General features: G+C 71.1%; 51 protein-coding genes, 3 tRNA genes and 1 pseudogene. 31 read left to right on the forward strand and 24 right to left on the reverse strand.

Annotated elements, in window-relative coordinates:
* The first annotated feature begins 167 nt into the window (after nt 1–167).
* Nucleotides 168–614: an ATP-binding protein gene (locus tag ACQF4J_RS23795; RefSeq protein WP_427166772.1), complete on the forward strand. Its 447-nt coding sequence runs from the start codon at nt 168–170 to the stop codon at nt 612–614.
* A gap of 17 nt (nt 615–631) precedes the next feature.
* Here ACQF4J_RS23795 and ACQF4J_RS23800 read toward each other — a convergent pair whose 3' ends face one another.
* The 3 genes from ACQF4J_RS23800 to ACQF4J_RS23810 form a co-directional block, all read right to left on the reverse strand.
* Complete coding sequence (locus tag ACQF4J_RS23800; RefSeq protein WP_427166773.1) at nt 632–2011, reverse strand: PLP-dependent aminotransferase family protein; 1380 nt, start codon at nt 2009–2011, stop codon at nt 632–634.
* An 80-nt stretch (nt 2012–2091) separates the two neighbouring features.
* Nucleotides 2092–3582 (reverse strand): aminopeptidase P family protein, encoded by a 1491-nt coding sequence (locus ACQF4J_RS23805; RefSeq protein ID WP_351563414.1) that lies wholly within the window; start codon nt 3580–3582, stop codon nt 2092–2094.
* Between the two features lie 116 nt (nt 3583–3698).
* Entirely contained in the window at nt 3699–5210 is a 1512-nt protein-coding gene (locus tag ACQF4J_RS23810; protein WP_351563416.1) for a PP2C family protein-serine/threonine phosphatase, read from the reverse strand.
* Nucleotides 5211–5704: 494 nt separating this feature from the next.
* Here ACQF4J_RS23810 and ACQF4J_RS23815 point away from each other — a divergent pair, with 494 nt between their 5' ends.
* The gene (locus ACQF4J_RS23815) at nt 5705–6370 is read left to right on the forward strand and encodes a bifunctional DNA primase/polymerase (protein ID WP_351563418.1); all 666 of its coding nucleotides are present in this window, start codon (nt 5705–5707) and stop codon (nt 6368–6370) included.
* Between the two features lie 56 nt (nt 6371–6426).
* Complete coding sequence (locus ACQF4J_RS23820; RefSeq protein ID WP_351563420.1) at nt 6427–7047, forward strand: hypothetical protein; 621 nt, start codon at nt 6427–6429, stop codon at nt 7045–7047.
* A gap of 244 nt (nt 7048–7291) precedes the next feature.
* Here ACQF4J_RS23820 and ACQF4J_RS23825 read toward each other — a convergent pair whose 3' ends face one another.
* From ACQF4J_RS23825 to ACQF4J_RS23835, 3 genes are all read right to left on the reverse strand, one after another.
* Nucleotides 7292–8281 (reverse strand): DUF5926 family protein, encoded by a 990-nt coding sequence (locus ACQF4J_RS23825; RefSeq protein ID WP_351802240.1) that lies wholly within the window; start codon nt 8279–8281, stop codon nt 7292–7294.
* A gap of 119 nt (nt 8282–8400) precedes the next feature.
* On the reverse strand, nt 8401–9048 hold the full coding sequence (locus ACQF4J_RS23830; RefSeq protein WP_351563424.1) for an ATP-binding protein: 648 nt from the start codon (nt 9046–9048) through the stop codon (nt 8401–8403).
* A gap of 146 nt (nt 9049–9194) precedes the next feature.
* Nucleotides 9195–10022 carry a glycerophosphodiester phosphodiesterase gene (locus tag ACQF4J_RS23835; protein ID WP_351563426.1) on the reverse strand — a complete coding sequence of 276 codons (828 nt, stop codon included), beginning with the start codon at nt 10020–10022 and terminating at the stop codon, nt 9195–9197.
* Between the two features lie 256 nt (nt 10023–10278).
* Here ACQF4J_RS23835 and ACQF4J_RS23840 point away from each other — a divergent pair, with 256 nt between their 5' ends.
* Complete coding sequence (locus ACQF4J_RS23840) at nt 10279–11757, forward strand: S1C family serine protease (protein WP_351802238.1); 1479 nt, start codon at nt 10279–10281, stop codon at nt 11755–11757.
* Nucleotides 11758–11866: 109 nt separating this feature from the next.
* A tRNA-Ser gene (locus ACQF4J_RS23845) sits at nt 11867–11953 on the forward strand.
* 276 nt (nt 11954–12229) lie between these two features.
* Here the strand turns inward: ACQF4J_RS23845 and ACQF4J_RS23850 are convergent.
* Entirely contained in the window at nt 12230–12568 is a 339-nt protein-coding gene (locus ACQF4J_RS23850; RefSeq protein WP_427166774.1) for a YciI family protein, read from the reverse strand.
* Nucleotides 12569–12706: 138 nt separating this feature from the next.
* Here ACQF4J_RS23850 and ACQF4J_RS23855 point away from each other — a divergent pair, with 138 nt between their 5' ends.
* The 3 genes from ACQF4J_RS23855 to ACQF4J_RS23865 are packed head-to-tail and all read left to right on the forward strand — an operon-like array spanning nt 12707 to nt 13690.
* Nucleotides 12707–12919: a hypothetical protein gene (locus tag ACQF4J_RS23855; protein ID WP_351563432.1), complete on the forward strand. Its 213-nt coding sequence runs from the start codon at nt 12707–12709 to the stop codon at nt 12917–12919.
* A 44-nt stretch (nt 12920–12963) separates the two neighbouring features.
* Entirely contained in the window at nt 12964–13128 is a 165-nt protein-coding gene (locus ACQF4J_RS23860) for a zinc-binding dehydrogenase (protein WP_427166775.1), read from the forward strand.
* A 58-nt stretch (nt 13129–13186) separates the two neighbouring features.
* The gene (locus ACQF4J_RS23865; protein WP_427166776.1) at nt 13187–13690 is read left to right on the forward strand and encodes a hypothetical protein; all 504 of its coding nucleotides are present in this window, start codon (nt 13187–13189) and stop codon (nt 13688–13690) included.
* Here the strand turns inward: ACQF4J_RS23865 and ACQF4J_RS23870 are convergent.
* Together ACQF4J_RS23870 and ACQF4J_RS23875 are read right to left on the reverse strand one after the other, a co-directional pair.
* Nucleotides 13678–14136: a hypothetical protein gene (locus ACQF4J_RS23870; protein ID WP_351563438.1), complete on the reverse strand. Its 459-nt coding sequence runs from the start codon at nt 14134–14136 to the stop codon at nt 13678–13680. The two genes, ACQF4J_RS23865 and ACQF4J_RS23870, sit on opposite strands and share 13 nt — an antisense overlap.
* A gap of 118 nt (nt 14137–14254) precedes the next feature.
* Nucleotides 14255–15124 carry a bifunctional DNA primase/polymerase gene (locus ACQF4J_RS23875; RefSeq protein WP_427166777.1) on the reverse strand — a complete coding sequence of 290 codons (870 nt, stop codon included), beginning with the start codon at nt 15122–15124 and terminating at the stop codon, nt 14255–14257.
* Nucleotides 15125–15482: 358 nt separating this feature from the next.
* On the opposite strand from ACQF4J_RS23875, the gene ACQF4J_RS23880 reads away from it, so the two are divergent.
* The 6 genes from ACQF4J_RS23880 (at nt 15483) to ACQF4J_RS23905 (ending at nt 21072) form a co-directional block, all read left to right on the forward strand.
* Nucleotides 15483–15794: a hypothetical protein gene (locus ACQF4J_RS23880; protein WP_351563442.1), complete on the forward strand. Its 312-nt coding sequence runs from the start codon at nt 15483–15485 to the stop codon at nt 15792–15794.
* A gap of 227 nt (nt 15795–16021) precedes the next feature.
* On the forward strand, nt 16022–16924 hold the full coding sequence (locus ACQF4J_RS23885; RefSeq protein WP_427166778.1) for a bifunctional MaoC family dehydratase N-terminal/OB-fold nucleic acid binding domain-containing protein: 903 nt from the start codon (nt 16022–16024) through the stop codon (nt 16922–16924).
* Between the two features lie 31 nt (nt 16925–16955).
* Nucleotides 16956–17381, forward strand: a complete 426-nt coding sequence (locus tag ACQF4J_RS23890) for a MaoC family dehydratase (RefSeq protein ID WP_427166779.1) — start codon at nt 16956–16958, stop codon at nt 17379–17381.
* Nucleotides 17378–18544: a lipid-transfer protein gene (locus ACQF4J_RS23895; RefSeq protein ID WP_427166780.1), complete on the forward strand. Its 1167-nt coding sequence runs from the start codon at nt 17378–17380 to the stop codon at nt 18542–18544. The genes ACQF4J_RS23890 and ACQF4J_RS23895 overlap by 4 nt, the downstream gene beginning before the upstream one ends.
* Before the next feature lie 170 nt (nt 18545–18714).
* Nucleotides 18715–19272 carry a SigE family RNA polymerase sigma factor gene (locus tag ACQF4J_RS23900; protein ID WP_351563450.1) on the forward strand — a complete coding sequence of 186 codons (558 nt, stop codon included), beginning with the start codon at nt 18715–18717 and terminating at the stop codon, nt 19270–19272.
* 120 nt (nt 19273–19392) lie between these two features.
* On the forward strand, nt 19393–21072 hold the full coding sequence (locus tag ACQF4J_RS23905; protein ID WP_351563452.1) for a long-chain fatty acid--CoA ligase: 1680 nt from the start codon (nt 19393–19395) through the stop codon (nt 21070–21072).
* A 160-nt stretch (nt 21073–21232) separates the two neighbouring features.
* Here ACQF4J_RS23905 and ACQF4J_RS23910 read toward each other — a convergent pair whose 3' ends face one another.
* Nucleotides 21233–22435 (reverse strand): MFS transporter, encoded by a 1203-nt coding sequence (locus ACQF4J_RS23910; protein ID WP_351563454.1) that lies wholly within the window; start codon nt 22433–22435, stop codon nt 21233–21235.
* A gap of 126 nt (nt 22436–22561) precedes the next feature.
* On the opposite strand from ACQF4J_RS23910, the gene ACQF4J_RS23915 reads away from it, so the two are divergent.
* On the forward strand, nt 22562–23146 hold the full coding sequence (locus ACQF4J_RS23915) for a TetR family transcriptional regulator (RefSeq protein WP_351563456.1): 585 nt from the start codon (nt 22562–22564) through the stop codon (nt 23144–23146).
* A 13-nt stretch (nt 23147–23159) separates the two neighbouring features.
* Here the strand turns inward: ACQF4J_RS23915 and ACQF4J_RS23920 are convergent, their stop codons facing one another.
* Both ACQF4J_RS23920 and ACQF4J_RS23925 read right to left on the reverse strand, forming a co-directional pair.
* A complete protein-coding gene (locus tag ACQF4J_RS23920) occupies nt 23160–27902 on the reverse strand; it encodes a PAS domain-containing protein (protein WP_427166781.1) in 4743 nt (1580 codons plus the stop codon).
* 193 nt (nt 27903–28095) lie between these two features.
* Nucleotides 28096–28617: an SSI family serine proteinase inhibitor gene (locus ACQF4J_RS23925; RefSeq protein WP_351563460.1), complete on the reverse strand. Its 522-nt coding sequence runs from the start codon at nt 28615–28617 to the stop codon at nt 28096–28098.
* 182 nt (nt 28618–28799) lie between these two features.
* Here ACQF4J_RS23925 and ACQF4J_RS23930 point away from each other — a divergent pair.
* A tRNA-Ser gene (locus tag ACQF4J_RS23930) sits at nt 28800–28890 on the forward strand.
* 209 nt (nt 28891–29099) lie between these two features.
* A tRNA-Arg gene (locus tag ACQF4J_RS23935) sits at nt 29100–29172 on the forward strand.
* Nucleotides 29173–29263: 91 nt separating this feature from the next.
* On the opposite strand, the gene ACQF4J_RS23940 is transcribed toward ACQF4J_RS23935, so the two are convergent.
* Nucleotides 29264–29488 (reverse strand): tyrosine-type recombinase/integrase, encoded by a 225-nt coding sequence (locus ACQF4J_RS23940; protein ID WP_351802190.1) that lies wholly within the window; start codon nt 29486–29488, stop codon nt 29264–29266.
* 2 nt (nt 29489–29490) lie between these two features.
* Here ACQF4J_RS23940 and ACQF4J_RS23945 point away from each other — a divergent pair, with 2 nt between their 5' ends.
* Nucleotides 29491–30057 carry an NUDIX hydrolase gene (locus tag ACQF4J_RS23945; RefSeq protein WP_427166782.1) on the forward strand — a complete coding sequence of 189 codons (567 nt, stop codon included), beginning with the start codon at nt 29491–29493 and terminating at the stop codon, nt 30055–30057.
* A 647-nt stretch (nt 30058–30704) separates the two neighbouring features.
* On the opposite strand, the gene ACQF4J_RS23950 is transcribed toward ACQF4J_RS23945, so the two are convergent.
* Nucleotides 30705–31685, reverse strand: a complete 981-nt coding sequence (locus ACQF4J_RS23950) for a hypothetical protein (RefSeq protein WP_351802188.1) — start codon at nt 31683–31685, stop codon at nt 30705–30707.
* 642 nt (nt 31686–32327) lie between these two features.
* Nucleotides 32328–33047, reverse strand: a complete 720-nt coding sequence (locus ACQF4J_RS23955) for a hypothetical protein (RefSeq protein WP_427166783.1) — start codon at nt 33045–33047, stop codon at nt 32328–32330.
* 106 nt (nt 33048–33153) lie between these two features.
* Here ACQF4J_RS23955 and ACQF4J_RS23960 point away from each other — a divergent pair, with 106 nt between their 5' ends.
* A complete protein-coding gene (locus ACQF4J_RS23960) occupies nt 33154–33576 on the forward strand; it encodes a hypothetical protein (RefSeq protein WP_351563464.1) in 423 nt (140 codons plus the stop codon).
* Here the strand turns inward: ACQF4J_RS23960 and ACQF4J_RS23965 are convergent.
* Nucleotides 33573–33788 (reverse strand): annotated as a pseudogene (locus ACQF4J_RS23965) (DUF6928 family protein); the annotation flags it as partial. The gene ACQF4J_RS23960 and the pseudogene ACQF4J_RS23965 overlap by 4 nt on opposite strands.
* A gap of 12 nt (nt 33789–33800) precedes the next feature.
* On the reverse strand, nt 33801–34568 hold the full coding sequence (locus tag ACQF4J_RS23970) for a calcium-binding protein (RefSeq protein WP_351563466.1): 768 nt from the start codon (nt 34566–34568) through the stop codon (nt 33801–33803).
* A 171-nt stretch (nt 34569–34739) separates the two neighbouring features.
* On the opposite strand from ACQF4J_RS23970, the gene ACQF4J_RS23975 reads away from it, so the two are divergent.
* Both ACQF4J_RS23975 and ACQF4J_RS23980 read left to right on the forward strand, forming a co-directional pair.
* Nucleotides 34740–36275 carry a hypothetical protein gene (locus ACQF4J_RS23975; RefSeq protein ID WP_427166784.1) on the forward strand — a complete coding sequence of 512 codons (1536 nt, stop codon included), beginning with the start codon at nt 34740–34742 and terminating at the stop codon, nt 36273–36275.
* A 95-nt stretch (nt 36276–36370) separates the two neighbouring features.
* Entirely contained in the window at nt 36371–37054 is a 684-nt protein-coding gene (locus ACQF4J_RS23980; RefSeq protein ID WP_351563470.1) for a hypothetical protein, read from the forward strand.
* Nucleotides 37055–37080: 26 nt separating this feature from the next.
* Here the strand turns inward: ACQF4J_RS23980 and ACQF4J_RS23985 are convergent, their stop codons facing one another.
* On the reverse strand, nt 37081–37287 hold the full coding sequence (locus tag ACQF4J_RS23985) for a hypothetical protein (RefSeq protein WP_351563472.1): 207 nt from the start codon (nt 37285–37287) through the stop codon (nt 37081–37083).
* Nucleotides 37288–37451: 164 nt separating this feature from the next.
* Between ACQF4J_RS23985 and ACQF4J_RS23990 the strand changes: the two genes are divergently transcribed.
* The 9 genes from ACQF4J_RS23990 to ACQF4J_RS24030 all read left to right on the forward strand — a co-directional run bounded on the left by ACQF4J_RS23990 (nt 37452) and on the right by ACQF4J_RS24030 (nt 48332).
* Complete coding sequence (locus ACQF4J_RS23990; protein ID WP_351563473.1) at nt 37452–37640, forward strand: hypothetical protein; 189 nt, start codon at nt 37452–37454, stop codon at nt 37638–37640.
* A gap of 130 nt (nt 37641–37770) precedes the next feature.
* Entirely contained in the window at nt 37771–38649 is an 879-nt protein-coding gene (locus ACQF4J_RS23995) for a DUF2797 domain-containing protein (RefSeq protein WP_427166785.1), read from the forward strand.
* Nucleotides 38650–38757: 108 nt separating this feature from the next.
* Complete coding sequence (locus ACQF4J_RS24000; protein WP_351802184.1) at nt 38758–39657, forward strand: amidohydrolase family protein; 900 nt, start codon at nt 38758–38760, stop codon at nt 39655–39657.
* Between the two features lie 205 nt (nt 39658–39862).
* Nucleotides 39863–40603 carry a response regulator transcription factor gene (locus tag ACQF4J_RS24005; RefSeq protein ID WP_234491525.1) on the forward strand — a complete coding sequence of 247 codons (741 nt, stop codon included), beginning with the start codon at nt 39863–39865 and terminating at the stop codon, nt 40601–40603.
* The gene (locus ACQF4J_RS24010) at nt 40600–42282 is read left to right on the forward strand and encodes a HAMP domain-containing sensor histidine kinase (protein WP_351563479.1); all 1683 of its coding nucleotides are present in this window, start codon (nt 40600–40602) and stop codon (nt 42280–42282) included. The genes ACQF4J_RS24005 and ACQF4J_RS24010 overlap by 4 nt, the downstream gene beginning before the upstream one ends.
* 14 nt (nt 42283–42296) lie before the next feature.
* Complete coding sequence (locus tag ACQF4J_RS24015; RefSeq protein ID WP_351563480.1) at nt 42297–43793, forward strand: bifunctional glycosyltransferase family 2/GtrA family protein; 1497 nt, start codon at nt 42297–42299, stop codon at nt 43791–43793.
* Nucleotides 43794–43795: 2 nt separating this feature from the next.
* On the forward strand, nt 43796–46039 hold the full coding sequence (locus ACQF4J_RS24020; protein ID WP_427166786.1) for a glycosyltransferase family 39 protein: 2244 nt from the start codon (nt 43796–43798) through the stop codon (nt 46037–46039).
* Nucleotides 46040–46103: 64 nt separating this feature from the next.
* Complete coding sequence (locus tag ACQF4J_RS24025; RefSeq protein WP_427166787.1) at nt 46104–47495, forward strand: MFS transporter; 1392 nt, start codon at nt 46104–46106, stop codon at nt 47493–47495.
* An 81-nt stretch (nt 47496–47576) separates the two neighbouring features.
* Nucleotides 47577–48332, forward strand: a complete 756-nt coding sequence (locus ACQF4J_RS24030) for a TetR/AcrR family transcriptional regulator (protein ID WP_351802176.1) — start codon at nt 47577–47579, stop codon at nt 48330–48332.
* On the opposite strand, the gene ACQF4J_RS24035 is transcribed toward ACQF4J_RS24030, so the two are convergent.
* From ACQF4J_RS24035 to ACQF4J_RS24050, 4 genes are all read right to left on the reverse strand, one after another.
* The gene (locus tag ACQF4J_RS24035) at nt 48329–48802 is read right to left on the reverse strand and encodes a PPOX class F420-dependent oxidoreductase (RefSeq protein WP_351563490.1); all 474 of its coding nucleotides are present in this window, start codon (nt 48800–48802) and stop codon (nt 48329–48331) included. The genes ACQF4J_RS24030 and ACQF4J_RS24035 overlap by 4 nt on opposite strands.
* A 48-nt stretch (nt 48803–48850) precedes the next feature.
* On the reverse strand, nt 48851–49672 hold the full coding sequence (locus ACQF4J_RS24040) for a YceI family protein (protein WP_351563492.1): 822 nt from the start codon (nt 49670–49672) through the stop codon (nt 48851–48853).
* Between the two features lie 338 nt (nt 49673–50010).
* Nucleotides 50011–52548 (reverse strand): MFS transporter, encoded by a 2538-nt coding sequence (locus tag ACQF4J_RS24045; RefSeq protein WP_351563497.1) that lies wholly within the window; start codon nt 52546–52548, stop codon nt 50011–50013.
* A 13-nt stretch (nt 52549–52561) separates the two neighbouring features.
* Entirely contained in the window at nt 52562–53065 is a 504-nt protein-coding gene (locus ACQF4J_RS24050; protein ID WP_351563499.1) for a MarR family winged helix-turn-helix transcriptional regulator, read from the reverse strand.
* Between the two features lie 194 nt (nt 53066–53259).
* Between ACQF4J_RS24050 and ACQF4J_RS24055 the strand changes: the two genes are divergently transcribed.
* Nucleotides 53260–53457 carry a hypothetical protein gene (locus ACQF4J_RS24055; protein ID WP_142153387.1) on the forward strand — a complete coding sequence of 66 codons (198 nt, stop codon included), beginning with the start codon at nt 53260–53262 and terminating at the stop codon, nt 53455–53457.
* A 13-nt stretch (nt 53458–53470) separates the two neighbouring features.
* Here the strand turns inward: ACQF4J_RS24055 and ACQF4J_RS24060 are convergent, their stop codons facing one another.
* Together ACQF4J_RS24060 and ACQF4J_RS24065 are read right to left on the reverse strand one after the other, a co-directional pair.
* Nucleotides 53471–54184: a hypothetical protein gene (locus tag ACQF4J_RS24060; RefSeq protein ID WP_351802172.1), complete on the reverse strand. Its 714-nt coding sequence runs from the start codon at nt 54182–54184 to the stop codon at nt 53471–53473.
* A 49-nt stretch (nt 54185–54233) separates the two neighbouring features.
* Nucleotides 54234–55124 carry an RNA polymerase sigma factor SigF gene (locus tag ACQF4J_RS24065; protein ID WP_351563503.1) on the reverse strand — a complete coding sequence of 297 codons (891 nt, stop codon included), beginning with the start codon at nt 55122–55124 and terminating at the stop codon, nt 54234–54236.
* Between the last annotated feature and the right edge of the window lie 124 nt (nt 55125–55248).

Here is a 55248-nt window from a genome sequence, read left to right on the forward strand (position 1 = left end):
ACCTACGGGCCAGAAGATCACTCTCTGACACGAGCTGATCGGACATACACCGATTGCGTCCCGAACGCACCGCCCATATGGGCGGCGTCACGTCAACTCCGTGCTTACACACGCCTACGCGCGGCAATAACAAACGGTATGTCGAGCCGCGGCCGGGAGGCTGGAGCATGAGCATCTGGTGGTCACTCCACTTGCGGCGGGAAGCCGCGAGCGTGCCGCTCGCCCGGCGGCTGCTGCTCGGCGCGATGGAGACCGCGGGGGTCGACCCCGACATCTCCTACGACCTCTCCGTCGCCCTCAGCGAGGCCTGCGCGAACGCCGTCGAACACGGCGGGGGCGCAGAGCGGGGCGCGTCCTCGGAGGCGTACCGGGTCACCGCCTACCTGGACGGCGAGAAGTGCCGTATCGAGGTCGCGGACTCCGGCCCCGGTCTCGCCGGGCCCCCGGTGGCCCGCCCCGCCCGCGCCGACGCCGAGCACGGCAGGGGCCTGTATCTGATCCGGGAGCTCACCGACCACCTCCACATCGGCGGCAAGCCCGGCCGCGACGGCACCGTGGTGAGCTTCGACAAGATCCTCAAGTGGCGGGAGGACGCCCCGCTGCTGGCGGTGTGAAGCATCCGGCGGACGCCTCACCGGACCGGGTCGGCCGACTCCAGTACCTTTTCGAGCACCGCCAGGGCCTCCGGGTACACCCGCTCCCGAGGCGTCCCGTACCCCACGACCAGCCCCTGCGGGTGTGCCTCGTCGGGGATGTGCCAGTGGTCGCCGAGCCGGCCCAGGGCCAGGCCCTCCGCCTCCGCGCGTTCCAGCACCTCCGCCTCGTCGGCCACCTCCACGAGCGCGTGCAGCCCGGCCGCGATGCCGCGCACGTTCCGGCGGTCGCCGAGCCGGTCGAGGAGCTGGTCCCGGCGCCTGCGGTACCTGAGCCGGCACGCCCGCACGTGACGGTCGTAGGCGTGACTCTCGATGAGCTCGGCGAGCGCCAGCTGGCCGATGGACTCGGTGTGGTGGTCGCTGTGCAGTTTGACGTCGGCGACCGCGTCGACGAGGTGCGGCGGCAGCACCATCCAGCCGAGCCGCAGCGCGGGCCCGAGCGTCTTGGAGGCCGTGCCGAGGTAGACGACCTGCCCGGGTGCCATGCCCTGGAGCGCGCCGACGGGCTGGCGGTCGTAGCGGAACTCCCCGTCGTAGTCGTCCTCGACGATCAGCCCGCCACGCGCGCGTGCCCAGTCCGTCAGCGCCCGCCGCCGCTCCGGGTGCAGTGTGACACCGGTCGGGTACTGGTGGGCCGGGGTGACCACGGCGGCCCGGCAGTCACCGAGTTCCCGCGCGCGCACGCCCCGCTCGTCGACCGGCGCCGCGACGACACTGCCGCCGTTGCGCCGCACGACCTCGCGGTGGAAGGCCAGCCCGGGGTCCTCCATGGCGATCTCGCCGCCCTCCAGCACCCGCGTGAGCAGCGCGAGCCCCTGCACGTACCCGGACGTGATCACGATCCGATCGGGCGGCGCGATCACGCCTCGCGCGCGCCCCAGGTAGCCCGAGAGCGCCGTGCGCAGTTCGATGCGCCCGCGTGGATCGCCGTAGTCGTACGCCAGCAGCGGGGCCGTGGCGATCGCCCGCCGCAGCGCCCGCAGCCAGGCCGCCGCCGGAAACGCCCCCACGTCCGGACTGCCCGGCCGCAGGTCGAAACGCGGCGTACGCGCGCGTGCGGCCGTGCTCGGCGTCTCCGTCTCGGCCGAGGGCAGCTCGGCGACCTGGGTACCCGACCCCTGCCGGGCCGTCAGATAGCCCTCGGCGACGAGCTGGTCGTAGGCGGCCTTGGCGGTCCCCCGCGAGACCCCCAATTCGGTCGCGAGCCGGCGCGTTGCCGGAAGCCGCGTCCCGGGCGCCAGCCGCCCGTCGCGCACCGCGTCCCGCAGCGCCCGTTCCAGCCCGACCCGCCGTCCCTCGCCGTCGTCGGTCTCCAGATGCAGATCGACACTGACGCCGGCCCAGAAGCCGTCCACAACGACCCTCCCCCCAGGTTCGTGAATCCAGGCACATCAATGGCCGGGCACCTCACAGGTACCCGGCCATCCGTCTCGTATCAGCCCTTGAGCGAGGCCATCCAGGCCTCGACCTCGTCGGAACGGCGCGGCAGCCCGGCCGACAGGTTGCGGTTGCCGTGCTCGGTCACCAGGATGTCGTCCTCGATGCGGACGCCGATGCCGCGGTACTCCTGCGGCACCGTCAGGTCGTCGGCCTGGAAGTACAGCCCGGGCTCGACGGTGAGGCACATCCCGGGCTCCAGCGTCCCGTCGACGTAGGACTCCACGCGCGCGGCGGCGCAGTCGTGCACGTCCATGCCGAGCATGTGCCCGGTGCCGTGCAGCGTCCACCGCCGCTGCAGCCCGAGCTCCAGCACCCGCTCCACGGGCCCCTCGACCAGCCCCCACTCGACGAGCTTCTCGGTGAGCACGCGCTGCGCGGCGTCGTGGAAGTCCCGGTACTTGGCGCCCGGCCGCACCGCCGCGATACCGGCCTCCTGGGCCTCGTACACGGCGTCGTAGATCTTCTTCTGGATCTCGCTGAACCGTCCGCTCACCGGGAGCGTGCGCGTCACGTCGGCCGTGTAGTACGTGTGCGTCTCGACGCCCGCGTCGAGCAGCAGCAGGTCGCCGGAGCGGACCGGGCCGTCGTTGCGCACCCAGTGCAGCGTGCACGCGTGCGGGCCGGCGGCGGCGATGGTGCCGTAGCCGACGTCGTTGCCCTCCACCCGCGCGCGAAGGAAGAAGGTGCCCTCGATGTAGCGCTCGGAGGTCGCCTCCGCCTTGTCGAGGACCTTCACGACGTCCTCGAAACCGCGCACGGTCGAGTCGACGGCCTTCTGCAGCTCGCCGACCTCGAAGTCGTCCTTCACCAGGCGCGCCTCGGACAGGAACACCCGCAGTTCCTCGTCGCGCTCGGCGGTGACCTTGTCGGTCAGGGCCGCCTCGATCCCGGCGTCGTAGCCGCGTACGACCCGCACCGGGCCGGTCGCCTCGCGGAGCGCGTCGGCCAGCTCGCGCACGTCGGAGGCCGGGATGCCGTACAGCTTCGCGGCCTCGGTGAGCGAGTGCCGGCGGCCCACCCACAGCTCGCCCTGCCCGGAGAGCCAGAACTCGCCGTTCTCCCGGTCCGAGCGCGGCAGGAGGTAGATCGTCTCCTTGTGGCCGTCGCCGGTGGGCTCCAGGACGAGCACGCCGTCCTCGGTCTGGTTGCCGGTGAGGTACGCGTACTCGACGGAGGCCCGGAAGGGGTAGTCCGTGTCGTTCGAGCGGGTCTTCAGGTTGCCCGCGGGGATCACCAGGCGCTCACCGGGGAAGCGCGCCGACAGCGCCGCGCGCCGCGCGGCGGTCTCGGCGGCCTGGGCGATCGGCTCCAGGTCGCGCAGCTCCGTGTCGGCCCAGCCGGACTTCATGTTCTCGGCCAGCTCGTCGGACACGCCCGGGTACAGGCCGTTCTTGCGCTGCTTGATCGGCTCTTCTTCAGCGGTCTCCGGCCCCGCTGCGGTAGCAGCAGATTCCATAGAGTCCGAGAGCTCCTCCGCCACGGTCATCCTCCTTGTTACGGCACTGGACCCCCTCCATCGTACGGTCGTACGGAAGGGGGCTCAGGGGCGAAGGACCTGTTACCGAGGGCAGCGGCGCGCGTACGGGAACACGCGCCCCCGGCTCACTCGAAGCGCGCCGCCAGCAGGACGACGTCCTCCTCGCCGTCGGCCGCGTCCAGCCCGTCCGGCAGGAGGGTGCGCAGCACGTGGTCGGCGATCGCGTCCGGGTCCTGCCGCAGCGCCCTGGGCACACCGGCGGCCGCCGCGTGCAGACGGGCGAAGGCGCGGTCGGTGGGGTCGCCGGTGCGGTGCAGCAGACCGTCGGTGTAGAGCAGCACCGTCTCGCCGGGCTCGGTCTGGAACTCCACGCTGGGCGCCTCCCAGCAGGCGAGCATGCCGAGCGGCGCGGACACCGACGTCTCCACGAACTCGGTGCGCCGCTCGCCGACCAGCAGCGGCGGGCAGTGCCCGGCTCCGGCCAGCGTGATCTTGCGCAGCGCGGGCTCGCAGTAGGCGAACAGGGCGGTGGCGGAGCGGGCCGGTTCGGTCAGGCGCAGCAGCAGTTCCAGGTCGGACAGGACGGCGACCGGATCCTCGCCCTCCATCACGGCGTACGCGCGCAGGGAGGCGCGCAGCCGCCCCATCGCGGCGACCGCGCTCGGGCCGGATCCGGTGACCGAGCCGACCGCGAGCCCGAGGGCCGCGTCCGGCAGCGGCAGCGCGTCGTACCAGTCGCCGCCCCCGCGCGGGCCGGTGCGGTGCCGGGCGGCGAGCTGGACGCCGGCGACGCGGGGGAGCCGGGACGGCAGCAGCTCCTCGGCCATCGTCGCCATGCACGCGCGCGTGCGCTCCACCTCGACCAGCCGGGCCAGGTGCTCGCCGGCGTAACGGGCGTACAGCCCGACCAGATGCCGCTGCCGCTCGGCCGGCTCCGCGGGCTCGTCGTACAGCCAGACGGCGGCGCCGACACGTCCGCCGTGCTCGGCGGTCAGGGGGAGGGCGTAGCACGCGGCGTAGCCGAGGCGGGCGGCCACCTCGCGGTGGCGGGGGTCGAGGCCGTCCTCGGAGAGCAGGTCGGGCTCGGCGATCTCGCCGTCGGCGCCCGGGAGTCCGTCGAGGATGCGGCCGTAGGACATCGCGCTGCGCGGCACGGTCTCGATGTGTCCGAGGTCGGCGCGGGCCAGACCCAGGCCGATCGTCGTGTCGGGGCCGAGCCCGTCGCCCGGTTCCAGTACGACGAGACCGCGCCGGGCGCCCACCAGGGCGGCTCCGGCGCGCAGCAGTTCGGTCAGGGCCTCGGCGAGCACGTCCGTGCGGGTCAGTCGTTCGGTGAGTTCGTGGAGTGTCGTGAGGTCCGAGACCCAGCCCGCGAGGCGGTCCTGAAGCAGTGCTCCGGGTGCGTTTGGCGGGGGGACCGGTGAGGTACCCGAGGTGGTCGGCGCGGGCGCGACAGTGTGTGCGGGCGAGGGAACCGTTGAATCGATTCCAGCCACTTTCGGAGGGTGAGGGGCGTTCATGGCGTCCGGCTTTCCGACCGGTGCGTATTGCTCAAAAGCATCGCAAACCCCCATGTCATTCTGCGCCGCTAGCAGTGTCTCCACATGTACACGCACTCGTGAGGGGATGTCCAGCATTGTCCTGCCGGGATTCCTGGTGTCCGTGGGTAACCGGGGTAGGGTGGGCCGTTGAGCGAAGTTGGCCTAAAACAGCCTCGGGTAACGGGGTATTGCGGTCGACTGGGCTTGCTCCACAGAGCGTCACAGCGGTCGTGATGGGTACGTACTCGGAGAAGGCCAGGGGTGGTTGACAGCCACCCGGAACCTGGTGACCGAACCGGGCGTCCTATCCACCGACGACCGTGCCCCATCCTCCCGTGGCGGAGGCGAAGAGAAATACGCGGAACGCAAAACGCCAGACTTCGCCACCCCCCGCCAGGCCCATGCTTTTGATAGACGCAGTATGGGTGGCGCGGCTGCCGCGGAAGCAGCCAATGCTCGGCCCATAGGGGTTCCCCTTGCCTCCGGCAGGGGTGTGATGCGCCAACAGGTACGCACAGTGAAGTGATCGACACATTATGTGATGTGGCCCACGGTGTTGCCAGCGGTGCAACGGAAAGGAACGAGCGCTCATGCGCGAGATCCTCGGAAGGCGACGCAGGCTCCTGTCCCAGCGCAGCGACGGAAGGCCTGAGTTGATCAGCGCGGCCCTGATCTGCGCGACGGAATGGCAGTGGCCCGTACTCCCGGGCGTGGCACCGGACCCGCAGGGGCGTTCCCGCTGCGCCTGCCCGGACCCGGAGTGCACGGTGCCCGGCGCGCATCCCTTCGACCCCGGCCTCCTCGCGGCCACCACCGACCCGCGCATGGTGCGCTGGTGGTGGACCAACCGGCCCACCGCGCCGATCATCCTGGCCACCGGCGGCAAGGCGCCCTGCGCCGTCAGCCTGCCGGCCCTGGCCGCCGCGCACACGCTCGCCGCCCTCGACCGCATGGGCATGCGCCTCGGCCCGGTCGTGGCCTCGCCCAGCCGCTGGGCGATCCTCGTCAAGCCCTACACCCTGGAGCAGTTGGGCGAACTGCTCTACGCCAAGGACTGCGTCCCCGGCTCCCTGCGCTTCCACGGCGAGGGCGGCTACCTCGCCCTGCCACCGGCGGAGACCGGCGAGGGCGGCATCCGCTGGGAGCGCGCCCCGCTCCCCGGCTCCGCCTCCCCCTGGGTCCCCGACGTCGAGCCCGTGGCCGACGCCGCGGTCGAGGTCCTCACTCGTACGGGTGTGAGCGCGCCCGAGTTGTAGGGGTGTCCGGCGCGCGCGGGGCGGCACGCGCGCGCGTGGTCGTTATCTTCCGCCTTATGCCGCGTCATTCCGGGGGACACAGGGCCCCACAGCCGCTCCGCAGCGGGCGAGACCCCCGAAGGATCCGCCTGCTCGCCCTGACGGGCGTCGTGGTGGCGGCGGTCGTGCTGCCGCTGGCCGTGGCGTCGGCGGGGCCGGCGGGCGACAAGGGCAGTGCCGTCGTACGAGCCCCCGCGCGCCGGCCCGTCCCTTCCTCACCGCCCCCCGGTGACGCCAAGGCGCCCTCCGCCGAACCCTCCGGCTCTCCCCTGCTGCTCGGTCTGGGCCTGGCCACCGCCGCCCACTGCGGCCCCTCCCTCACCTCGGCGGACGGCATCGAGGCGCAGACCTGTGTGCTCACGCAGGGCGATGAGACCTGGGCGCGCACCTACTACCGCAACACCACCGGAGACGCCCTGGCCGCCGTACTGAGCCTCATGGGACCGGGCGGACGCACCGTGCAGACGAACTGCGCGGTGGGCGTCGAGGACGAGCCGGGGATGTGCGAGACGCCCCGGGAGCGGACCCGGGGGACGCCGGACGCCTACACGGCGGTCGCGGAGTTCGCGGCGAAGCGCGCGAGCGGTCCGCTGCTGCTGCGGTCGGGGAGCAACTCCGAGCCCGCGATGGGCAGTTGACGGAGGAGGGCATTCCGTAAGGGAGCCGCGGACATGAAAAGACCCGGTTGCTGGCGACGGGGGATGCACCAGCAACCGGGCTACTGGAACGGTAACAAGAGATCGGCGGTTCGCAAATTCGATCCGGGCTTTCCGGTCACGTATTTGCGTGATCCCGGCGGGACTTGTGAGCGGAGCCACCACATGCGGACGAGCCGCCTCGGCTGACCGGTCGGTCAGCCGAGACCGCTGTCGTCACGGCCCGTCAACTGAGCGTGACCTGCCGGTTGGTGAGACCGCCGCGCGCGCGACGCTCGTCGGCGGTCAGCGGCGCGTCCGAGGCGAGGGCGGCCGCGAGCCGCTCGGCGAACTCGGCGGCCGGCTTCTCGATGTCCTCCGCCGTGACCGCGCTCGGCAGGTCCCAGACCGGCACGATGAGCCCGTGAGCCCGGAAGGAACCCACGAGGCGGGTGCCTTCACCGAGGTGCGAGCGGCCCGCCGCGTGCAGGCGCGCGAGGGCGTCCAGAAGCCGCTCCTCCGGATGCGGCATGACCCAGCGCAGGTGGTTCTTGTCCGGCGTACGGCACCAGTACGCCGCGTCCACGCCGGTCAGCTTCACGGTCGGGATCGCCGCGGCGTTGGCCCGCTCCAGGGAGGCGGTCACCTCGGGCGTCGCGTTCTCCGCGTCCGGCACCCAGAACTCGAAACCCTCGTGCACAACTGGCTCGAACGCGCCTTCGGGATCCAGCAGATCCTGCAGCCGCGGGGACTGCGCGGGAGCGCGCCGGCCCTCGACCGGCGTGCCCGGCTCGGCGGCCAGCGCGCGCTGGAGGGTGTCGGCGAGGTCGCGGCTGATGTCGCCCGACGCCGTGTCGTTCTGCAGGCCGAGCAGCACCGAGCCGTCGTCGCGGCGCAGCGCCGGCCAGGCCATCGGCAGCACCGTCGCGAGCGTGACCGACGGGACGTCCTCGGGGAGGCCGTCCTTCAGGGTCAGCTCGACCGTGGCCGCGGGCACCAGCTCGCGCAGCGCCACCCAGTCGCACTCCCCGGGCAGCCCCTCGAAGGGGCGCTGCACCAGCTCGGTCACCGCCTGCGCGGCGGCCCTTCCGTGGCAGGCCTTGTAACGGCGGCCGCTGCCACAGGGGCAGGGTTCGCGCGCGCCGACGACCGGAACGTCCCCGTCAGCGACTGCGGCGCGGGCCGCGCCGGTGTTCTGGGGCTGCTTGGCCTTCGTTGGGGGTCGCTTCTTGGCCATCGTGGGTGTCTCCCGATTACGGCTCGTCTGTACGGCGGGAGCCTAGCCGTTCACGCCATGCGTGACGGGACCCTGTGGACGAGCACGCCGCGCCCGCGGCGACGCCCGGCGGTGGCGCGCTAGTCCAGGTCGTCGAACGCGTCCGCGAAGTCCAGGCTCGGCATCGCCGGGATCCGGGACACCGTCGGCGCGGTGACGCGCGTAGCGAAGCCGTCGCGGCGGTGCCCGGCATCGGGATCATGAACGTCCTCGTGGACCACGACCCAGACGGTGACCTCGCCGCGGGCGTCGTCCCGCACACCCCAGTCGTCGGCCAGCGCGGTGATGATGTTCAGGCCGCGGCCGCCGTGCGCGGTGACCGAGGGTGTGGCCGGAGCCGGTCGGGTGGGCCCGCCACCGTCCGTGACCTCCACCGTGAGCCGGCCGCCGCGGTCGACGCGCCAGGCCGCGCGGACGTCACCGTCCCCGGCCAGGGCGTCGCCCAGGGGCCGACCGTGTTTGCACGCATTGCTCAAGAGTTCGGAAAGAATCAGTACGGCATCGTCGATGACCGCCTCCGAGACACCACCCCTGCGCAGTTGCTCGCGCATACGGTGTCTCGCCTCCCCCACGCCCGCAGGGCCATGGGGTACGGCCATGCTCGACGACGTGGGCACCTCCTGTGCCACCACCAACGCCACCCCCGAGACCTCCTTTGCCCCACGCCACGGTGTGGATGCCCCATTGGCCTGTACCGGAAACCGGCCAATGCACGCGCAGTGACGCATTCGAAACGATCGAATACGGAACGAACGCGCCGGAGCACTCCCCGTAGTCGTGTGGCTGGTTTTCGACGGTGTCCGGAAACGGAGGATGGTGCCAAAGGGGTGGAAGGGTCAAGAGTTCTTCACAGGTCTTTACCAGTGACACACCGTCAACGGTCGAGTTGGCGCAGCACCGCGCGCGGCCGGTTGGTGATGATGGCGTCGACGCCCAGCTCGACGCAGAGGTCGACGTCCTCCGGCTCGTTCACGGTCCATACGTGCACCTGGTGGCCGGCCCGCTTGAGCCGCTCGATGTACGTCGGCTGGTTGCGCACGATGCGGATGGAGGGGCCGGCGATCCGGACACCCGCCGGGAGCCGTCCGTCGCGCAGCCGCGGCGAGACGAACTGCAGCAGATAGACCGTCGGCAGGACCGGCGACGCGGCACGCACGCGATGCAGTGAGCGCGCGGAGAAGCTCATCACGCGCACCGGGGAGTCGGCCGCGGTCGCGGGGGCGTCCAGGCCGAACCGCTTCAGGAGCATCAGCAGCCGCTCCTCCACCTGTCCGGCCCAGCGCGTCGGATGCTTCGTCTCGATGGCCAGCTCCACGCGCCGCCCCGCGTCCGCGACCAGCTCCAGCAGTCGCTCCAGGGTGAGTACGGAGGTGTGCTCGGGGCCATCGGGGAGGTACTCCCAGTCGGGTTCCTCGTCGCGCGTGCGGAAGAACTCGCGCGTCCTGCGGGAGCCGAAGTCCAGGGTGGCGAGCTCGGCGAGCTCCAGCGCCGAGACCGCGCCGCGGCCGTTGGAGGTGCGGTTGACGCGGCGGTCGTGGACGCAGACGAGATGTCCGTCGGCCGTCAGGCGCACATCGCATTCGAGGGCGTCGGCACCGTCCTCGATCGCCTTCTTGTACGCGGCCAGGGTGTGTTCCGGGGCCTCCTCGGAGGCTCCGCGGTGGGCGACGACCTTGATCGTGTGCTGCCGTGCGTGGGTCACCGCGTCATGGTGCCACCGCGAGGGGGTAGTCGTGCGATCGGAGGAGCAGAGATTGCGTCCCTTTTGCGCGTCATGGCCTATATAAAGAATGGCCCCGGACCCACAGGCACCGCTTATGGTGCCCTGACGGCTCATGGGAAAAGCTGACGGCATACAAAAGGACATGCACAGCTGCAGCGCGCCGGACCGTCGACAACGAGAACGGGCGTGACCGAGTGCGACCGAGAAGAACAGCCGTGGATCGAGGAGAGAAGCTGTGAGCACCGAGAACGAGGGCACCGCGGTACCCCCGGCCCCGTCTGCACCCCCCGTGCCGGTGGACGCTCCCGCTCCCTCGGCACCTGCCACCCCTGAGGGGAGCGAGCGTACGGCCCCGCTCCCGCCGGTGCCCCCGAGCGCCCCCGGCGCTCCGGAACAGCACCCGGTGCACGCGGGCCACGCCCCCGCATACGCCTCGGCGGGGTCCGGCGGTGCCCAGCAGGGGCCCGGGGGATCGGCCCCGGACAGCTCCTGGCCGCCCCCGCCGCCCGCGACCCCCTCGTACGCGGACGGCGGCGGCGGCTCCAACTCGGGCTGGGGCTCCTCGTACGAGCCGCAGCCCTCGCCGAAGCCCAAGTCCGGCCGCGGCGGTCTCGTCGCCGCGATCCTGGTGGCCGCTCTGGTCGCCGGCGGCCTGGGCGGCGGCCTCGGCTACACGCTGGCCAAGAACAACGACGACAACTCCGGCTCCACCACCGTCTCCGCCTCCACCAGCGGCGGCGCGGTGAAGCGGGACGCCGGCACGGTCGCGGGCGTGGCCGCCCGGGCGCTGCCCAGCACGGTCACCATCGAGGCCGAGTCCAACAGCGGCGAGGGCGGCACCGGAACCGGCTTCGTCTTCGACACTCAGGGCCACATCGTCACCAACAACCACGTCGTCGCGGACGCCCTCGACGGCGGCAAGCTGACGGCGACCTTCCCGAACGGCAGGAAGTACAACGCCGAGGTCGTCGGCCACGCGCAGGGCTACGACGTGGCGGTCATCAAGCTCAAGAACCCGCCGTCGGATCTCAAGCCCCTGACGCTGGGCGACTCCGACAAGGTGGCCGTCGGCGACTCCACGATCGCCATCGGCGCGCCCTTCGGCCTGTCCAACACGGTGACGACCGGCATCATCAGCGCCAAGAACCGCCCCGTCGCCTCCAGCGACGGCACCGGCTCCAACGCCTCCTACATGAGCGCCCTGCAGACGGACGCCTCGATCAACCCGGGCAACTCCGGCGGACCGCTGCTGGACGCCCAGGGCAATGTCATCGGCATCAACTCGGCCATCCAGTCCACCGGCAGCGGCGGCCTGGGCGGCTCCAGCCAGTCCGGCTCGATCGGCCTCGGCTTCGCCATCCCGATCAACCAGGCCAAGTACGTCGCCCAGCAGCTGATCAAGACCGGCAAGCCGGTGTACGCCAAGATCGGTGCCTCCGTCTCCCTGGAGGACTCCACCAACGGCGCGAAGATCACCGAGTCGGGCACCGGGGGCTCCTCCTCGGTGGAGTCCGGCGGCCCGGCCGCCAAGGCCGGCCTGAAGCCGGGCGACGTCATCACCAAGCTGGACGACAGGGTGATCGACTCCGGCCCCACCCTGATCGGCGAGATCTGGACCCACAAGCCCGGCGACACGGTCACGATCACCTACGAGCGGGGCGGCAAGACCCACACGGTCCAGCTCACCCTGGGCGCCCGCACGGGCGACAGCTGACCCACCGACCCACGCGCGCGTACCTCCCCGGGTTCGCGACATGTGCCCCACGCGCGCGCGTGCCAACCCGTTACTCTTGTCCCCGCGCCGCCGCTCACCGGCGGCGCGGGGAGGCGTGCCCGAGCGGCCGAAGGGAACGGTCTTGAAAACCGTCGTGGCAGCGATGTCACCGTGGGTTCAAATCCCACCGCCTCCGCGCGATGAGCAGTGAGAACGGCCCCTGACCTGGGTTGACGGTCGGGGGCCGCTCTCTTGCCCGGACGCTGGGACAGTTGCCGCGGCTATGGCAGCAGGTCATGTTCCATCTGGCACTCGTCGTCTCGCAGATGCAGACGTTGGAGGTCCTGCAAGGAGGAGACGGGGAACGGGTGCCGCATCCACTTCTTCCGATACCCCTCCTCCCCGTGCTGTCGCCAGACGGTCTGCGCCGCCTCCATCACCGCATGCCCAATCGCGCTGCGAGGCCGGGTGGTCAGCTTTCGGGGTCGTACATGATCTCGCGTACCTCCTGTGCGCACCGGCAGGCCTCGGCGATCCTCGCGGCCCATCTCAGCGCGTCCTCGCGGGAGGGGACCTCGAGGATCGAGAAGCCGCCGACGACCGCTTTGGTCTCGGGGAACGGTCCGTCCGTGACGGTGCCGTCGGTGGCCACGATGCTCGCCCGCTGACGCTCCAGTCCGGCGCCGAAGATCCAGACTCCCGCCTCCTTGGCCTCCTGGACCACACGGTGGGCCGCCTCGCCGACCGCCGGGAGGTCCTCCTCGGGGAAGTTCATCGATCCGTCGTCGAACGAGATCAGGTACCGCGCCATCGTGTTCGCCTCCTTGTTCAGCGACGCCTGTCCGCTTCGCCGCTGCTTTCAGTAAGACGGACCCCGCGTCGGGTTCTCATCGGTCGTCCCGCACCTCCCCCTTGCCTGTGTTGCGTGCCCGGCTGGTTTGATTCGGGCATGACGAATGAACGGCCGACGGCCGGGCGGGCACGGTCGCCCTGGGGGCGTCGCGGGATGCGGTTCGGCCTGGGGCTGCTCCCGCTGGGCGCCGCCGCAGTGGGGTCGCACCACTGGATGGGAGAGTCGTGGACCACGGTCACCTGCCTGGCCGTGGGCCTGAACTGCATGGGAGTGGTCGTACAGGAGATCGCGGAGCGCAGGGCCGACTGAGCGACGGGCGGGAGGGGAAAGCACCGCGTGACCCGTGATCTCCCATGTCGAGGAGTGCTGGTGCCCGCCCGAATGCATGCCATCGTCGCATCGAAGCGGGCCGGCTGCGGGTCGACGTCCAGGAGACGTATCCCTTGGCCGAGGCCGCCGAGGCCCACCGCGCGATCGAGGCCAAGCGCACCACCGACAAGATCGTCCTCGTGCCGTGAGCGAGAGCCGTGAGCGAACGGCGGGAACGATTCCGCCGCTGCGGCTGTCTTTGAGGACATGACAACCGAGCGTCCCCGTATCGCACTCCTGACCTGCGCCCTCGCGCTCGTACCGGCTCTGTTCCTCACCGCGTGCGACTCGGGAGGAGGGGGCGGCGCGGCCCCTGGGGGCTCCGAATCCGCGCCCGGGCGTTCGACGTCCGTGGGTGTCCAAGGGGAGAAGAGGCTTGCGGCGGCGGCCCGGGCCGGCCTCGCCGCGACCTCGGCCGACGCCCCGCTGGTGTCCGGCCTGGATCGTGTGTCGGACGGCTTCCAGGACGAGCTCGGCCTTCCCCGCGGCAGCGGTTACCGCGTCACCATGGCCTGCGCGGGCCGCGGAACCGTCCAGGTCGGGTTCGTACCGGCCCGCACGGCGCCCGCCCAACGGGTGACCTGCGACGGCGTACCGGTCTCCGCGCGCTTCGCGGTGCAGGCGGCCGGGACCAGGATCGACGTGCGGGGCGGCCAAGGGGCCACCGGGATGATCGCCTGGCGCGTCGACAAGGTGCGTCAGAGCTCGTAGTCCCGGGCCAGCTCCGTCCAGTCCAGCTCCCGCAGCTCCGCCGCCGCCTCGCACTCGTACGGGACCTGGGTCGTCGGCTGGAACCAGACGACCGTGAGCCCCGAGCGGTACAGGACCGGGTCGTGCGCGGGGTCGAGGGGGCCGGAGCGGAAGGAGCCGACGCAGGCCACCGGCGGCAGGATCTCCACCGGGCCGAAGGCTCCCGCGTACTGGTCGGGATACTCGCGCGGGGGCGCGACGAAGTGGATCGGGCCGGTGGGGAAGGCCCGTTCGGCGGTGTGCAGCAGGCTCTTGACGCGCATGTCGTTGACCGGCTTGCAGGGGTAGCCCTCGAGCAGGCCGCCGTACGTCGACGACAGCCGCAGCTCGGTGAGGTCGACGGAGCGGCCGGAAGTGAGGATCACGCGGGTCAGCGACATGATCCGCACTCTAGGGCGGTGGTGCATCGAGGTCCTTGTGTTTTCCGTGCCGCCCAGGAGTCCGGACGAGGTGGTTCCGCGTCGCCCAGAGCTCCGGACGAGGTGTTTCCTTGCCGCCCGGAAGAGGTCCGGACGAGCCGTTGTGTCAGGCCCGATGCCCCGTCATCCGGGCCGCCGAAGCGATCGTCGCGCGGGCCTCCCGTTCGGACAGGCCGGTGTCGAGTGCCGCGTCGACCAGGGGGGCGACGAGGGCGGGGCCGATGCCGTTCTCGTAGGCGCGGCAGGCGGCCCAGAACAGGCGGGTGTTGCGCTGGCCCTCGTGGGCGGCGAGGACGAACTGGACCAGGCCCTGGCCGTGGTCGCCGGCCGAGGGGTGGGTCGCGGGGTGGGTGGGGCGCGGAGGCGGCAGGAGCAGCCGCAGCAGGGCCGGCGGGCAGGCGGCCGGGGCGAGGTGGGCGGTGCCGGGAGCGGCGGTGTAGACGCCGTGGTCGGTGCGGGAGCCGGGGCCGACGAGGTAGCCGCCGGCACCACGGATGTCGATGCCGGGGGCCAGACGGCCGGCGGAGTTGGGGACGGCGGTGTCGGGCGGCCCGGTCAGCCAGAGGTGGCGGCCGCCGCTGGGGGTGAGCACGACGACGGTGTCGGGGATCGTGAAGAGGTGACGCAGGGCCAGTTCGCGCAGGGCCGCCGAGGAGTCGGTGCCGGACTTGGTGTCGAGGTCGATGCCGATCAGGTGGTGGGGCGGCAGGCCGCAGGCGATGCCGTAGCCCGTCGCCCAGGGGGCCGCGGCGAACAGTTCGCGGATGCGCGCCGGGTCGGCCGAGGCGTCGTACACCCCGTGGCCGAGGCGGCCGCACTCGCCGTGGCACTGCCTGGGGTCGGGGTCGTCGCGGTGGGAGGAACGCAGGGCCGGAAGCTTCGTGCGGGACAGGGGGATGACGGCCAGTCCGCGCTCGGCGGCTGACAGGGCGTGTGCGAGGGCCAGCGTCGTGGCCTGCCGGTCGGTGGTGGCCATGCCTCTATGTTCGTACGTACGTTCGAAAAAAGGAAGGGGAGTCGGCCTCGACGCGCCGAAGGGCGGGGAACTGGCCGGAAATCTGCCGTAACGCTTCGCCCCTTGTGCGCCATGGATTCGAGTCGCCCGTATCGCCCCGCTCCGGGAAGCGAAGCAGCGAAGGGGGTTTATCGACTTGTCGTAGCACTTGAGTGGGAATCAGTGCTTCCGGGGTGGTTCGCCAGGGATTCGGTGGGCAACTCTGGTCTCGCGACGTCGTGCACAACCGCCGGGGTGGTCGGCCAACTCCCCTGGCAGCAGCCGTACTTGACGTACCTGACGTACTTCCGGCAAGGAAGCCGGGTTCTGGAGGAAGAACATGGCAAGCATCCGTACCGCCCGCGTCATCGCCGGCGTCTCCGCCCTTCCGCTGGCGGCCGCGCTGTTCGCGGGCGTCGCGGCGGCGGACAACGGCGCCTTCGCGGACGACGGATCGAACGCGGGCGTGGCGAGCGTCGTCGGCAGCGGCGTCGGCCACGACAACCACGGCAACTCGTCCACCACGCAGCAGAACGCGGTCGGCTCCGGCGCCTCGAACCAGAGCAACACCGCGCAGGTCAAGGGCTCCGCGTTCACGGCCATCCAGCAGGGGAACGAGAACGTCGCGATCCGCTTCGGCCACCTGTGGTGAGCCGGCGGCCCTGACCCGGGGGGAGGGTCCGGTGGTGTGCTCACGTGGGGGGAACATGTCTGTGCGGCGGTGCTTCGGCGCCGCCGCGCAGGCGTTTCCGTATGCGGGGAAGCAACCTTGACGCCGCACCGGATCGGCAACCTTGACGCCCCACCGGATCGGCAACCTTGACACCACATCAGATCTGACGGACAGTCAGAAACCTCTCAGGCAGCGAGGGGACGACAGTGGGCGAGGACGAGCTGGGCGCACGGCTGAAGGCCTACGAGGGACGGGCCGCCACCGTCGCCGGTACGGGCAAGGACCCCGTCAACCTGCCCATGATCCGGCACTGGTGCGAGGCGATGGGCGACACGAACCCCGCGTACACGGGCCCGGACGCCGTGGCCCCGCCCACCATGCTCCAGGCCTGGATCATGGGCGGCCTCTCCGGCCACGGCGGTCACTCGAAGGCGTACGACGAGCTGTCCGCCACGCTCGACGAGGCGGGCTGCACCTCGATCGTCGCCACCGACTGCGAGCAGGAGTACCTGCGTCCCCTGCGCCCCGGCGACGAGGTCACCTTCGACTCGGTGATCGAGTCGGTGTCGGACCGGAAGACGACCAAGCTGGGCACGGGGTACTTCGTCACGACGCGCACGAACGTCCACGTGGGTCCCGACCTGGTCGGCACCCACCGCTTCCGCGTCCTCAAGTACGCCCCCGCGCCGCGCCCCCGCAAGCCGCCTCCCCGCCCCCGCCCGGTCGTCAACCGCGACAACGCCGGCTTCTGGGCAGGCGTCGCCGAACACCGCCTGCTCATCCAGCGCTGCACCGGCTGCGGCACACTCCGCTTCCCCTGGCTGCCCGGCTGCAACCACTGCGGCTGCCCGGACTGGGACACGGTCGAGGCGAGCGGCGAGGGGACGATCTACTCCTACGTCGTCATGCACCACCCGCCCTTCCCGGCCTTCGATCCCCCGTACGCCGTCGCCCTCGTCGAACTCGCCGAAGGCGTCCGCATGATCAGCAACGTCGTGGGACCGCCCTGCGACAAGGTGCGCACGGGCCTGCCGGTCCGGCTCGAATTCCACTCCTACGACGACGAGTTGACGCTGCCCGTCTTCCGCGCCCTGGAGGAGCCCGTATGAGGGAGCAGGACCGATGAGGGAGCGGCGACCGATGAGGCAGGACGTCCGATGGCGCACCGGTGACGAGCTCCCGCCGCTGGAGATCCCCGTCACCCGCACCCTGATCGTGGCCGGCGCCATCGCCTCCCGCGACTACCAGGACGTGCACCACGACCCCGAACTGGCCCGGCGGAAGGGCTCCCCGGACATCTTCATGAACATCCTGACCACCAACGGCCTGGTCGGCCGCTACATCACCGACCACTTCGGCCCGACGGCCGTGCTCCGCAGGGTCGCCATCCGGCTCGGCGCACCCAACCACCCCGGCGACACCATGGTGCTGAGGGGGACGGTCGAGCGGGTCGACGGCGACACGGCGACGGTCCGCGTGGTCGGCGCCAACGGCATCGGCGACCACGTCACGGGCACGGTGACGGTCACCGTGCCGCCCCAGGCGCCGTCGGGGGGTGCCGCATGAGCGTGCGCACCCGCGACACCCTCGGCGGCCGCGCGGCGATCGTCGGCATCGGGGCCACGGCGTTCTCCAAGGACTCGGGGCGCAGTGAGCTGCGGCTGGCCGTGGAGGCGGTGCGGGCCGCGCTGGACGACGCCGGGCTGAGCCCCGCCGACGTGGACGGCATGGTCACGTTCACGATGGACACCAGCCCGGAGATCACCGTCGCCCAGGCGGCCGGGATCGGCGAGCTGTCCTTCTTCTCCCGCGTCCACTACGGCGGCGGGGCGGCCTGCGCGACCGTCCAGCAGGCGGCGCTCGCCGTCGCCGCCGGCGTGGCGGAGGTGGTCGTCTGCTACCGGGCGTTCAACGAGCGCTCGGGCCGCAGGTTCGGCTCCGGGGTCCAGCACCGCGAACCGTCGGCTGAGGGCGCGGCGCTCGGCTGGGCGCTGCCGTTCGGGCTGCTCACCCCGGCGTCCTGGGTGGCGATGGCGGCCCAGCGCTATCTGCACGTGCACGGGCTGACGCCGGAGGCGTTCGGGCAGGTGGCCGTGGTCGACCGGAAGTACGCGGCGACAAATCCGGCGGCCTACTTCCACGGCCGCCCGATCACCCTCGCCGACCACGCCGCCTCGCGCTGGATCGTCGAGCCGCTCAGACTCCTGGACTGTTGTCAGGAGACCGACGGCGGCCAGGCCGTCGTCGTCACGTCGGTGGAGCGCGCCCGCGACCTGCCGAACCGGCCGGCGGTGATCGCGGCGGCCGCCCAGGGCGCGGGGCGCGGCCAGGAGCAGATGACGAGCTTCTACCGCGACGACCTGACCGGCCTGCCGGAGATGGGCGTGGTCGCGCGGCAGCTGTGGCGCACCTCCGGGCTGACGCCGGCCGACGTGGACGTGGCGATCCTGTACGACCACTTCACGCCGTTCGTCCTGATGCAGCTGGAGGAGTTCGGGTTCTGCGGGAGGGGTGAGGCGGCCGATTTCGTCGCCCGGGCGGTGTTGCCGATCAACACGCACGGGGGACAGCTCGGGGAGGCGTACCTCCACGGGATGAACGGGATAGCGGAGGGCGTACGGCAGGTGCGCGGGACGGCCGTGAACCGGGTGCCGGACGCGGGAAGGGTCCTGGTCACCGCGGGTACCGGCGTTCCGACGTCGGGCCTGGTCCTGACGGCGGACGGGTGAGTTCGGTACCGTCCCTCCGGCCTGCCCGCAGGGGTCATCCCGCAGTAGCCCCCACCCGCTCGTCCACCTTCAGGAGGTGGAGCCGGCCCCACCCCTACAACCTGAGGCGGACTCGGCTTCGGGACCTGCGGCCGATGAGCGGGAGGTGCACCCGCTCATAGCGTGGAGTCATGACCACACCCGTCTGCACCAGCGCTTCGACCGCCGCCGTCCCGGCGACGCAGACTCTGCCGTACCCGTCGTTCTCGTCGTACGTCAGGGCCCGGCAGCCGGTGCTGCTGCGCACCGCCCGGTCGCTCACCGCGAACCCGAGTGACGCGGAGGACCTGCTGCAGACCGCGCTCGCCAAGACCTACGTCGCCTGGGAGCGGATCGAGGACCACCGGGCGCTGGACGGCTATGTGCGCCGGGCCCTGGTGAACACGCGCACCTCGCAGTGGCGCAAGCGCAAGGTCGACGAGTTCGTGTGCGAGGAGCTGCCCGAGCCGGAGCCGGTGCCCGGCGGGGACGACCCTGCCGAGCAGCAGGCCCTGCACGACGCGATGTGGCGGGCGATCATGAAGCTCCCCGACCGGCAGCGTGCGATGGTCGTCCTCAGGTACTACGAGGACCTCAGCGAGGTCCAGACGGCCGAGGTGCTCGGGGTGTCGGTGGGGACGGTGAAGTCGGCGGTCTCGCGTGCGCTCGGCAAGCTCCGCGAGGACCCTGAGCTGGGCCTCGTGCGGTAGGGCGGGCATCCTCGATCCGTCGGTTTCCGCCACCGTGACCTGATCGATCACCGGCAGCTAGTGACATACCGCTTGGTATGTGCGCAGAATCAGCGCGAGCCCCTTACTACCGCGTAGGCAATGTCGCCCCGGGAGGACGCCGTGCTGAGCACCATGCAGGACGTACCGCTGCTGATCTCGAGGATCCTGACCCATGGGTCGCGGGTCCACGGCACCTCACAGGTGACCACATGGACCGGGGAGGGCGAACCGCACCGCCGTTCCTTCGCCGAGATCGGGGAGCGCACGGCGCAGCTGGCGCACGCCCTGCGCGACGAGCTCGGAGTGGCCGGCGACGACCGTGTGGCGACCCTCATGTGGAACAACGCCGAGCACGTCGAGGCGTACTTCGCGATCCCCTCCATGGGCGCGGTCCTGCACACCCTGAACCTCCGGCTGCCGCCCGAGCAGCTGGTCTGGATCGTCAACCACGCGGCCGACAAGGTCGTGATCGTCAACGGTTCCCTGCTGCCGCTGCTCGCGCCGCTGCTGGACAAGCTGCCGACGCTCGAGCACATCGTGGTCTCAGGTCCCGGTGACCGGTCCGTGCTCGCGGGCGCCCACGCCCGGGTGCACGAGTACGAGGAACTGATCGCGGACCGGCCGCGCACCTTCGACTGGCCCGAGCTCGACGAACGCACGGCCGCCTCCATGTGCTACACCTCCGGCACCACGGGCGACCCCAAGGGCGTGGTCTACAGCCACCGTTCCATCTACCTGCACTCGATGCAGGTCAACATGACCCAGTCGATGGGGCTGACCGACCAGGACATCTCCCTGGTCGTGGTCCCGCAGTTCCACGTGAACGCCTGGGGCCTGCCGCACGCGACCTTCATGACCGGCGTCAACATGCTGATGCCGGACCGCTTCCTGCAGCCCGCGCCCCTCGCCGAGATGATCGAGGGCGAGAAGCCGACCCACGCGGCCGCCGTCCCTACCATCTGGCAGGGGCTCCTCGCCGAGCTGACCGCCAAGCCGCGGGACGTCTCCTCCCTCGTCCAGGTCACCATCGGAGGCTCGGCCTGCCCGCCCTCCCTCATGAAGGCCTTCGACGAGCTGGGCATGCGGGTCTGCCACGCCTGGGGCATGACGGAGACCTCCCCGCTGGGCACGGTCGCCCGCCCGCCGGCCCACGCGGTCGGCACCGAGGAGGAGTTCGCCTACCGCCTCACCCAGGGCCGCTTCCCCGCCTCCGTCGAGGCCCGCCTCACCGGACCCGGCGGCGAACGCCTCCCCTGGGACGGCGAGTCGGCCGGCGAGCTGGAGGTCCGCGGCCCCTGGATCGCCGGCGCCTACTACAACGGCCCCGACGCCGAACCCCTGCGCCCCGCCGACAAGTTCAGCGAGGACGGCTGGCTGAAGACCGGCGACGTCGGCACCATCTCCGCCGACGGCTTCCTCACCCTCACCGACCGCGCCAAGGACGTCATCAAGTCCGGCGGCGAGTGGATCTCCTCCGTCGAGCTGGAGAACGCGCTGATGTCCCACCCGGACGTCACCGAGGCCGCGGTGGTCGCCGTACCGGACGAGAAGTGGGGCGAACGCCCGCTCGCCACGGTCGTGTTGAAGGAGGGCTCCACCGCCGACTTCGAGACCCTGCGCGCCTTCCTCGCATCCGACGCCTGCAAGATCGCCAAGTGGCAGCTCCCGGAGCGCTGGACGATCGTCGAGGCGGTGCCGAAGACGAGCGTGGGCAAGTTCGACAAGAAGGTGCTGCGCAGGCGGTACGCCGAGGGGGGCCTGGACATCACCCGCCTCTGACACGCCGAGGAGCGGACAGACGGACGCGTCGGGCGGGACTCCCGAGGAGCCCCGCCCGACGCGCACCTGCACCGCCGTCGAACCGTGGCGGTCACCGGCGTATGGCCGTCGTGGTCACCGGCGTACGGCGGTCGTGGTCACCGGCGTACGGCGGTCGTGGTCACCGGCGTACGGCCGTCGTGGTCCAGCCCAGCAGCAGCCACACCCCCGCCACCGCGCACACCCCGCCCCAGCCCCAGTGGCTGAAGGCGAGGCCCGCGAGGGCCGAGGCGGTGGCGCCGCCCGCGAAGCCCGCGACCACGTAGGCGCTGTTGGCGGTGGCCGGCGTGGACGTCGTCGTCAGGGCCAGGGTCTGGTTGGCGACGTGCGAGGCGACCAGGGCCGCGTGGATGGCGATCGCCGCCGCGAACAGCGCCACGAGCGCCTGCCCGCCCAGCCAGAAGAGGGGGACGGAGACGGCCGCGAGGAGATACGCGGACCGTACGACCCTGGCGGCGCCGAACCGGTCCACCAGTCCGCCCGCCAGGGGCGCCACCACGCTGGCCGCGAGCCCGAAGAGCCCGAAGAGGCCGGCAGTGGCGGTGGAGTAGCCGTAGGAACCGCCCGTCAGCAGCAGGGCGAGCGAGGTCCACAGGGCGCTCCAGGCACCGTACATCCCCGCCTGTCGGACGCAGGCGCGCCACAGGTCGGGCGAGCGGCGGACCACCGAGGGCATGGCCAGCAGCCCGGCGAACAGCGACCCCCGACGGTTGCGGCTCTCCGTGGGCAGGACGGCCGCGGTGGCCAGGCCCAGCACGGCCGTCAGCACCGCCGCGCCGACGAACACCGTCCGCCATCCGAAGGCCTGCCCGACCAGCCCGCCGAGCACCCGGGCCGCGACGATTCCGGTGAACAGGCCCGCGATGACGGCCGCGACATGGCGGGCGCGCCGGTCGGCGGGAGCGCGCTGGGCGACGAGCGGGACCAGGAGCTGCGGGACCACGGTGGCCGCTGAGGCGATCAGGACGGCCGCGGCGAGCGCGGTGGTCCCGGCGGCCGTGGCGCCGGCGATCAGGGCCGCCGTGGTGACGACCGACAGGACGGCCACCAGGCGGCGCCGGCTGACGCTGTCGCCGAGCGGGGCGAAGAAGAGCAGGCCGGCCGCGTAGCCGAACTGCGCGACCGAGGCGATCCAGGCCACCGCCGACGGGGTGGAACCGAAGTCGCGGGCGATGAGGGGAAGCAGCGGGGCCGCGAGGTAGATGTTGGCGGCCGTGACGGCGGTGCACAGGGCGATGAGGGGAAGCAGCAGGCGACCGGCCAGGCCGTCGGCGGGGCGTCGGGGGGCTGTGGTGCGGGCTCGGGCGGTGGTGGTGGACGACATGGGCGGACGGACTCCTTCGAGCCAGCTCTAGCAACTAACTGGTTGGTTGGAATGGAGAACAGTCTGGGACGCGGTTCGATTCCCTGTCAACCAAATGGTTGGTTACTTGCCCGCTACCCTGTCCTCATGGCAGCAGTGAGGGACCCCGAGGCCACCAGGGCCCGGATCTTCGAGGCGGCGGTCGCCGAGTTCGCCCGGCACGGCATCGCGGGCGCCCGCATCGACCGCATCGCGGCCGAGGCCAAGGCCAACAAGCAGCTGATCTACGCCTACTTCGGCAACAAGGCCGAGCTGTTCACGCAGGTGCTGGGGAAGGTCATGCTCGACCTGGCCGTCGCCGTCCCCGTCGACCCGGACGACGTCGAGGGCTGGATCGACCGCCTGATGGACTACCACGAGCAGCACCCCGAGGTGTTGCGCCTGCTCTTCTGGGAGGGCCTGGAGTACGGCGCCACCGCCGAACTCCCCGACGAGGCCGAACGCCAGGAGCACTACCGCCGCAAGGTCGCCACCCTGGAGGACGGCCAGGCGCGCGGCGTCGTCACCGACGCCATCCCGCCCCGCGACCTGCTGTTCCTGCTGATCGCCGTGGCCAACTGGGCCGCGGTCGTCCCGCAGATGAGGCGCATCCTGGTCGGCGCCGAGGCCACCGACCGCGACCGCCTGCGCGCCTCCGTGAAGGAGGCGGCGCGACGGATGGTCGCGAAGTGACCGCCGGCGGCGGCTAGTTGGTGCCGATCCGGGCCAGCAGGTCGACGATCCGGGCCTGCACCTCTTCACTGGTCGAACGCTCCGCGAGAAACAGCACCGTCTCCCCGGACGCCAGCCTGGGCAGGTCGGCCTGGTCGACGGCGGCGGTGTAGACGACGAGCGGGGTCCGGTTGAGCTGGCCGTTCGCGCGCAGCCAGTCGATGATCCCGGCCTGCCGGCGGTGCACCTGCATCAGGTCCATCACGACGAGGTTGGGCCTGAGCTGCCCGGCCAGCGTCACCGCGTCCGCGTCGCTCGCGGCCCGCGCGACCTGCATCCCGCGCCGCTCCAGCGTCGCGGTCAGGGCGAGCGCGATCTCGGCGTGCTCCTCGATGAGCAGCACCCGCGGCGGATGCTGCTCGCTGTCCCGGGGCGCGAGCGCCTTCAGCAGTACGGCGGGGTCGGCGCCGTAGGCCGCCTCGCGCGTCGCCTGCCCGAGCCCCGCGGTCACCATGACCGGCACCTCGGCGGCGACGGCCGCCTGCCGCAGCGACTGCAGCGCCGTCCGCGTGATCGGCCCGGTCAGCGGGTCCACGAACAGCGCGGCCGGGAAGGCGGCGATCTGCGCGTCGACCTCCTCGCGCGAGTGCACGATGACGGGCCGGTAGCCGCGGTCGCTGAGCGCCTGCTGGGTCGTCACGTCCGGCGCGGGCCACACCAGCAGCCGGCGCGGGTTGTCCAGCGGCTCCGGCGGCAGCTCGTCGTCCAGCGGCTGTGGCCGCGGCGGGTCGGCGACCTCGACGGCCCCGCCCGGCCCGTCCAGCGGCTCGGGCCCCTCGGCGGCGTTCTCGTCCGGCGCCCCTATGGCGTACGACCGTCCGGTGCCCTCGGTCGCCTGCGCGAGCCGGGACTGCCCGGCCAGGGAGGGCTGCGCGGCCTGCGGCTGCGCGAGGGCCTGCTCGGCCGCCGGGTGCGGCCGGGCCGCCTGCTCCGGCGCGCCCGCCGCGGCCGGGTCGGTCCGCGTCCCCAGCTTGCGGCGCCGGCCCGAACCCCCGGGGTTGTGCGGCGCTGGAGTCGCCGTCGGCTGCTGGACCTGCGCGGCCTGCCGGGTGAACGGCACCCCTTGCCCCAGCGTGCGCACGCTGATCGCCCGCCCCTGCGTCGAGTTGGGGTCGACGGGGACGGCCGCGTCGGCGGCGACGGGCTGGGCGACGGCACGCGCTCCTGGCGGCGCCTGCCCCATGCCGGTCGCACTGGCCGTGGCTTCGGCGGGCGGCTGGACACCGGGCGGCGTCGCGGGCTGCGCGGCCTGGGCGAGCTGCGGAGGCTGTGGGGGTACGGGGGTGGCGGCGCCGTTGGGCGGCACGGGCGCGGCGAGACCGGCGCCGGGGGGTGCCTCGGCCGGCAGGGGCTGGGCGGGGGTGCCGGGAGGCACGGGGGTGCCCGGCGGAACCGGCGTGGCTTGTGCGCCCGGCGCCGGGAAGGACGGGGTGGCGGCGACGGCCTGGGCGGGCGCGGGCTGCCCGGGTGCGAGCGGGGCCGCCGCGTTCGCCGTGTTCTGGGCGGAGACGCCCGGCGTCTGAGCGGCGGGAGCCGCCGGGACGGGAGCCGCCGGGACGGGAGCCGCCGGGACGGGGAGTGCCTGGGCGGCGCCGGGCTGGCCGGGGGCCACTGGTACCCCCTGTGCTGGTACCGGGTGACCGGGAAGGCTCTGGCCCTGGATCGGTTGGCCGGGAACTCCCTGTGCTGGTACTGGCTGACCGGGAAGGTTCTGGCCCTGGTGCGGTTGGCCGGGAACTCCCTGTGCTCGTACCGGGTGACCGGGAAGGCTCTGGCCCTGGATCGGTTGGCCGGGAACCCCCTGTGCCGGTACCGGCTGAGCGGGGACACCCTGGCCCTGGATCGGCTGGCCCGGCGCCATCTGCACGCCCCCCGGCAGCGCGCCCTGCGCGGGCACGGCAGCCGGCTGCTGGGCCACGGCCTGCTGGACCTGCGGCTGCTGACCGGGCGGAACGGCTTGGCCCGCGGGCACCGGCTGTCCCGGCTGACCCAGCTGTCCCGGCGGAACCGGCTGCATCGGCTGCATCGGCGGAACCGGCTGACCCGGTTGCATCGGCTGACCCGGCATCGGTCCGTCGGCCGTCGCCGGGCCGCTCTGCTCGGCGGCGGCCTCCTGCGTCGGCACCCCCTGCGCGGGCTGTGCCACGGCACGGCGACGGCGGCCCGTCGGAGCGTTCGTGGGATGCGGCTGGGGCGGGGTGTGGTCGCCGGACTGGTCGTGCGGCACGGCATCGTGCCGACCGTCGTCGATCAGTGCGTCACCTGGGACGTCCTGACCGCTCTGGCCGGGAAGCTGCGGCTGCGAGCCAGGACCCTGGACCTGAACCTGCGCCTGGCCGGGAACCTGTGCCTGGCCGGGAATCTGTGGCTGTGGCTGTGGCTGTCCCGGCGCCGGCGAGGCGGCCACCGCGCCGTCGGGCGTCCGGTCCGCCTCCGCCGGGGGCAGGGCGAACACCGTGCGGGGGCCGGCCTCCTGCGCCGCGGCCCGCTCGTTCGCGGCGGCCAGGGCACGCCGACGGCGCCCGGTCGGCTGGGCGTTCTCGCCGGGAACGAGCTCGCCGGACCCGTCGCCCGCAGCCGGTTCACCGGCCGGCGCGGGAGCCGCCGGCAGTGCCGCGGGCAACGCCTGCTGTGCCCCGCCGCCGTGCCGGGCGCGACGCCCGCCGGGGCCGGGAACGCCCTGCGGCGGAACGGTGCCGCCCAGACCCGTGTTCGCGGCGGCGGTTCCCGCGGCATGCTCGGCCGCCATCACGACGGCACCCTCGGCGACCCCGCCACCGGCCCCCTCGGCCGGCCGCCCGCGCCGCCGCCCGGTGCCGCCGGACACCTCCAGGGCACCCGAGGCCGCGGCGGCGGCCGACTCCTCCACGGCCCGCCGCCTGCGCCGCCCGGTGGGCACACCGGCCTCCGGGTCGGCGGCGGCGTCGCCGCTCTCGCCGGTGACCTCGCTGTCCAGGAACGCGTCGACGGAGGACCGCCGGGCCCGCCGCCGTCCGCCGCCGGAGGTGTCCTCCGCGCCGGGCGCCTCGACGGGGGCCTCGGCCGTGACGGCCCCGGCCCCACCTCCGATGGGCACCTCCAGCACGAAGGCGCTGCCGCTCATCCCCGGCACCTCGTGGGTCTGCAGCACACCGCCGTGGGCGCGCACGATGCCCCGCACGATCGGTTCGTGCACCGGGTCTCCCCCGGCGTACGGCCCGCGCACCTCGATCCGTACGACCTCGCCGCGCTGGGCCGCGGCGACGACGACGGTGTTGTCCATGTAACCGCCCGCGGAGACGGGCGCGTTGCCGGTCGCGTCCACTCCCGCGACGTCGGCGATGAGATGCGCGAGCGCGCCCGCGAGCCGCTGCGGGTCGACCTCGGCCTCGATGGGCGGCGCGTGCACGGCGAACTGCACGCGTCCGGGCCCGATCAGCTCGACGGCACCGTCGACACCGGCCGCGACGACGGCGTCGAGCATGACCTTCGTACGGGTGATCTGCTCACTGCCGGCGTCGAGGCGCTGGTATCCGAGGACGCTGTCGATGAGCGTCGTGATCCGTGAGTACCCGGCGGACAGGTGGTGCAGCACCTGGTTGGCCTCGGGCCACAGCTGCCCGGCGTCGTCGGCGGCGAGGGCGGCCAGCTCGCGCCGCAGTTCGTCCAGCGGCCCCCTGAGCGAGCCCCCCAGCAGGGTCAGCAGCTGCTCGTGCCGCCCGGCGAGAGCCTCGTACCGGTCCTTCTCCCGCTCGCCGAGCGCGGCGTACCGCTCCTCGCCGGCGGCGAGCTCCTCCTCGTGCTGCTCCTGCAGGTCCTCGAGTTCGTTGAGGTGCTTCTGCCGCAGGGCGGTGAGCTCCGAGGCGTGCTCCTCGTCGATCCGCTCCAGTTCCTCGGCGTGCCGCTTCTCCAGCGCGGCCTTCTCCTCCGCGAGGGAGTCGTAGGGCCGCCGGTCGGTGAAGGTCATCACGGCGCCGACGAGCTGGTCGCCGTCGCGCACGGGCGCGGTGGTGAGGTCGACGGAGACGGGGTCGCCGCTCTTGGCGAACAGCACCTGCCCGCGCACCCGGTGCTTGCGCCCGGAGCGCAGGGTGTCGGCGAGCGGGGACTCGTCGTACGGGAACGGGGACCCGTCGGCACGCGAGTGCAGGACGAGGGTGTGCAGCTCCTTGCCGCCGAGGTCGCTGGCCCGGTAGCCCAGTATCTGGGCGGCGGCCGGGTTGACGAGCACGATCCGCCCGTCGGTGTCCGTCCCCACGACGCCCTCGGCCGCGGCCCGCAGGATCATCTCGGTCTGCCGCTGCGACCGGGCCAGCTCGGCCTCGGTGTCCACGGTGCCGGTCAGGTCGCGCACGACGAGCATCAGCAGCTCGTCACCGCTGTAGCCGTAACCGTCGTACGCCTGCTGCCCGTTCTCCAGGTTGGCGCTGGTCACCTCGACGGGGAACTCGCTCCCGTCGGTCCGCCGGGCGATCATCCGGGTCGGCTTGGTCCGCCCGCGCGGGTCCATGTGATCGGGCCGCCGCATGGACCCGGGGATGAGCTTGGAGTCGAACTGCGGCAGCAGGTCCAGCAGCCCCCGCCCCACCAGAGCCGTCCCCGGGGCCTCGAAGGCCTCCAGGGCGATGGTGTTGGCGTTGACGACGGTCCCGTTGGCGTTGACCAGCACCAACGCATCGGGAAGCGCGTCGAGTATGGCTGCGAGGCGAGCAGCGCCTCGGGATGGCCTGCTGCTCACGAGACGCTTCCTCCCTGTTACCGCACCTTGCCGACCGCTCGGGCCATCTTGCCAACCGGCCCGCGGCGTGTCACGCGGGGGAGTCTACGGGCACCGGTTGCGCCCGCGGCGTCGGATGAGAGGGAGGTCGCACGAGGAAGTGAAGCAGAACATGTGACCGTATCTTCCGGCCCCCGGCCTGGCCTGGGCGACTTTACGAAGCCCCGGACTCCGCCCACGGACGGCCCTGGGGCCGCAGATCCGGCAGCAGCGGCACCATCCGGTCCCAGCGGGCGATCTCGCACCCGTCGCCGCGGCTGTACGTCGCGTCCACGGGCCGCCCCGCCCAGACGCCCGTGACGTGCGCGGTCGCGGGGCCGCCGTACTGCATGGTGCAGATGCTGCCCTGGGGTACGGGGGCGAAGGTCTCCCTGCCCCACCGGCTGCCGCGGTCGACGGCCGCACAGGCGCCGGCCGCGTCCGGGTGGTCCCCGGCGTCGGGGTGGCAGTACAGCCGGAAGGTCCCGTCCCTGCCGCCGCCCGCGTGCCGCACGGTGACGGTGAGGTGATCGGCGGGGCGGTCCTCGTCGTGTGCGGGAGGAGGAGTGAGGGCGAGCGGTCCGGCGCCGGCGTGCGCGACGGCGGGGGTGAGGGAGGAGACGGCGCCGAGTGCGCCGAGGGCGAGCACGAGCCGGGCGAGGGGCCGGCGGCGGGTACGGACGATGACCTGGGACATGACCTGACTAACGCGGAGAGCCGTACGACGTTGCGCACCCCGTCGCCCGCGCCGCCGCGCGCCGGGCAACCCCTTTGCTCTGCGACCCGACTGCCTAGTACCGTGGAGGCCGATTGGTGACAGCACGCTCGACTGTGTCATCATCTGCACGCACCACTCGCGCTCGCGCGAGCGGCTGTGCTGGAGGCGTCGCCTAGTCCGGTCTATGGCGCCGCACTGCTAATGCGGTTTGGGCCTTAAAGCCCATCGAGGGTTCAAATCCCTCCGCCTCCGCCCCTGATCACCAGTGATCACCGAAGCCCCGGTCCGACGGACCGGGGCTTCGTCGTTCCGCACCCCGTCCCACACCCCCACTTGAACGTGTTTTCGCAGCTCACAAGGGGTAGAGCAAACGGATTTCACATGGCGGCGGCAGTCATGTAATGTTCTTCCTGTCGCCGCGAGCGGGCCGAAAGGACCGGGACCGGCGAAAAACAAAACAAGCACTCGTAGCTTAACGGATAGAGCATCTGACTACGGATCAGAAGGTTGCAGGTTCGAATCCTGCCGAGTGCACAGCACGTCAGAGGCCCTGTGGAGTGATCCACAGGGCCTCTGTTCTATACCTTGACGGCAGTGGTTGACGGCAACCGGATTCGGGGGCCGATCAGACGGCTACCGGGACACCGGCCGCGCCGTCATCGTCGTCCGGGTCGTTGCCGTCACCCCTCAGTGCGTCGCCGACGCGGTCGAAGGCGGAACGCTGGGAGCCGAGCCGGACGAAGGTGTAGATGTCCATCGTCACTCGGATCGAGCTGTGGCCGAGGACTTCCATGATCATGCGGGCGTCGGCGCCCTGTTCGTGGAGGAGTGAGGCGCAGGTGTGCCGCAATCGTGGAAGCGGACCTTGCGGACGCCGGCGCGGGCGCAGAGGACCTCGAAGGAGCGGTTCAGGTTGCGCGGCTCGATCGGCGTCCCGTTCCTCGTTGTGAAGACCAAGCCGTGCCCCGTCCCCTTCCAGTTGTCGCCCGCGCTCTTCCGGTCCGCGATCTGCTGGGCAAGCTGAGCACGGAGCGCCGTCACGCACTCGGACGGCAGCGCCACCCGACGGGCCGAGCGCTGAGTCTTCGGCGCGACGATCAGCAGCTCACCGACTCACTCCCGGGAACGGCCGTCCGCGAGGTGAAGGAGGAAACGGGTCTGGACGTAGAGATCACCGGGCTCGTGGGCACATACACCGACCCTCGCCATGTCATCGCTTACTCGGACGGTGAGGTGCGCCGACAGTTCAACGTCTGCTTCACCGCCCGCATGGTCGGAGGTCAGCTTGCGATCTCGGACGAGTCCACGGAGTTGCGGTTTGTCCAGCCTGAAGAGATGGACCAACTGCCGATGCACCACACGCAGCGGCTCCGGATCCGTCACTTCCTGGAGCACCGTGAGCGGCCATATCTCGGCTGATCGAACTTTTAGGAGATAGAGGAGGGGAGCGGGTTTACACCAGGGAGATACCGAGTCTAAAGCCTTGGGCGATACTCTTTAGCTGGGGAACTCCTCTTGGTGCTTTGCGAGTTCGTCCTGATCTTCAATGTCACCCTCAATGGCCCCATCGCCACCCTCACTAGCGACACCGTCATCCCCGCCGAGATCCCCGTCATTCCTACCGGGGTCGTCCGCGAAAAGAATTCCGTCGAGAGTCTCCGGATGCTGTTGGAGCTGTCTTAGGCACCATGCGGCAGCCTGCTCCTCCGATTGCGGATTTGGGGAGTAAGTCGCAACAAGGCCGACCTTTCCGTCAACTTCCGCCTCGAACTGCCATCCCCACCATCCAGAGGACGATTCCTGCCCCAGGTCGCGCCCGGGTCGATATATAGTCACGGATGGCATGCCGATCTCCCAATAAAAGGCGAGGAGTAGTCGATACCGCTAGCGACGTTCACATTCTCACGGGCAGTAATTTTGCATTCATGCAGGGGCAACGGAACGAGTGAGCCATGACGGCTGCCTCCTAGTTATTTTCCCGCAAGCACGCCCTGATCCCTACGGTGAACCATCCCATCTGCCCATGGTCGTGGGCGCATCATTTTTGGGGCCGGTCAGTCAACCACCTACGGGACTACATTCAGAACGTAGCTGAACTCCTGTGGATGATGCTTTCCTCCGGCGGTACAGGCACTGTCAGCTGCTTGTGGCCAGAAGAACAGCACGGCGCATTTGTCGCACAAGCGCCAGTCATTTTGCTGGTTCTGTCTCGGAGGTATGTCAAAGAGGAGGATGTAGTCGTGGCCTCCTTGCTCTGTCAGGTGACCATGCCCACTTTGAGGGCATTCTCCCTTTTTGTTCCATCCGTTATAGAAAAGAGCCTTGCAGCTTGCGCACTTGCGCCAGTCCGATATTCGGCTGGGTCCGTCGACCCCGAGATAGGGGGCCCCGAGCTTCCAGCCCGCTGCTTCGTGCCCGCCATACGTTTTGACTTCAACGTCTCGTGTCTTCGCGCCAGCTACCGGACCGCGTCCCGCAGGCAGTTCGAGCGTTACGTCACTCGTCACATTCCCTGGGCAGTATCCCTCATCCCGGGAATTAAACAGAGTCTTGCACCTGCCGCACGTGCGCCAGTCGTTGTCGACCGGGTTTCCCGCGGCTTTCTCGCCGATCGCGAAGCGGGTGGCGACCCGTTTGTTTCCGGTAGCGATGATGCCTGCAGTCTCGTAGAAGTCGCTGTTTGCGCCTACGAGGTTGCAGTTGTACTCGTTGGTGCCAGCCCAAGGGACCTCCCAGCGGATGTGAAGCAAGGTGCCCTCATCATCCAGACTGTACTCGGTGATCACTTCTGTCCCGGTGAAAAGCGAAGCTTCGCCGCTCTGGGAACTGAAGGCGTCGGACGAAAAGGGACCAACAGCGTCCGCAGGGAGCTTCCCCCAGCCCCCATGCTTGAGCTCCTCATGTCCACGCCGCAAGGTGCGGCTCGTATTATTGTCTAGTTCGACCAGTGCCGAACGACTCGCGTCCTTTAGCATCGCGCCTGCGTCGTCAATCATGGCGCGCGTTGCTTTTACGTCCTTCGCCAGATCTTCGATAGAAGTCATCATCGGTCTCCGTTGCGACTTGAGCGACTTCGGTGAGGCAGGCCGCAATTCTTGCGGAAAGCAGGAAATAGATAGCGGGCCCTCAAATAACCCAGCATGAACCGGATTATTCGGAACTCGGCGACGATGAAGATGGAGCCACGGCCGGACAACTTCATCACCTTCATGGTAATGCGTTGTATCCAGGGTGTCCTGTCGGGCCATTAGGCTGCGGAGGAGGTGCCCCGCCCGGGTTGTTCCGTTGACAACACACAGGGAGGCGACGTGCGCGCTCTACAGCCACGACATACCCCTTCTCTGACGGCAATTGGCTGATTGCTGTGTGCGCGGCCCGGCCGGGGGCCGGGCCGCGCACACAGCGAGCCGCCTTGAACCTGTAGAGAAAGCTGTAACTCTCAGCCGGGCTGAGCCGGGCTGAGCCTGAAGTTCTGCGCACATTGCGAGTCGGCACTACTCGGTGCCACCGTTCAGCGCTGACGGCAATCCTGACGGCAACGACGGCACACAGAGGCCGTTGATCACGATGATCAGCGATCAGCCGGAAGGAAGGCGGAGCCCCCTCCCAACGGCCTGCCCGATCCTACGGATCAGAAGGTTGCAGGTTCGAATCCTGCCGAGTGCACACAGGCCGAAGCCCCCTCGGGATCATCCCGCAGGGGGCTTCGTCGTGCCGTGGGCCAGCCATGTGCGCCAGACGTGGCGGGTGTTGGGTGTCTCGGGTCGGTCGAGCAGCCGGAGCACGTAACCGGCGTGCAGTTGTGCCCACGGGTTGTCCGAGCGGTGGGCCCTGTCGAGTCTGTCGCGCAGGTCGTCTCCGTCCACGGCCCGAGCCACACGCACGTACTCACGGCCCTTGCAGTGGTAGGCACGCTGGACCACGAGGTCGACGAGATCGACGAGTCTGGCTTCCACCGCTTCGCTGTGGTCGGCGGCCGCCAGCTCCCGTATGAGTGCCTGCTTCGTCCCCCATGCCTTGGCGTGCCGTGTCCACTCCTGTGGATGACGGGCCTCCCACTCCAGGAAGAGCAGCGCGAAGGGGAGCCCCGGCCAGGTGCTGATACTCCCGAAAACGGGCCTGCACCACAGTGCTTCCGGCAGACAATGACTCAAGGCCTCGTCGTATGCCTCCCGGGCGGCCGTGAGCATCGGCTCCCGGTGCTGCTCCTCTTGCCCCAGACCCGCGGTCAGGCGCCAGGTCTCGTTGAGGTGGACGCGCGTCCTGCGGACCCTGGCGCGAGCGTCGTCCAGACGGACGAGAGCAGCGGCACGGTCGACGGCGTCGGGTGCCGTCAAGCCGTAGGCCCATCCCAGACGCTCGGCCCACGCGTGGCCGTCGTCGGAGTCCGGGCCCGTCACCTTCGTCATGTGCGAGATCATCCCCTGATCGGTGAGCGGGGTCGACCTCAATACCGTTGGCCGGCCGGCGGGGCCGTTCTGTATGTTGCGGCCATGACCGACAACCGAAGGGGCAGTGCCGCGTAGGCGCCCGTCCGCCCTGCGGGGCGAGCTGCCCGTCCGCCCTCCGCGGCGGCGCCGGTACCCGTCCATCGACCGTCTTTCGGGATCGTGCGCGGCCGACCTGCGTCGGCTGGAGCGGACCCGCTTCTGGCCCGAGGCCACCGAAGAGGCCTTCTGGCACTGGAACGCTCTCGCCCATGGCCCGCTGAGGCGGCTCGTGGACCCACCCGTCGGTGTTGACTGCGGCATCCCCGAGTGCGGGTGCTACGGCGCAGGCTTCCGCGGGCAACTCGAAGCGGTGCTGCACGCACTGCCCAAGAAGAGCGCGCGTGAGTTGCGCGTCCTCGTGCGTGCCCTCGACGAGAAGATCCTTTCGAGGGCCGCGGTCATTCCGGCCGACAGCCTGGACGTGCCCTGGTGGTCGGGCCGGTTCTAGGACCGGTCCTGCTCGGCCGGCGTGCGGTCGTGTGGGTGCGGGTCCCGTACCCGGAAGCCGTGCAGCACGATGCGGCTCGCGTCGACGTCGTCGGGCTCGGGCATGCCCTCGATGACGAACCCGCACAGTGCGCGCAGCGCGTCCTCGCCGAGCTCCAGCGGATGGAAGGGGAGCGGGTACGGCTCCTCGTCCTCGTCGGGCCAGGGGACGACCGGGTTCGGGCCCTACTTCAGGGCGACCGCGTCTCCCGACGCCGTCGCCGGGCTGGTGGTGCCCGTGCCGGCGAAGTGCCAGCGCCAGGTGCCCGAGGCGTTCGCCGTGGTGGTCGTCCTCAGCTTGCCGGCGCTGTCGGTGGTCACCGTCTTGACGGTGGTGTACGTCGAGGAGCCGGACTTCTTGAACTGCAGGGCCACCTTCTGCGCGGCGAAGCCGGTGTAGGTGTTGGTGTTCCAGTCGGCCCGGGTCAGGGCGCCGGTCACCGTCAGCGTCCCGCCCTTGGCGACCGGTTCGGGCGTCGCCTGGGTCGTCGTCAGCTTGGCGTACCGCTTGATCTTCATCGTGGCGCTGCTGTCGAGCGTGTAGTAGTCGCCGTCGTAGGCGGCCGCCTCCATGTCGAGGTGCCAGGTGCCGGCCGAACTGTTGCGGAGGTCGGCGTAGTCGGTGCGGTCGGACTCCAGGCTGTACGACCAGGCGCACTTCATGGTCGTGGACGTGGGGCGCGTGCAGGACACCGACTTCGCGTACTGGATGCGGCCGTCGGCGCTCACCAGTTTGAGGCCGGCCATCATCCGGATGCCCGAGTCGTCCTTGGCGGTGGCTGTGACGGACAGCGTCTGGGGCTCGCTGATGCCCACGTTCACGGTGGTCCTGCTGAAGGCGACCGAGGTGAAGACGGTGTCGCCCTTGTGGTCGTCCGCCTGCGCGGTGGGCGCGAGGAGGGCGAGCAGCGCCAGGCTGCCTGCGGTGGCGGCCGCGGCCGTACGGATGTGCATGGTTCTCCCGGGACGGTGAGCCGGGTCTCCGCTGTCGGAGCTCCGGGCGTGCAGAAGACCATCGGCGTGGGGGATTGGTTGTAGGGGCGTGCGGGAGGGGCCGGTGCCGTCTGTGTGCCGTCCGTGCGCTACGGTGGCTCGCTTTTGTCGTGTACACCTATGGGGGGTTTGATGCGGCGAACCGCAGCGGCCGCGAGCGTCGTCACCGTGCTCGTGCCGCTTCTCCTGGCCGGCGCCTCGGATGCGTCGGCCGTGACCAAGGGGTCTCTCACCGTCAGGACGCTGGACCGCGCCGGCAAGGCCGTCTACGCGCAGGTGGCGGTCTACAACACGAAGACGAACGACTTCCGTTACATCGACGGCAACAAGAAGGTCTCGCTGCCCAACGGCACGTACGAGCTGGTCACGTCCTTCACCGGGGGCAACGGTGAGGACGGCATCGTGGGCGGCCGCACCGTGAAGGTCTCCGGGGCCACGACGACCACGTTCGACGCCCGCAAGGGCCGCGCGGTCAAGGTCTCGCTCAGTCCCGGCCCGGGCGGTGGGTACGACCACGGCGTCACCGCGGCCGTCTGCGCCACCGACAACAGCCCCGCCGCCATGAGCATTTCGGCGTCGTCGGGCGATGTGTACGCCATCCCGAACAGCAGCAGGGCGTACGAGCTGGCCTACGGCACCCTCTACGAGCCGCGGTCGACGACCGGCGGGGACTTCTGGCTGGCGTCCGCCACGCACAGTCGCGGTGTGCCGTCCGGGGTTTCCGCGACGCTCAGGGCATCGGGGCTGACCACCCTGAAGGTGTCCGCCCGTTCGGGCACCGACAGCGGACAGGCGCGGTTCTCGTTCAACGGCGAGAGGACGGACAGCGGCGTCGACTGCGAGGCGGAGATCGACATCCTCGACTTCGAGCGGGACCTGCCGGCCTCCTTCGGCGTCCACGTCCCGGCCGGCAAGTGGGACGTGGGCCAGCAGGGCCACGACTTCATCTACAGCGGATTCCGCAAGTACGCGGCGGGCAGGACGACTTCGCTGTCCCTCGGGCACGCGGTCTGGGGACCCGGCGGGCACCTGCCGTACACCTGGTACCACCAGCTGTACTTCGGCAACGACAACCCGTTCGCCGACCCGAAGTTCACCGGCGGCGGGGTCCTCGCCTCGGGAACCCTGAAGCTGACCCACGCCGGCAAGACGCTCTACAAGCGCAGCTACACCCCGTCGCAGGAGCTCGACGCGACTCCCCGGATCCCGGGTTCGGGCTGGTACACGGTCACCGAGACCGCACATCGCGGCGGGCTGCCGGCCGGCTCGCTGTCGACGTCCTCCAGCCTCTCCCTGCACTTCTACGCCGACGCCGGCAAGAACCAGCAGATCCGGGACTACATCACCCGGTTCTGGCCGGAGGCGCTCGACTCCCGCAACAGCGCGGCGGCCGGGTCGACCACCACCGTCGACCTGGGCATGCAGCGCCTGGGCACGGACGACAGCACGATCGGCCGGCTGTCGGACGGCGTGAAGTCCGTACGCGCCTGGTACACCACCGACAACGGCTCGACCTGGCACGCCACCGCCGCGAAGCTGTCCGGCGGCAAGTGGACGACCACCGTCCACAACCCGGCCTCCGGGCGCGTCGGCCTGCGCTCGACGGTCACCGACACCCACGGCGACAGCTCCACGACGACGGTTTACAACGCGTACGCCGTGGGCTGAGCACACCTCGGCCCCCACCACCCGAAAGGCCCCGGCGAGTGCCGGGGCCTTTCGGGTGCACGGCCGCCGTCGACCGGGACGGTGATACTCGGGGGATGACTGCCGTGCCCCCCGTCTCCGAGTCGCGTCGCCGGCTGCTCGCCGACGTACTCGCCGCAGGCACTCCGTACCGTCTCGCGCTCGCGGATGATCACGCCTTCCACGCGCACGGCCTGGCCGGCCGTCCAGGCCGGGACCTTGAAGTCGCCACGGAGCACGCCGAGGACATGGGGCGGATCGTGGCCGTGCTGCGGGCGGGGCTGTGGGAACGGGGCCGGCAGGCCGGGGCGTGGGAGACGGGTCCACTGTCCGCACGGCTGATCGTCACCGACCCGGACAGCGGGGAGGGGTTCGAGGTGGGCGTGGCCAAGGAGGTCCTGTGGCGACCGCCGGTGCGGACCGGGTACGGCCTCGCCCTGTCCCTGGAGGACGCCGTCGGCATCAAGGTCCGGTCGCTGGCCGAGCGGGGACTGGTCGGGGACCTGATCGGCGTCCGGGCCGCCGCGCACCGGTGGAGCCTTCCCGAGCTCGAGGAACTCGGCCGCCGTCACGCCCCTGACGGCTTCGACCTCGGCGACCTCCGCATGCGCCTGACCGGCACGGACTGGATCGATGACACCGACTTCGCCGTCCACGGCCTCGACGCGGCCGCGATCGAAGAGCTGCGCCGGTGGGCCCAGGGGTGGGCGGACGAGATCGGGGAACAGTTGTGCGAGGCGGGAGCGCCGGAAGAGGACTGACGCCCCGACGGGCGGGCCGCGCCCGCTCAAGCCGTCGTGTCCGCCAAACGGTGGAAGGCACGCGTGGTGCGGGGGTGGGCGAGCTCGTCCAGCAGGTGGCGCCACTCGGGGTCCGGGGTGTCCGGGTGGGCCTGGTCCCAGGCGATGAGAAGCGGGGTGAGCTCGCTCTCGGGTACCTCCTGGCTCGTACGGGCCTCGTGGGCAACCGACTCGCCGTGCTGCTGGGGCTTCATGAAAGGTCTCCGTCCTCGAAGGTTGGTTTCCGTCCTCGTTCTACGATGCCGCCCACCGCCGACCCCCACCATGAGGTCCCCTACCGGACCGGGGGTGCGGCCGACCACACCCCCGTGCGGGCCGTTCCCCCCCATGGTGCCTCAGCGGACGAAGGAGGAAGCCGATGAGCCGGAGGCGTTACGTCGCCAGAGGGGTACCCGGCGGCTACCGAATCTGGGACAACCACGGACGCCGCTGGTGGGGCGACCTCTACGAGCTGTGCCCCGACGACCTGCTCACCGAGCTCAACGGCGAGGCGAACAGCGAGCGCATCACGGCCCTGCTGAAGCGGTACCGGGCTCTGAGGCGGTGAGCACTGGTTTCCGGCGGCGGACGTGCCATCGCAGGCGGAGATCATCTGTGGGCAGAACTCCATGGCCGGTTCGGCGGGGGCCATCGTGCTCGGACCGCGTTGTCAGTGGCGTCTTCTACTCTCGTGAGTGATGGCACAGGCGTGGAAGTGCACGGGGCTGCGGTGGTCGGCGGATGGTCCTGTGCTGGTGTGGGACGGCGGGCGGCGCAGTGGGCTGACCCGGGGGAAACGCGTGGCCTTCGGGGTCGCGGACAGGGGTGTGCGGACGTGCGTGGGAGCGCGGGGGCATGTGTGTCCGGTGCGGGCGGCGGTGCCGGGGCGGAGTACGGGGGCGCGGTGCGAGGAGTGCGCGCGGCTGGACCGGGCGCACTCCGTGGCCGCCGACACGATCGCCGACGACCCGCGGCCGTACCGCGTATATCTGGCCTGGTTCGGTCCCGGCATGGTCAAGGTCGGGATCACCGCCGAGGAGCGGGGCAGCGCGCGGCTGCTTGAGCAGGGGGCGGTCTGCTTCAGCTGGCTGGGGCTCGGTCCGCTGATGGCCGCGCGGCGCAGTGAGGAGTTGCTGCGGGCCGCGCTGCGGGTGCCGGACCGGATTCCGTACGCCGACAAGCGTGCCGTACGGTCCCGGCTGCCGGCGTCGGCGGCCGAGCGCGCGGCCGAGGTGGAGGCGCAGCACGAGCGGGCCGTGGGGCTGGCCGGCTGGCCCGAGTCGCTGGAGCGGCAGCCCTGCCGAGTCGTCGATCACGTCGGGGTGTTCGGGCTGGAGGGGCTGCCGGGTGCCGTCGCAGAGGTGAGCGAGCTGGTCGGTGGCGGGTGGGTGAGCGGGGAGCTGGTCGCCGCCGTGGGGCCGGATCTGCACCTCGACACCGCGCGGGGGGTGGTGGTGCTGGACACCCGGCTGATGACGGGGTGGGAGATCGTGCCGGCCGGGGAGGAGCGTGGGCTGACCGTTCCGGTCAGGGAGTCCAGGGAGGCGGCGGTGGGGGTTCAGGACGAACTGTTCTGAGGTGCCCTTTCCGCAGGGAGGTGGACGCGGCCGTGGTGCGGGGGTGATCGTTGGGGGGCCCGCCGCGCAGGGCCGACGGCGGGCGCTGTCACGGTTTCGAGAGGGCGCATGACTGGGACACCGACGCACACGGAAGCCGAGCCCGAGCAGGTCCGGCGGTTCTGGCGGCGGCTCGGGCTGCCGGGGATCGTCGACGTCCACACGCACTTCATGCCGGAGAGCGTGCTGCGGAAGGTCTGGGGTTACTTCGACTCGCTCGGGCCGCTCACCGGCGGGCTGGAGTGGCCGATCACGTACCGCAAGGAGGAAGACGAACGGGTCGCGCTCATCAGGGAGTTCGGGGTACGCGCCTTCACGGCCATGCTCTACCCGCACAAGCCGGGCATGGCGCGGTGGCTCAACAGCTGGGCCGTCGACTTCGCCGGACGCACGCCGGACTGTCTGCACACCTCGACTCTCTTCCCGGAGGCGGGCGTCGAGGACTACGTCCGGGAGGCGCTCGACGCGGGGGCACGGGTCTTCAAGGCGCACGTGCAGGTGGGGGCGTACGACCCGGCGAGTGAACTCCTCGACGGCGCTTGGGGGTTGCTCGCGGAGGCCGGGACACCGGTGGTGATCCACTGCGGGTCCGGGCCGGCGCCCGGCGCGTACACCGGGCCCGAGCCGATCGCGCGCGTGCTGGCCCGGCATCCCCGTCTGCGGCTGGTGATCGCGCACATGGGCATGCCGGAGTACGAGGACTTCCTCGACCTGGCCGAGCGGTACGGGGAGGTGCGGCTGGACACGACGATGGCGTTCACGGACTTCGCCGAGGAGCTGGCGCCTTTCCCGCGGCGGGCCCTGCCCCGGCTGGCGGACCTCGGCGACCGCATCCTGCTCGGGACCGACTTCCCGAACATCCCGTACCCGTACGTCGAGCAACTGCACGCCCTGGAGCGGCTGGGACTCGGTGAGCAGTGGCTGAGAGCCGTGTGCCATGACAACGGGGCGCGGCTGTTCGGGCTGTGAGGGCGTTCCCGGCCGGTCCCTCAGGCCGTGCACAGCAAGCCTTTACGCGCTGATGACCAGGGTCTGACCGATGATGGGGGCCGCCCCCCTGTCACCGCCGGGAAAGAGCTTCCCAGGGGTTCCCTGAGAGGCGCCTGTGCGTTTCTTAGGGAAATCACAGGTTGTCGAAAGGGCTCTCTCAGAGGGTCCCGACAGTGTGTCCACCATGACCACGACCTCGCCCCAGGGGCGCACCGAACTGCTGAGGCCAGACGGGAGCCCCGTCCGAGTGCTTGTGGTGGACGACGAACTGTCGATCACCGAGCTGCTGTCCATGGCCCTTCGCTACGAGGGATGGCAGATCCGGAGTGCGGGAGATGGCACGGGTGCCATACAGACCGCGCGGGAGTTCCGGCCCGACGCGGTCGTTCTCGACATGATGCTTCCGGACATGGACGGGCTGACCGTCCTCGGCCGCCTGCGGCGTGAGCTGCCGGACGTGCCGGTGCTGTTCCTGACCGCCAAGGACGCCGTCGAGGACCGTATCGCCGGGCTCACCGCCGGGGGCGACGACTACGTCACCAAGCCGTTCAGCCTGGAGGAGGTCGTCGCCCGGCTGCGGGGCCTCATCCGCCGCTCGGGTGCCGCCGACCGCCGTTCGGACTCCGTGCTGGTCGTGGGTGATCTGACGCTGGACGAGGACAGCCACGAGGTGTCGCGGGCCGGCGACTCCATCCACCTCACCGCGACCGAGTTCGAGCTGCTGCGGTTCCTGATGCGCAACCCGCGCCGTGTGCTCAGCAAGGCGCAGATCCTCGACCGGGTCTGGTCGTACGACTTCGGCGGGCAGGCCAATGTGGTCGAGCTCTACATCTCGTATCTGCGGCGGAAGATCGACGCGGGGCGGGAGCCGATGATCCACACCCGGCGTGGGGCCGGTTACCTGATCAAGCCCGCCGCGTCATGAGCGGGCGACGACGACCGCGTGCGCAGAAGCGACGTGCCGGTAAGCCGCGCACCCTGCGGACACGGCTCGTCGTCGCGTCCGTGATGCTGATCGCGGTGGTGTGCGCGGTGATCGGCACGGTGACGACGCTGGCGCTGCGGTCGCATCTGTACGACCAGCTCAGGGACAAGGTGCGGGACGTTTCCAGCCGCGCGGCTGGGATGCCGCCGGGTCTGATCAAGGACGTGCAGCCCCGGGGGTCCACTGCCGGAAACGGCCGGGCCTCCAGCAATGAGATCGCCGGCTCGGCCACGGGCGCCGCCGACCCCGTGGGCACGGTCAAGATGGACGACTTCGTCACGCGCGGCCCTCAACCGCAGGGAACCCTGATCGCGAAGGTGGAGAAGGGGCGCATCAGTACTGGCAAGGTCGGTCAGAAGGACCCCACCAGCACCGACATCAACCCCATGGTGGCCAAGGACCTGAACAAGGCCCAGGAGAGCGCGCTCGAGACGGTCGCCCGGAACGCCCAGGACGATTCGTCACACATCGTCGAGATTCCCGGCCTGGGCACCTACATGGTCAAGTACGTCTCCGGTGACAAGGGTTCCTACTACGTCGGCATTCCGACCAAGGAAGCCGACAGCACTATCAACACCCTGATCCTCGTCGAAGTCAGCGTCACCGGGGCCGGCCTGGGCGCCGCCGTCATCGCCGGTTACGTCCTCGTCGGTGTCGCCACCCGCCCCCTCCGCCGGGTCGCCGTGACCGCGACCCGGGTCTCCGAACTGCCCCTGCACACCGGCGAGGTGAACCTCAGCGAGCGGGTCCCGGAGTCGGAGACCGACCCGCACACCGAGGTCGGCCAGGTGGGCGCGGCCCTCAACCGGATGCTGGACCACGTCCACGGCGCCCTGCACGCGCGCCAGCAGAGCGAGATGCGGGTACGGCAGTTCGTCGCCGACGCAAGTCACGAGCTCAGGACCCCGCTCGCCTCCATCCGGGGGTACGCCGAACTGACCCGGCGCGGCAGGGAGCAGATCGGGCCGGACACCCGGCACGCCCTCGGCCGTATCGAATCCGAGGCCGGGCGGATGACCCTGCTCGTCGAGGATCTCCTCCTCCTCGCCCGGCTCGACGCGGGCAGACCGCTCCAGTTCGAGCACACCGACCTCATCCCGCTGGTCGTCGACACCGTCAGTGACTCCCGCGCGGCCGGCATGGACCACAACTGGCGCCTGGACCTGCCCGACGAGCCGGCCCTGGTGTCGGCGGACGCGGCACGTATCCAGCAGGTGCTGGTCAACCTGCTCGGCAACGCCCGTAAGCACACCCCGGCGGGGACGACCATCACCGCGCGTGTGCAGCGGCGCGGGCCGTGGATGTGCGTGGACGTCGAGGACAACGGACAGGGAATCTCCCCCGAGTTGCTGCCGCACGTCTTCGAGAGGTTCGCGCGAGGCGACTCGGCGCGCTCCCGCGCCACGGGTTCCACCGGGCTCGGGCTCGCCATCGTCCAGGCCGTCGCGACCGCGCACGGCGGTGCCGTGACCGTGGACAGCGTTCCCGGACGGACCGTGTTCACCGTGCATTTGCCGGCTCTTGCCCCGGTGGCCCCTCGCCCGGCCCCCGAAACGAACTGGCAATCGCACTCACAGGCACAGCACAGTGCCAGCACATGGGTGCAACAGGGCACTTGACCAGAGTCGTTTCCATGCGAACCGACTCTTCTCCCGGCACCCTGCCGGCGCGGGAGCACCTCCCGGCCGGCGACGCCGGTACGCCTGTCCTGGACGTAGTGATCCCCGTCTACAACGAGGAGAAGGACCTCCAGCCGTGTGTGCTCAGACTGCACGAGCACCTCAAGCGCACGTTCCCGTACGCGTTCCGCATCACCATCGCGGACAACGCGTCCACAGACACCACCCCGCTGGTGGCGGTGCGGCTGGAGGCGGAGATCCCCGAGGTCACCAACTTCCGCCTGGAGCAGAAGGGGCGGGGCCGGGCCCTGCGGACCGTGTGGTCCGCCTCGGACGCGCCGATCCTCGCCTACATGGACGTGGACCTGTCCACCGACCTCAACGCCCTGCTCCCGCTGGTGGCCCCGCTGATCTCGGGCCACTCCGACCTGGCGATCGGATCGAGGCTCGCCCGCTCCTCCCGGGTGGTGCGCGGCCCCAAGCGGGAGTTCATCAGCCGCACGTACAACCTGATCCTGCGCGGCTCGCTGCAGGCCCGCTTCTCGGACGCGCAGTGCGGGTTCAAGGCGATCCGGCGTGACGTCGCCCAGGCCCTGCTGCCGCTGGTGGAGGACACCGGCTGGTTCTTCGACACCGAGATGCTGGTGCTCGCCGAGCGCGCGGGCCTGCGGATCCACGAGGTTCCCGTCGACTGGGTCGACGACCCCGACTCCACCGTGCACATCGTGAAGACGGCGACCGACGACCTCAAGGGCGTGTGGCGGGTGGGCAAGGCCCTGGCCACGGGAGCCCTGCCGCTGGACCGGCTCACCCGGCCGTTCGGGGACGACCCGCGCGACCGTGACGTCGAGGACGTGCCGAAGGGGCTGGCCCGCCAGCTCGTCGGGTTCTGCGTCATCGGCGGTCTGTCGACCCTCTTCTACCTGCTGCTCTACAGCGGCTTCCGGACCTTCTCCGGCTCGCAGGTCGCCAACGCGCTCGCGCTGCTGGTCTCCGCGGTCGCCAACACGGCGGCCAACCGGCGCCTGACCTTCGGGGTGCGCGGCCGGGGCGGCGCCGTCCGCCACCAGGCGCAGGGCCTCGTCGTCTTCGGTATCGGCCTCGCCCTGACCAGTGGCTCGCTCGCCGCCCTGAACGCCGCGAGCAGCGACCCTGCGCACTCCACCGAGCTGGCGGTGCTGATCGCCGCCAACCTCGCCGCGACCGTGCTGCGCTTCCTGCTCTTCCGCGCCTGGGTGTTCTCCGACCGGCGCGACGGCCTGCCGTCCACGGTGGTGGCCTCGCACACGCCGGAGCAGGGCCCGTCCTCGCCCACGTACGCGACAGCGGCGTACCCGCAGTACCGGCAGCAGCCGTACCAGCCGCTGCCGCAGCGGCCGGTCGCGCCGCCGAACCCGTACCAGAACCCGACCACCCGCTTCCGCGCCGGTGAAGTCGCGGACCGCAGCTGGGAGGACGCCACCATGCATCTGCAGCCGGTGCGTCCGACCGACACCGATCCGAGGGACTGACGATGACCATCCATGACCACCGGCCGACCCACCAGGAGGGCGACCCCGGTCCCTCCTCCTGGGGTCCGGAACCGACGACGGCGGTACGGGAGCCCGTGACGCCGTCGGCCGTGCGGGAGCCCGTGGCTCCGCCGGCCGCCCCGGCCCCCGGGGCCGGCGAGCCGAAGCAGCCCTTCGTCCACAGACTGTGGAGGGGCCGACCCGAGGACCCCCGCTGGGCCCGCCCGGCCTTCTGGGGCCTGCTCCTCGCCACCGGTCTGCTCTACCTGTACAACCTGAGCGCCTCCGGCTACGCCAACTCCTTCTACTCGGCTGCCGTCCAGGCCGGCAGCAAGTCCTGGAAGGCCTTCTTCTTCGGGTCGCTGGACGCGGGCAACGCCATCACCGTCGACAAGCCCCCGGCCTCCCTGTGGCCGATGGAACTGTCGGTGCGCGTCTTCGGTCTCGGCTCCTGGGCGATCCTGGTCCCCGAGGTCCTGATGGGCGTCGGCGCGGTCGCCGTCGTGTACGCGGCCGTACGACGCCGGTTCAGCCCCGGGGCCGGTCTGATCGCGGGCGCGGTGCTCGCGCTCACTCCCGTCGCGGCACTGATGTTCCGGTTCAACAACCCGGACGCGATGCTGGCGCTGCTGATGGCGCTCGCCTGCTACTTCGTGGTCCGCGGTGTCGAGGACGGCCGGACCAAGTGGCTGCTGTGGGCCGGTGTCGCGATCGGCTTCGCGTTCCTCGCCAAGACCCTGCAGGCCTTCCTGATCCTGCCGCCGCTGGCGATCGTGTACGCGGTCTGCGCGCCGGTGTCGCTGAAGAAGCGCCTCGGTCAACTTGCCGCCGCCACAGCCGCGTTGGTGGTCTCCGGCGGCTGGTGGGTGGCGATCGTCGAGCTGTGGCCGGCGTCGTCCCGCCCGTACATCGGCGGCTCGCAGAACAACAGCTTCCTGGAGCTGACCTTCGGCTACAACGGCCTCGGCCGCCTCAGCGGCGACGAGACCGGCAGCGTCGGCGGCGGTGGCGGAGGCGGCGGCACCGGGATGTGGGGCGCCACCGGCTGGAACCGCATGTTCAACTCCGAGGTCGGCGGCCAGATCTCCTGGCTGCTCCCGGCCGCGCTGATCCTGCTGGTCGGCGGTCTGGTGGCGACGCGGAAGCTGAAGCGGACCTCCGTGACCCGCGCCTCGTTCCTGGTATGGGGCGGCTCGCTGCTGATGACGACGATCGTCTTCAGCTACATGGCGGGCATCTTCCACCAGTACTACACCGTGGCCCTCGCCCCCTACATGGCGGCCGTGATCGGCATGGGCGCCGGGATCCTGTGGGAGAAGCGGACCGAGATGTGGGCCTCGCTCACCCTCGCCGGCGCGGTCGTGGCGAGCGCGGTCTGGAGCTACGTCCTGCTCAACCGCACCTCCACCTACCTCCCCTGGCTGAAGTACCTGATCCTCGTCGGCGGTCTGACCGCCGCGCTCGGCCTGATCTTCGCGGGCCGCGTCGGCCGGCAACTCGCCCTCGGGGCGGCGGCCGTGGGCCTGGCGGCCTCGCTGGCCGGCCCGACGGCGTACACCCTCAGCACCCTGCAGACGGGCCACACCGGTTCCATCGTGACGGCCGGCCCGGCCGGCGCGAGCATGATGGGCGGCGGCCCCGGCGGCGGTGGCGGCATGCGCGGCGGCTTCGGCGGCGGTGGCATGCCGGGCCAGCAGGGCCAGCAAGGCCAACGGGGCCAGCAGAACGGGAACGGTTTCCCCGGTGACGGGATGCCGGGCCAGAACCAGCAGAACGGCAACGGCAGCACCCAGAACCAGCGGAACGGCAACGGCTTCCCGGGCGGCGGCCGGATGGGCGACGGCGGCGGCATGGGCGGCGGCGGTGGCGTCGGCGGCCTGCTGAACGGCGCGAGCGTGTCCTCCCAGGCCAAGAAGCTGCTGGAGACCGACGCGTCCAGGTACACCTGGGTCGCGGCGGCCATCGGAGCCCAGAACGCGGCGAGCTACCAGCTCTCCACCGGCGAGCCGGTGATGGCGATCGGCGGCTTCAACGGCACCGACCCGTCCCCGACGCTGGCCCAGTTCAAGAAGTACGTGGAGGAAGGAAGGATCCACTACTTCATCTCGTCCGGCACCGGCGGCGGCATGGGCGGCAGCAGCAGCGGCACGTCCTCGCAGATCACCTCCTGGGTCGAGAAGACCTTCAAGAAGGTGACGGCGGGTTCGGCCACCTTCTACGACCTGACGCAGAAGGCGAGCGGCTGACCCCGAACACTGCCGTACACCGCACTGCTGTACACCGTATAGCGATAACTATACGGTGTACAGCATGTCCGCTTCCCCGGGTCACCCCCAACGCTGGCTGATCCTCGGCGTCATCTGTCTCGCGCAGCTGACCGTGCTGCTCGACAACACCGTCCTGAACGTGGCCATCCCCTCCCTCACCCGGCAACTGGGCGCCGACACCTCCGACATCCAGTGGATGATCAACGCGTACTCGCTCGTCCAGTCCGGCCTGCTGCTCACGGCCGGCAGCGCGGCGGACCGCTACGGCCGCAGGAAGATGCTGGTCGTCGGCCTCGTCCTGTTCGGCATCGGCTCGCTGGCCGCCGGCCTCGCGGACGGCACCGGCCCGCTGATCGCGGCGCGGGCGGGCATGGGCGTGGGCGGCGCGCTGCTGCTGACCACCACCCTCGCCGTCGCCATGCAGATCTTCCCGCCCGAGGAGCAGCCCAGGGCGATCGGCATCTGGGCGGCGGTCAACGCGCTGGGCTTCGCGGCGGGGCCGCTGCTCGGCGGTTTCCTGCTCGACCACTTCCGGTGGGGAGCGGTCTTCCTGGTCAACCTGCCGGTGGTGGCGCCGGCCGTGGTGGCCGTGGTGGTCCTGGTACCGGAGTCCAGGAGTCCCCGCGGCGACCGCCCCGACGTCCTGGGCGCGCTGCTCTCCACGATCGGCATGGCCTCGCTGGTGTTCGCGATCATCTCCGGTCCCGGGCACGGGTGGACGTCCGGGCGGGTGCTGTCGACGGCGGCCGTCGCGGTCCTGGTCCTGGGCGCCTTCGCGTACCGGGAGAGCCGGATCCCGTACCCCATGCTCGACCCGCACTTCTTCCGCGACCGCCGGTTCACCGGAGCGGTCACCGGAGCCGTGCTGATCACCTTCGGCATGGGCGGGGCGCTGTTCCTGCTCACCCAGCACCTGCAACTCGTCCTCGGATACGGCCCCCTCGAAGCGGGCCTGCGTACGGCGCCGCTCGCGCTCACCGTCGTCGCGCTCAACTTCTCGGGACTGACGGCGAAGTGGTCGGCCAGGCTCGGCACACCGGTGTCCATCGCGTCGGGGATGGTGCTGATGGCGGGCGGACTGGTCGCCATCGCCCTGCTGGATGCCGGGGGTTACGCCGGGACTCTGGTGGGGCTGCTGCTGATCGGTGCGGGCTGCGCGATCGCCAACCCGGCCATGGCACACGCGATCATGAGCTCGATCCCGCCGGAGAAGGCGGGGGTGGGGGCCGGGATCAACGGAACGCTGGCGGAGTTCGGGAACGGGCTGGGGGTCGCGGTGCTCGGGGCCGTGCTCAGTTCCTCCGGAGGGCTGGTGGAGGGCCTGCGGGCCGGGCAGTTGGTGGGGGCCGTGGCCGTGCTGCTGGGCGGGTTCCTGGCCGCGGCGTTGCTGCGACGGGCTCAGCGGGCAGACTCGGAGATGGCTGTTGCCCACTAGCCGGGTGGAGACCCGCGCCCCTCCGGGTCGGCTGCCTGCTGGCATGCTGATCATTGACCGGAAGATCGAGGAAGGTGCGCCATGGTGAAGGCGGCTGAGCGTGCGGCGCGGACCAGCGTCTGGCTGGAGGGCAAGGTGCGCCGAGGCGGTCGCGGCGGCCAGCCCTCCGGCCTCGACCGCGACCGCATCACCGAGGCCACCGTCCGTCTCCTGGACGCCGAGGGACTGGCCAAGTTCTCCATGCGCCGGCTGGCCGCGGAGCTGAACGTCACCGCGATGTCCGTCTACTGGTACGTGGACACCAAGGACGACCTCCTCGAACTCGCCCTCGACGCGGCCTTCGGCGAGCTGATCCTGCCCGATCCGGAGGCCGATGAGGACTGGCGGGACCAACTGCGCATGCTGGCAAGGGAGTACCGCTCCCTCCTGGTCCGCCACCCCTGGCTGTCCCCGCTGGCCGGCACGTTCCTCAACATCGGCCCGAACTCCCTCGCCTTCTCCCGGGTCGTCCAGCAGGTGATCCGGAAGACGGGCCTGCCCGTGCCCGGTCTCACGGGCGCCATCTCCGCCGTCTTCCAGTTCGTGTACGGCTTCGGCACCATCGAGGGCCACTTCATCGCTCGCTGCGCCACCGCCGGCATGACCCAGGACGAGTACTTCCGGCACGCGATGAGCGCGGTGACGCGGTCCCCGGAGGCCGCCGAGATCGTCAAGGAGAACGAGGAGATCATGGCGGCCCGCGGCGGTGACACGGTAGAGGAGATGCGGGACCGGGACTTCACCTTCGCCCTGGACCTGCTGGTGGCCGGGATCGAGGCGATGGTGGAACGGCCCTAGGCGTCCGGCGAGGCCAGTCGGGCCGGGAAACCGCCGGTCGCGACCGGGCCCCACCTCTCCGGCGTGACCCGGATGATCGACTTGCCCTGCTTCAGCATCGCCTCCCGGTACTCGTCCCAGTCCGGGTGCTCGCCGGCGATGTTGCGGTAGTACTCCACCAGGGGCTCGACGGACTCCGGCGCGTCGATGACCTCGGCCGTGCCGTCGACCTGGACCCACGGCCCGTTCCAGTCGTCGCTCAGGACGACGAGGCTGACCCGGTCGTCCCGCTTGGCGTTGCGCGTCTTGGCCCGCTCGGGGTACGTCGAGACGACGATCCGCCCCGAGTCGTCCACACCACAGGTCAACGGCGAGGCCTGCGGCCCGCCGTCGGCCCGCCGCGTCAACAGGATCGCGCGATGCCGGGGCCGTACGAAGTCCAGCAACTCGTCTAGGGAGACGGACGTGTTCGTAGCGATGTTCGGTGCCATGCCGCCAGCCTAGGCGTCCCGCCCCCGCTCAGCCTGTCCTCGCCGTGCCTACCCTTGCGGCAGGGACTCGCCCTGTACCGCCTGGACGTCCAGTTCCACCTTCAGCGTCGTGCCGATCGCCGCGATGCCCGCCTGTACCACCTGGTTGTAGTTCATGGCGAAGTCCTCGCGCCGCAGCTCGGTCGTGGCCCGGAAGGCGGCCCGAGTCCCGCCCCACGGGTCGGCGCCCGTGCCCAGGTAGGCCAGGTTCAGGTCGACCGGCCGGACGACCCCGTGCAGCGTCAGCTCCCCGTGCACCGTCCAGCGGTCCGAACCGGCCGCCGTCAGACCCGTCGACCGGTAGGTGATCTCCGGGAAGCGCTCCACGTCCAGGAAGTCCGGGGAGCGCAGGTGGTCGTCGCGCATGCCGTTGCCCGTGTCGATGGACGCGGCCCGGATCACCGCCTCCACGCTGGACTTCTCCACCTCGTCCGGGGCGATCTCGATCCGCGCCGAGAAGTCGGTGAAACGTCCGCGCACGCTGGAGATGCCCAGGTGCTGGGCGACCGCGGCCACGGACGAGTGCGCCGGGTCGACGGTCCACGGGCCGGGCGGCGGCAGCTCGGTGCCGCCCTGCCGCGCCAGCGTCACCGCGCCCAGCTCGGCCCGGCCACTCGCGGTGACGATCGCCGTGGAGGCGGCGGGCGCGTACCCGACGGCGGTGACGATCACGACGTACGGCCCGGGCGCCAGCGTCGTCGTGTCCCGCACGGCCCCCTCGGCGTCCGCCTCGGCGCGCAGCACCTGCGTACCGGTCATGTCGGTCACCGTGACGACCGCGTGCGACACGGCCCATCCGTCCCGCGTCCGGATCCTCGCGCTCAGTCCCATCCCGTTTTCTCCCTGCGGTGCAAAGTGGTCTCAAAGAAACCGGCCCGTGGCACCGGCCGCGCACCTCCGTCAAAGGCGCGCACACCGTCCGCCACGGGCCGGGGTGGTATCGAACGTAGGACCTGCTCGGCGAACCTGGTCTGGGCCGCGGGGTCTGGCACGCTCGTCTGCGGCGTTGTCGTCGGTCGCCGACTCCCCCCACTCTCGGCTTCGCTCGAGCGGGGGGACCCCCATCGCGTCGACTCTCTCCTCCGCCTCGCAGCCGCACGCACCAGACTCCGCTCACCGGCGACGAGATGCGCCGTCCGTCGAGGTCGGCCCGGCCGGCCGAGCAGGCCCTACTCGGCCGGGTGGGCCAGTTCGATGTCGTGGTCGTCGACGCCACGGCCGTTCACGGTGAGCGCGGTGGCGACCGGCGGGTAGCCCGTCGCGATGACCGTGTACTCGCCGCTGTTCAGGTCGGTGAAGGCGTACGCCCCGTCCGGCCCGGTGGTGGCGGTTCCGACCACGTTGCCGGCCGCGTCCACGAGGGTGACCCGTGCGTCGGCCAGCGGTCCGTGCGGCGCCCGGACGACGCCCTGGAGCTGGGCCCCGGAGTCCAGGTCGATCTCGATCCGGGTGACCCCGGTGCCGCCGACCTCGACGGGCAGCGCGCGCGGCCGGAACCCGGCTGCGTTCACCGCGACGGTCACGGCACCCGGCACCAGCTCCGCGAAGGAGAACTCGCCCTGCTCGCCGGTGTTGCCGGTGGCCAGCAGATCCCCGCGCACATCGGTCACGATGACCATCGCGTCCTTGACGGGCAGTGCGCCCTCGGCGGCCCGCACGACACCGCTCAGCCCGCTGGTGCCGCTGAGCAGGACGTCGTACGAGACCGGCTCGCCGTTCACCACGACGGTGGAGGCCTGCGGCTGGAACCCGTCGGCGGCGGCGATCAGGACGTAGGAGCCGACGCTCGGCGCGTCCACGGCGTAGGAGCCGTCGGCCTGCGTCACCGACCGGCCCAGCTGCCGCCCGGCCAGCGAGATCAGGGTGACGGCGGCCTGCGGGACGGGCGCACTCTCGTTGCCGCGCACGAAGCCGCGCACCGCGATGCCGCCGGACCCGGCCGGCTCCTCGGGCCGCGCGATGGTCGCCACGGCGGCGAGCCGCTGCGTGCCCTCATCGGCGGTCTCCGTGTCGGCGGCCACGGCCCAGCTCGGGACGTGCTCGGCGGCGGGAGCGGCGGGAGCCTCGGCGGCGACCGGGGCGGCCTCCGCGTCGGCCGGGGTCTCCGCCGCGCTCGCGGCCTGCGCCAGGGCGCCCTTGGTCCGCAGCGGGACCTCCTTGATGAACAGGGTGATCAGGAACGCGATGGCCGCGAGGGCACCGGCGATCATGAAGACGTCGGCGATGCCGTGGCCGTAGGCGCTCTCCATGAGGGTGCGGATGGGGGCCGGCAGCTTGTCCATGTCCGGAATGGTGTCCGTGGACGAGCTCGAGCCCGCCAGCGCGGCCCGGTACTGCGGGTCGAGGGCGGCGACGCCGTCCTTGACGTAGTGCGTGATCCGGTGGGCCATCACCGCGCCGAGGGCGGAGACGCCGACCGCACCGCCGAGGGACCGGAAGAAGGTGACCGTGGAGCTGGCCGAGCCGAGGTCGCTCGGGTCGACCTGGTTCTGCGTGCACAGCACCAGGTTCTGCATCATCATGCCGATGCCGAGACCCAGCAGGGCCATGAAGATCGACATCTTCCAGTAGGCCGTGTCGTACCGGATGGTGCCGAGCAGGCCCAGACCGGCCGTCACCAGGACGCCACCGCTGACCAGCCAGGCCTTCCAGCGTCCGGTGCGGGTGATGAACTGCCCGGAGACGGTGGAGGAGACGAACAGACCGCCGATCATCGGGATGGTCAGCACACCCGACATCGTCGGGGACTTGTCACGGGCCAGCTGGAAGTACTGGCTGAAGAACACCGTGCCCGCGAACATCGCGATGCCGACGAACATCGACGCCAGGGACGCCAGGGTGATGGTGCGGTTGCGGAACAGGCGCAGCGGGATGATCGGCTCGCTCGCCCTGGACTCGATCAGCACGAAGAGCGCGCCGAGCAGGATCGAACCGCCGACCATGCTGTACGTCTGCCACGACAGCCAGTCGTACTTGTCACCGGCGAAGGTGACCCAGACCAGCAGCAGCGAGACGGCGGCGGCGATGGCGGTGGCGCCGCCCCAGTCGACCTTGACCTCCCGCTTGACCACGGGCAGGTGCAGCGTTTTCTGCAGCACGATCAGCGCGATGACGGCGAAGGGGACGCCGACGTAGAAGCACCAGCGCCAGCCCAGCCACGACGTGTCGGTGATGACACCGCCGAGCAGCGGGCCGCCGACGGTGGCGACGGCGAAGGTGGCTCCGAGGTAGCCGGAGTAACGGCCGCGCTCACGCGGCGAGATCATCGCGGCCATGACGATCTGGGCGAGGGCCGACAGACCGCCGACACCGATGCCCTGGACGACACGGCAGGCGATCAGCATGCCGGAGTTCTGCGACAGGCCGGCCGCCATGGAGCCCAGGACGTAGATGACCAGGGCTATCTGGACGAGGGCCTTCTTGCTGTAGAGGTCGGCGAGCTTGCCCCACAGGGGAGTGGCCGCGGTCATCGACAGCAGGGCGGCGGTGACGACCCAGGTGTAGGCGGACTGGCCGCCGCCGAGGTCGCTGATGATGTGCGGCAGGGCGTTGGAGACGATCGTCGACGACAGGATCGCCACGAACATGCCGAGCAGCAGACCGGAGAGCGCCTCCATGATCTGCCGGTGCGTCATCGGGCCGTGCTCGGCGGAGCCTCCCCCGTGCTTGGCATGAGCCCGCACACCGGCTGGTGTGGTCGTTGCCATGGGCTTCCTTCTCTTACGTGTTCGCGGGTGTACGGGTGGTCGCTTCGAGTTCGGATGCGGGTGGCGGCAGCCGGGGCGGTACGGCGACGCGGCTGTCGTCGAAGCTGGCGCGCAGCCGCGCCATGAGTCGCGTGAGCTGCGCGACCTCCTCGTCGCTCCAGTCGCTCAGGCAGTCGGCCAGCAGCTGCGTGGTCCGCTCGGAGAGCAGCTCCAGCTGGGCCCGGCCCTTCGGCGTCAGGTGCACGATCCGGGACCGCTTGTCCGTCGGGTCGGGGGAGCGGTCGATCCAGCCGCGCTCGGCGAGGTGGGCGACATGGCGGCTGGTGACCGACATGTCCACGGCGAGCAGCTCGGCAAGCCTGCTCATGCGCATGTCGCCGAAGCGGCCCAGCAGGGTCAGCACGGCGGCGCTGCCGCTCGGGCAGTCGGACGGCATGATCCGCCCGAGCTCCCGTTTCACGGCGCCGAAGGCGCTGAACTGACGCACCAGCTCCTCGTACTGCGCCCGCTCGGCCATGACACCTCCCGCATTCGTTGCTTAGGGCAACCATAAGAGTTGTTGGTTGCTGCAGGCAAACATATGGGGGCGGGACGGCATAAAAACTTGGCAAAGGCAAGTATTGTGAACGTAAACGCGCAGGTGGGGAACGTCCTGTCGGGGTGCGGCCCCCCACTTGGGCCACAACCGCGGATTCGCTAGGGTCTCGGGCTATGGCAAACCCCCAGAACCCCCAGGGCAACTACGACCCCGCCGGCAGCACCCAGATGTTCCGCGCGTTCGTGGACGAGGGGCCGCAGGGCCGACAGCAGCAGGCCGCCGCCCCGGCGGGCCCCCGCATCGGCCTCATCGTCGGCATCGTCGTCGCCGTGGCGGTCGTGGCCGCCGTCGCCTGGCTCGCCCTCATGTAAGCGGTACGACAGCTCACTTCCACTGGACGGTGACGTCCCGCGTCTCGATGTGCATGCCCAGCGGCACGCGCCAGGCGTCGACGCACACCGTCCAGGTCTTCTCCCTGCGCGCCCCGGCCCCGATCGGCGCCGGCAGCGCCACGTCCGAGGTGACGGTCCCCCAGTCGATGCCGAGCGCGCCGATGACGTGCGTCCCGAAGGTCACCGTGCCCGAACGCACCGCGGTGCCGCCGGAGTTGGCGAAGGTCAGGGTGACGTCCTCGCACCAGCGCCTGTCGGTGGCCGCACGGCTCGGATCGGACCAGGTCAGCGCGGCCGGTCCGGGGGGCGCGGTGGTAGCGGGAGCCGTTGTGGCGGAGGGCGAAGGACCGTTCGTACGGCGGGACTCGGCGCCCGCCCGCGACGGACTCGCGCCTGCGCCGGGTGCCGTAGTCGTGGCTCCGGGCGAAGTCGCCTTGCCGGCAGGGGCGTTGCCGTCGGCGGCCGGCGGTGCCCAGCTCTCCTTGCGCGGCCCGTCCAGCGGCGTCAGCGTCACACTCCCCGTCGGCTCCGCCGCCGTACCGGAGGGCGCGCCTCCCACCGCTCCGGTCGCCACGTAACCGCCGCCTCCGCCGCCGCCCCCGCACGCGGCCAGCGCCGCGCCGAGGCAGACGACGGCCGCCGACGCGCCGATCAGGGCGCCTCGACGGCCGGGTGTCCACGTCGACCCAGGAGTCCCACGAAGCATCGCGCCATGGTGGCTGACACTCCGTCAAAGAGGAACCCCCGCGAGGGGATCAGTCCGAGATGAGGCCCTCGCGCAGCTGGGCCAGCGTCCGGGTCAGCAGCCGGGAGACGTGCATCTGGGAGATGCCGACCTCCTCGCCGATCTGCGACTGGGTCATGTTCGCGAAGAAGCGGAGCATGATGATCTGCCGCTCGCGGGGCGGGAGTTTGGCCAGCAGCGGCTTGAGCGACTCGCGGTACTCGACGCCCTCCAGGGCGCTGTCCTCGTAGCCGAGCCGGTCGGCCAGCGAGCCCTCGCCGCCGTCGTCCTCCGGGGCCGGCGAGTCGAGCGAGGACGCCGTGTAGGCGTTGCCCACCGCCAGGCCGTCGACCACGTCCTCCTCGGACACGCCCAGCACGGCGGCGAGTTCGGGCACGGTCGGGGAGCGGTCCAGCTTCTGCGAGAGCTCGTCGCTGGCCTTGGTGAGGGCCAGACGCAGCTCCTGCAGGCGGCGCGGGACTCGCACCGACCACGAGGTGTCGCGGAAGAACCGCTTGATCTCACCGACGACCGTCGGCATCGCGAACGTGGGGAACTCCACGCCCCGTTCGCAGTCGAAGCGGTCGATCGCCTTGATCAGGCCGATGGTGCCGACCTGGACGATGTCCTCCATCGGCTCGTTGCGGGAGCGGAAGCGGGCCGCCGCGTACCGCACGAGCGGGAGGTTGAGCTCGATGAGCGTGTCCCGGACGTAGGCGCGCTCGGGGCTGTTCACGTCCAGGGCGGCGAGCCGCAGGAACAGGGAGCGGGACAGGGTGCGGGTGTCGATGGCCTCGGAGGAGGCCGGAAGAGCCGGGGCCGGCAGGGCCTCCAGAGCCGGTACGTCGTCGAGCACGGCGTCGGGCGCGGACTCGCTCTTCGTGAGCGTGAGCACCTTCGAGCTGCCCTGTTCTGCGGACATGCCACCCCCTCTGGGTCGCGGGACGGTCGCGGCCGACCCTCGCCTCGTGGCGAGGAGTTCAGCCTTCACCTGAATACCGGAGCCGAAGCCACGGCAAACGCTCTGCCGGAAGAATGTCACATGT

Origin of the sequence: Streptomyces sp. C1-1 (assembly GCF_050214755.1) — a bacterium.
GTDB lineage: Bacteria > Actinomycetota > Actinomycetes > Streptomycetales > Streptomycetaceae > Streptomyces.

Coding starts and splice junctions, on each gene's coding strand:
- ACQF4J_RS23795 (WP_427166772.1), top strand. CDS start 168: ATGAGCATCTGGTGGTCACTCCACTTGCGGCGGGAAGCCGCGAGCGTG.
- ACQF4J_RS23805 (WP_351563414.1), bottom strand. CDS start 3,582: ATGACCGTGGCGGAGGAGCTCTCGGACTCTATGGAATCTGCTGCTACC.
- ACQF4J_RS23810 (WP_351563416.1), bottom strand. CDS start 5,210: ATGCTGGACATCCCCTCACGAGTGCGTGTACATGTGGAGACACTGCTA.
- ACQF4J_RS23815 (WP_351563418.1), top strand. CDS start 5,705: ATGCGCGAGATCCTCGGAAGGCGACGCAGGCTCCTGTCCCAGCGCAGC.
- ACQF4J_RS23820 (WP_351563420.1), top strand. CDS start 6,427: ATGCCGCGTCATTCCGGGGGACACAGGGCCCCACAGCCGCTCCGCAGC.
- ACQF4J_RS23825 (WP_351802240.1), bottom strand. CDS start 8,281: ATGGCCAAGAAGCGACCCCCAACGAAGGCCAAGCAGCCCCAGAACACC.
- ACQF4J_RS23830 (WP_351563424.1), bottom strand. CDS start 9,048: ATGCGTCACTGCGCGTGCATTGGCCGGTTTCCGGTACAGGCCAATGGG.
- ACQF4J_RS23850 (WP_427166774.1), bottom strand. CDS start 12,568: ATGGCGCGGTACCTGATCTCGTTCGACGACGGATCGATGAACTTCCCC.
- ACQF4J_RS23855 (WP_351563432.1), top strand. CDS start 12,707: ATGACGAATGAACGGCCGACGGCCGGGCGGGCACGGTCGCCCTGGGGG.
- ACQF4J_RS23860 (WP_427166775.1), top strand. CDS start 12,964: ATGTCGAGGAGTGCTGGTGCCCGCCCGAATGCATGCCATCGTCGCATC.
- ACQF4J_RS23865 (WP_427166776.1), top strand. CDS start 13,187: ATGACAACCGAGCGTCCCCGTATCGCACTCCTGACCTGCGCCCTCGCG.
- ACQF4J_RS23870 (WP_351563438.1), bottom strand. CDS start 14,136: ATGCACCACCGCCCTAGAGTGCGGATCATGTCGCTGACCCGCGTGATC.
- ACQF4J_RS23875 (WP_427166777.1), bottom strand. CDS start 15,124: ATGGCCACCACCGACCGGCAGGCCACGACGCTGGCCCTCGCACACGCC.
- ACQF4J_RS23880 (WP_351563442.1), top strand. CDS start 15,483: ATGGCAAGCATCCGTACCGCCCGCGTCATCGCCGGCGTCTCCGCCCTT.
- ACQF4J_RS23890 (WP_427166779.1), top strand. CDS start 16,956: ATGAGGCAGGACGTCCGATGGCGCACCGGTGACGAGCTCCCGCCGCTG.
- ACQF4J_RS23895 (WP_427166780.1), top strand. CDS start 17,378: ATGAGCGTGCGCACCCGCGACACCCTCGGCGGCCGCGCGGCGATCGTC.
- ACQF4J_RS23900 (WP_351563450.1), top strand. CDS start 18,715: ATGACCACACCCGTCTGCACCAGCGCTTCGACCGCCGCCGTCCCGGCG.
- ACQF4J_RS23905 (WP_351563452.1), top strand. CDS start 19,393: ATGTCGCCCCGGGAGGACGCCGTGCTGAGCACCATGCAGGACGTACCG.
- ACQF4J_RS23910 (WP_351563454.1), bottom strand. CDS start 22,435: ATGTCGTCCACCACCACCGCCCGAGCCCGCACCACAGCCCCCCGACGC.
- ACQF4J_RS23915 (WP_351563456.1), top strand. CDS start 22,562: ATGGCAGCAGTGAGGGACCCCGAGGCCACCAGGGCCCGGATCTTCGAG.
- ACQF4J_RS23925 (WP_351563460.1), bottom strand. CDS start 28,617: ATGTCCCAGGTCATCGTCCGTACCCGCCGCCGGCCCCTCGCCCGGCTC.
- ACQF4J_RS23950 (WP_351802188.1), bottom strand. CDS start 31,685: ATGATGACTTCTATCGAAGATCTGGCGAAGGACGTAAAAGCAACGCGC.
- ACQF4J_RS23955 (WP_427166783.1), bottom strand. CDS start 33,047: ATGACGAAGGTGACGGGCCCGGACTCCGACGACGGCCACGCGTGGGCC.
- ACQF4J_RS23970 (WP_351563466.1), bottom strand. CDS start 34,568: ATGCACATCCGTACGGCCGCGGCCGCCACCGCAGGCAGCCTGGCGCTG.
- ACQF4J_RS23975 (WP_427166784.1), top strand. CDS start 34,740: ATGCGGCGAACCGCAGCGGCCGCGAGCGTCGTCACCGTGCTCGTGCCG.
- ACQF4J_RS23980 (WP_351563470.1), top strand. CDS start 36,371: ATGACTGCCGTGCCCCCCGTCTCCGAGTCGCGTCGCCGGCTGCTCGCC.
- ACQF4J_RS23985 (WP_351563472.1), bottom strand. CDS start 37,287: ATGAAGCCCCAGCAGCACGGCGAGTCGGTTGCCCACGAGGCCCGTACG.
- ACQF4J_RS23990 (WP_351563473.1), top strand. CDS start 37,452: ATGAGCCGGAGGCGTTACGTCGCCAGAGGGGTACCCGGCGGCTACCGA.
- ACQF4J_RS23995 (WP_427166785.1), top strand. CDS start 37,771: ATGGCACAGGCGTGGAAGTGCACGGGGCTGCGGTGGTCGGCGGATGGT.
- ACQF4J_RS24000 (WP_351802184.1), top strand. CDS start 38,758: ATGACTGGGACACCGACGCACACGGAAGCCGAGCCCGAGCAGGTCCGG.
- ACQF4J_RS24005 (WP_234491525.1), top strand. CDS start 39,863: ATGACCACGACCTCGCCCCAGGGGCGCACCGAACTGCTGAGGCCAGAC.
- ACQF4J_RS24010 (WP_351563479.1), top strand. CDS start 40,600: ATGAGCGGGCGACGACGACCGCGTGCGCAGAAGCGACGTGCCGGTAAG.
- ACQF4J_RS24015 (WP_351563480.1), top strand. CDS start 42,297: ATGCGAACCGACTCTTCTCCCGGCACCCTGCCGGCGCGGGAGCACCTC.
- ACQF4J_RS24020 (WP_427166786.1), top strand. CDS start 43,796: ATGACCATCCATGACCACCGGCCGACCCACCAGGAGGGCGACCCCGGT.
- ACQF4J_RS24025 (WP_427166787.1), top strand. CDS start 46,104: ATGTCCGCTTCCCCGGGTCACCCCCAACGCTGGCTGATCCTCGGCGTC.
- ACQF4J_RS24030 (WP_351802176.1), top strand. CDS start 47,577: ATGGTGAAGGCGGCTGAGCGTGCGGCGCGGACCAGCGTCTGGCTGGAG.
- ACQF4J_RS24035 (WP_351563490.1), bottom strand. CDS start 48,802: ATGGCACCGAACATCGCTACGAACACGTCCGTCTCCCTAGACGAGTTG.
- ACQF4J_RS24040 (WP_351563492.1), bottom strand. CDS start 49,672: ATGGGACTGAGCGCGAGGATCCGGACGCGGGACGGATGGGCCGTGTCG.
- ACQF4J_RS24045 (WP_351563497.1), bottom strand. CDS start 52,548: ATGGCAACGACCACACCAGCCGGTGTGCGGGCTCATGCCAAGCACGGG.
- ACQF4J_RS24050 (WP_351563499.1), bottom strand. CDS start 53,065: ATGGCCGAGCGGGCGCAGTACGAGGAGCTGGTGCGTCAGTTCAGCGCC.
- ACQF4J_RS24055 (WP_142153387.1), top strand. CDS start 53,260: ATGGCAAACCCCCAGAACCCCCAGGGCAACTACGACCCCGCCGGCAGC.
- ACQF4J_RS24060 (WP_351802172.1), bottom strand. CDS start 54,184: ATGCTTCGTGGGACTCCTGGGTCGACGTGGACACCCGGCCGTCGAGGC.
- ACQF4J_RS24065 (WP_351563503.1), bottom strand. CDS start 55,124: ATGTCCGCAGAACAGGGCAGCTCGAAGGTGCTCACGCTCACGAAGAGC.